The 57,671-nt window shown below is 69.9% G+C and carries 45 protein-coding genes (2 of these 45 only partly in view); 22 read left to right on the plus strand and 23 right to left on the minus strand.

Annotated features, from left to right (window positions below; all coding sequences use genetic code 11):
* The 3 genes from CRP45_RS18175 to CRP45_RS18185 all read left to right on the plus strand — a co-directional run.
* Nucleotides 1-193, plus strand: partial view of a hypothetical protein gene (locus CRP45_RS18175; RefSeq protein WP_067785725.1) — the 3' portion only. 8 nt of this gene lie to the left of the window's left edge; only the last 193 of its 201 coding nucleotides appear in the window; its start codon lies off the left edge, out of view; the stop codon is at nucleotides 191-193.
* Between the two features lie 286 nt (nucleotides 194-479).
* The gene (gene ileS / locus CRP45_RS18180; protein ID WP_097246035.1) at nucleotides 480-3,608 is read left to right on the plus strand and encodes an isoleucine--tRNA ligase; all 3,129 of its coding nucleotides are present in this window, start codon (nucleotides 480-482) and stop codon (nucleotides 3,606-3,608) included.
* Between the two features lie 336 nt (nucleotides 3,609-3,944).
* A complete protein-coding gene (locus tag CRP45_RS18185; protein WP_372508096.1) occupies nucleotides 3,945-4,457 on the plus strand; it encodes an NlpC/P60 family protein in 513 nt (170 codons plus the stop codon).
* A 21-nt stretch (nucleotides 4,458-4,478) separates the two neighbouring features.
* Here CRP45_RS18185 and CRP45_RS18190 read toward each other — a convergent pair whose 3' ends face one another.
* A complete protein-coding gene (locus CRP45_RS18190) occupies nucleotides 4,479-5,366 on the minus strand; it encodes a UTP--glucose-1-phosphate uridylyltransferase (RefSeq protein WP_084482998.1) in 888 nt (295 codons plus the stop codon).
* 291 nt (nucleotides 5,367-5,657) lie between these two features.
* Here CRP45_RS18190 and CRP45_RS18195 point away from each other — a divergent pair, with 291 nt between their 5' ends.
* The 3 genes from CRP45_RS18195 to CRP45_RS18205 all read left to right on the plus strand — a co-directional run bounded on the left by CRP45_RS18195 (nucleotide 5,658) and on the right by CRP45_RS18205 (nucleotide 11,001).
* Nucleotides 5,658-6,965, plus strand: a complete 1,308-nt coding sequence (locus tag CRP45_RS18195) for a DNA polymerase IV (RefSeq protein ID WP_097246036.1) — start codon at nucleotides 5,658-5,660, stop codon at nucleotides 6,963-6,965.
* 95 nt (nucleotides 6,966-7,060) lie between these two features.
* Entirely contained in the window at nucleotides 7,061-7,561 is a 501-nt protein-coding gene (locus CRP45_RS18200) for a WKL family lipoprotein (RefSeq protein ID WP_067785720.1), read from the plus strand.
* 188 nt (nucleotides 7,562-7,749) lie between these two features.
* Nucleotides 7,750-11,001: an arabinosyltransferase domain-containing protein gene (locus CRP45_RS18205; RefSeq protein WP_097246037.1), complete on the plus strand. Its 3,252-nt coding sequence runs from the start codon at nucleotides 7,750-7,752 to the stop codon at nucleotides 10,999-11,001.
* A gap of 191 nt (nucleotides 11,002-11,192) precedes the next feature.
* Here the strand turns inward: CRP45_RS18205 and CRP45_RS18210 are convergent, their stop codons facing one another.
* Nucleotides 11,193-12,119, minus strand: coding sequence for an ADP-ribosylglycohydrolase family protein (locus CRP45_RS18210; RefSeq protein WP_097246038.1), 927 nt, complete (start codon nucleotides 12,117-12,119; stop codon nucleotides 11,193-11,195).
* A gap of 327 nt (nucleotides 12,120-12,446) precedes the next feature.
* Nucleotides 12,447-13,367 carry an EamA family transporter RarD gene (rarD, locus tag CRP45_RS18215; protein WP_097246039.1) on the minus strand — a complete coding sequence of 307 codons (921 nt, stop codon included), beginning with the start codon at nucleotides 13,365-13,367 and terminating at the stop codon, nucleotides 12,447-12,449.
* A 136-nt stretch (nucleotides 13,368-13,503) separates the two neighbouring features.
* Between rarD and CRP45_RS18220 the strand changes: the two genes are divergently transcribed.
* Entirely contained in the window at nucleotides 13,504-15,927 is a 2,424-nt protein-coding gene (locus CRP45_RS18220) for a cation-translocating P-type ATPase (protein WP_097246040.1), read from the plus strand.
* 77 nt (nucleotides 15,928-16,004) lie between these two features.
* The gene (locus CRP45_RS18225; protein WP_097246041.1) at nucleotides 16,005-16,823 is read left to right on the plus strand and encodes a PhzF family phenazine biosynthesis protein; all 819 of its coding nucleotides are present in this window, start codon (nucleotides 16,005-16,007) and stop codon (nucleotides 16,821-16,823) included.
* 174 nt (nucleotides 16,824-16,997) lie between these two features.
* On the opposite strand, the gene CRP45_RS18230 is transcribed toward CRP45_RS18225, so the two are convergent.
* The gene (locus tag CRP45_RS18230) at nucleotides 16,998-19,058 is read right to left on the minus strand and encodes an MMPL family transporter (RefSeq protein WP_097246042.1); all 2,061 of its coding nucleotides are present in this window, start codon (nucleotides 19,056-19,058) and stop codon (nucleotides 16,998-17,000) included.
* 133 nt (nucleotides 19,059-19,191) lie between these two features.
* Between CRP45_RS18230 and CRP45_RS18235 the strand changes: the two genes are divergently transcribed.
* Complete coding sequence (locus tag CRP45_RS18235; protein WP_179830909.1) at nucleotides 19,192-20,556, plus strand: sensor histidine kinase; 1,365 nt, start codon at nucleotides 19,192-19,194, stop codon at nucleotides 20,554-20,556.
* Nucleotides 20,553-21,209: a response regulator gene (locus tag CRP45_RS18240; protein WP_067785694.1), complete on the plus strand. Its 657-nt coding sequence runs from the start codon at nucleotides 20,553-20,555 to the stop codon at nucleotides 21,207-21,209. The genes CRP45_RS18235 and CRP45_RS18240 overlap by 4 nt, the downstream gene beginning before the upstream one ends.
* A 109-nt stretch (nucleotides 21,210-21,318) precedes the next feature.
* Here CRP45_RS18240 and CRP45_RS18245 read toward each other — a convergent pair whose 3' ends face one another.
* The 3 genes from CRP45_RS18245 to lspA form a co-directional block, all read right to left on the minus strand.
* Nucleotides 21,319-21,930 (minus strand): hypothetical protein, encoded by a 612-nt coding sequence (locus CRP45_RS18245; protein WP_179830919.1) that lies wholly within the window; start codon nucleotides 21,928-21,930, stop codon nucleotides 21,319-21,321.
* Nucleotides 21,931-22,090: 160 nt separating this feature from the next.
* Nucleotides 22,091-23,017 (minus strand): RluA family pseudouridine synthase, encoded by a 927-nt coding sequence (locus CRP45_RS18250; protein WP_067785687.1) that lies wholly within the window; start codon nucleotides 23,015-23,017, stop codon nucleotides 22,091-22,093.
* Nucleotides 23,014-23,685, minus strand: coding sequence for a signal peptidase II (lspA, locus tag CRP45_RS18255; protein ID WP_097246043.1), 672 nt, complete (start codon nucleotides 23,683-23,685; stop codon nucleotides 23,014-23,016). The genes CRP45_RS18250 and lspA overlap by 4 nt, the downstream gene beginning before the upstream one ends.
* Nucleotides 23,686-23,809: 124 nt before the next feature.
* Between lspA and CRP45_RS18260 the strand changes: the two genes are divergently transcribed.
* From CRP45_RS18260 to CRP45_RS18270, 3 genes are all read left to right on the plus strand, one after another.
* The gene (locus tag CRP45_RS18260; protein WP_097246148.1) at nucleotides 23,810-24,751 is read left to right on the plus strand and encodes a hypothetical protein; all 942 of its coding nucleotides are present in this window, start codon (nucleotides 23,810-23,812) and stop codon (nucleotides 24,749-24,751) included.
* A complete protein-coding gene (locus tag CRP45_RS18265; protein WP_097246044.1) occupies nucleotides 24,739-25,461 on the plus strand; it encodes a sensor domain-containing protein in 723 nt (240 codons plus the stop codon). Before CRP45_RS18260 ends, CRP45_RS18265 begins: the two co-directional genes overlap by 13 nt.
* 118 nt (nucleotides 25,462-25,579) lie before the next feature.
* A complete protein-coding gene (locus CRP45_RS18270) occupies nucleotides 25,580-26,047 on the plus strand; it encodes a VOC family protein (RefSeq protein WP_067785674.1) in 468 nt (155 codons plus the stop codon).
* 2 nt (nucleotides 26,048-26,049) lie between these two features.
* On the opposite strand, the gene CRP45_RS18275 is transcribed toward CRP45_RS18270, so the two are convergent.
* The 9 genes from CRP45_RS18275 to CRP45_RS18315 form a co-directional block, all read right to left on the minus strand.
* Nucleotides 26,050-26,484: a Rieske (2Fe-2S) protein gene (locus CRP45_RS18275; protein ID WP_097246149.1), complete on the minus strand. Its 435-nt coding sequence runs from the start codon at nucleotides 26,482-26,484 to the stop codon at nucleotides 26,050-26,052.
* Nucleotides 26,485-26,782: 298 nt separating this feature from the next.
* Nucleotides 26,783-28,726: an acetate--CoA ligase gene (gene acs / locus CRP45_RS18280; RefSeq protein ID WP_245910200.1), complete on the minus strand. Its 1,944-nt coding sequence runs from the start codon at nucleotides 28,724-28,726 to the stop codon at nucleotides 26,783-26,785.
* Nucleotides 28,727-28,861: 135 nt separating this feature from the next.
* On the minus strand, nucleotides 28,862-30,496 hold the full coding sequence (locus CRP45_RS18285; protein WP_097246046.1) for a solute symporter family protein: 1,635 nt from the start codon (nucleotides 30,494-30,496) through the stop codon (nucleotides 28,862-28,864).
* The gene (locus CRP45_RS18290; protein ID WP_097246047.1) at nucleotides 30,493-30,849 is read right to left on the minus strand and encodes a DUF485 domain-containing protein; all 357 of its coding nucleotides are present in this window, start codon (nucleotides 30,847-30,849) and stop codon (nucleotides 30,493-30,495) included. Before CRP45_RS18290 ends, CRP45_RS18285 begins: the two co-directional genes overlap by 4 nt.
* Nucleotides 30,850-31,008: 159 nt before the next feature.
* Nucleotides 31,009-32,754, minus strand: a complete 1,746-nt coding sequence (locus tag CRP45_RS18295) for a sodium/solute symporter (RefSeq protein ID WP_097246048.1) — start codon at nucleotides 32,752-32,754, stop codon at nucleotides 31,009-31,011.
* 1 nt (nucleotide 32,755) lies between these two features.
* Nucleotides 32,756-33,121: a hypothetical protein gene (locus tag CRP45_RS18300; protein WP_067785659.1), complete on the minus strand. Its 366-nt coding sequence runs from the start codon at nucleotides 33,119-33,121 to the stop codon at nucleotides 32,756-32,758.
* A complete protein-coding gene (locus CRP45_RS18305; protein ID WP_097246049.1) occupies nucleotides 33,118-33,912 on the minus strand; it encodes a LytR/AlgR family response regulator transcription factor in 795 nt (264 codons plus the stop codon). Before CRP45_RS18305 ends, CRP45_RS18300 begins: the two co-directional genes overlap by 4 nt.
* A 56-nt stretch (nucleotides 33,913-33,968) precedes the next feature.
* Complete coding sequence (locus CRP45_RS18310) at nucleotides 33,969-35,168, minus strand: sensor histidine kinase (protein WP_067785653.1); 1,200 nt, start codon at nucleotides 35,166-35,168, stop codon at nucleotides 33,969-33,971.
* A 63-nt stretch (nucleotides 35,169-35,231) separates the two neighbouring features.
* The gene (locus CRP45_RS18315; RefSeq protein ID WP_245910201.1) at nucleotides 35,232-35,681 is read right to left on the minus strand and encodes a hypothetical protein; all 450 of its coding nucleotides are present in this window, start codon (nucleotides 35,679-35,681) and stop codon (nucleotides 35,232-35,234) included.
* Nucleotides 35,682-35,997: 316 nt separating this feature from the next.
* Between CRP45_RS18315 and dnaE the strand changes: the two genes are divergently transcribed.
* Nucleotides 35,998-39,543: a DNA polymerase III subunit alpha gene (gene dnaE, locus CRP45_RS18320; RefSeq protein WP_097246050.1), complete on the plus strand. Its 3,546-nt coding sequence runs from the start codon at nucleotides 35,998-36,000 to the stop codon at nucleotides 39,541-39,543.
* Nucleotides 39,544-40,008: 465 nt separating this feature from the next.
* Complete coding sequence (locus tag CRP45_RS18325; protein ID WP_097246051.1) at nucleotides 40,009-40,410, plus strand: hypothetical protein; 402 nt, start codon at nucleotides 40,009-40,011, stop codon at nucleotides 40,408-40,410.
* A gap of 200 nt (nucleotides 40,411-40,610) precedes the next feature.
* Here CRP45_RS18325 and CRP45_RS18330 read toward each other — a convergent pair whose 3' ends face one another.
* Nucleotides 40,611-41,225 carry a class I SAM-dependent methyltransferase gene (locus CRP45_RS18330; protein ID WP_067785641.1) on the minus strand — a complete coding sequence of 205 codons (615 nt, stop codon included), beginning with the start codon at nucleotides 41,223-41,225 and terminating at the stop codon, nucleotides 40,611-40,613.
* A 358-nt stretch (nucleotides 41,226-41,583) separates the two neighbouring features.
* Here CRP45_RS18330 and treZ point away from each other — a divergent pair, with 358 nt between their 5' ends.
* Entirely contained in the window at nucleotides 41,584-43,329 is a 1,746-nt protein-coding gene (treZ, locus tag CRP45_RS18340; protein ID WP_097246053.1) for a malto-oligosyltrehalose trehalohydrolase, read from the plus strand.
* 84 nt (nucleotides 43,330-43,413) lie between these two features.
* Nucleotides 43,414-44,634 carry a serine hydrolase domain-containing protein gene (locus CRP45_RS18345; protein WP_067785623.1) on the plus strand — a complete coding sequence of 407 codons (1,221 nt, stop codon included), beginning with the start codon at nucleotides 43,414-43,416 and terminating at the stop codon, nucleotides 44,632-44,634.
* Nucleotides 44,635-44,696: 62 nt separating this feature from the next.
* Here the strand turns inward: CRP45_RS18345 and ilvA are convergent, their stop codons facing one another.
* Nucleotides 44,697-46,052, minus strand: a complete 1,356-nt coding sequence (gene ilvA, locus CRP45_RS18350; RefSeq protein WP_067785620.1) for a threonine ammonia-lyase IlvA — start codon at nucleotides 46,050-46,052, stop codon at nucleotides 44,697-44,699.
* A 63-nt stretch (nucleotides 46,053-46,115) separates the two neighbouring features.
* Nucleotides 46,116-46,550 carry a nitroreductase family deazaflavin-dependent oxidoreductase gene (locus CRP45_RS18355; protein ID WP_067785617.1) on the minus strand — a complete coding sequence of 145 codons (435 nt, stop codon included), beginning with the start codon at nucleotides 46,548-46,550 and terminating at the stop codon, nucleotides 46,116-46,118.
* An 87-nt stretch (nucleotides 46,551-46,637) separates the two neighbouring features.
* Here CRP45_RS18355 and CRP45_RS18360 point away from each other — a divergent pair, with 87 nt between their 5' ends.
* Nucleotides 46,638-46,877, plus strand: a complete 240-nt coding sequence (locus CRP45_RS18360; protein WP_097246054.1) for a hypothetical protein — start codon at nucleotides 46,638-46,640, stop codon at nucleotides 46,875-46,877.
* Between the two features lie 122 nt (nucleotides 46,878-46,999).
* Here the strand turns inward: CRP45_RS18360 and CRP45_RS18365 are convergent, their stop codons facing one another.
* Nucleotides 47,000-49,684: a helix-turn-helix transcriptional regulator gene (locus tag CRP45_RS18365; protein WP_097246055.1), complete on the minus strand. Its 2,685-nt coding sequence runs from the start codon at nucleotides 49,682-49,684 to the stop codon at nucleotides 47,000-47,002.
* Nucleotides 49,685-49,818: 134 nt separating this feature from the next.
* Between CRP45_RS18365 and CRP45_RS18370 the strand changes: the two genes are divergently transcribed.
* From CRP45_RS18370 to CRP45_RS18385, 4 genes are all read left to right on the plus strand, one after another.
* Entirely contained in the window at nucleotides 49,819-50,175 is a 357-nt protein-coding gene (locus CRP45_RS18370) for a nuclear transport factor 2 family protein (protein ID WP_097246056.1), read from the plus strand.
* Nucleotides 50,176-50,211: 36 nt separating this feature from the next.
* A complete protein-coding gene (locus CRP45_RS18375) occupies nucleotides 50,212-50,634 on the plus strand; it encodes a hypothetical protein (protein WP_097246057.1) in 423 nt (140 codons plus the stop codon).
* Between the two features lie 160 nt (nucleotides 50,635-50,794).
* Complete coding sequence (locus tag CRP45_RS18380; protein WP_097246058.1) at nucleotides 50,795-51,610, plus strand: methyltransferase domain-containing protein; 816 nt, start codon at nucleotides 50,795-50,797, stop codon at nucleotides 51,608-51,610.
* 166 nt (nucleotides 51,611-51,776) lie between these two features.
* A complete protein-coding gene (locus tag CRP45_RS18385; protein ID WP_097246059.1) occupies nucleotides 51,777-52,982 on the plus strand; it encodes a DUF2235 domain-containing protein in 1,206 nt (401 codons plus the stop codon).
* Here CRP45_RS18385 and treY read toward each other — a convergent pair.
* The 3 genes in view from treY to CRP45_RS18400 are tightly spaced (at most 54 nt apart) and all read right to left on the minus strand, a layout consistent with a single transcriptional unit that may run on beyond the window.
* Nucleotides 52,935-55,382, minus strand: coding sequence for a malto-oligosyltrehalose synthase (treY, locus tag CRP45_RS18390; RefSeq protein ID WP_245910202.1), 2,448 nt, complete (start codon nucleotides 55,380-55,382; stop codon nucleotides 52,935-52,937). The two genes, CRP45_RS18385 and treY, sit on opposite strands and share 48 nt — an antisense overlap.
* On the minus strand, nucleotides 55,379-57,499 hold the full coding sequence (glgX, locus tag CRP45_RS18395; RefSeq protein ID WP_097246060.1) for a glycogen debranching protein GlgX: 2,121 nt from the start codon (nucleotides 57,497-57,499) through the stop codon (nucleotides 55,379-55,381). Before glgX ends, treY begins: the two co-directional genes overlap by 4 nt.
* A 54-nt stretch (nucleotides 57,500-57,553) precedes the next feature.
* Nucleotides 57,554-57,671: the end of a cupin domain-containing protein gene (locus tag CRP45_RS18400; RefSeq protein WP_097246061.1), read on the minus strand. The gene runs 416 nt beyond the window's last position; the window shows 118 of its 534 coding nt (coding positions 417-534); its start codon lies beyond the right edge, outside the window; the stop codon is at nucleotides 57,554-57,556.

Consider the following 57,671-nt stretch of genomic DNA (forward strand, 5'->3'; position numbering starts at 1 on the left):
TCTGACACTCGCCATGGCGGCGATCGGCTTTGCCCTGCTCGTCACGGCGCTGACCACCGGGTCGGTGCTGTGGGCATGGGGGTGCATCGTCGTCTGCGTCATCGGCGCGGTGCTGCTGTTGGTGAGCGCGCTGTCCATGCGCAGGCCGGAGAACGACGCACCGCCACCGCCGGGGCGGCACGCCAAACGTTGAGGCCGGGCGCGGGAATATCGTTTGCCCAGGCTGGTTAGAATCGAGACAGAACGGCGTCGATCCGGCCATCACCGGGGAGCCTTCGGAAGAACGGCGCCGAGGCGCTCAGTAGAACCGAACGGGTGAGCCCGTCACAGCTCGCAACGAGTGGTCCGGCGGCCCCGGTGGGGCTGGCCAGGACAAACGGGGTGGTACCGCGGTTTCGGCGCACCGAGCGCCGGGGTCGTCCCCGTGCCAACCACTGATACGCGCCTGCGGCGCGGTGGCACGAGGAGACGCATCCGCGATGGCGGACGACAGCAAGAGCGCATACCCCCGCGTGGATCTGGGCGCAGGCTCCGGGGCGAGCTTCCCCGAGCTGGAAGAACGCGTGCTCGAGGCATGGGCGGCCGACGACACCTTCCGCGCCAGCATCGAGAACCGTTCGGGTGCAGCGGAGTTCGTCTTCTACGACGGCCCGCCCTTTGCCAATGGTCTGCCGCATTATGGTCATTTGCTCACCGGCTATGTGAAGGATTTGATCCCACGTTTCCAGACGATGCGCGGCAAGCGCGTCGATCGGCGTTTCGGATGGGACTGTCACGGCCTTCCCGCGGAAATCGAAGCGGAAAAACAGCTCGGTATCACGGACAAATCACAGATCGACGCCATGGGGTTGGCGGAATTCAATGCCGCGTGCAAATCCTCGGTGCTGCGCTACACGGGGGAATGGCGCGACTATGTCACCCGCCAGGCCCGCTGGGTGGACTTCGACAACGACTACAAGACCCTCGATCTGGACTTCATGGAGTCGGTCATGTGGGCCTTCAAGTCGCTCTACGACAAGGGGCTGATCTACCAGGGCTTCCGCGTGCTGCCCTACAGCTGGTACGAGCAGACGCCGCTGTCGAACCAGGAGACCCGCCTGGACGACGCCTACAAGATGCGCCAGGACCCGGCCGTCACCGTCGACATGGTGTTGCGTGTCGCCGATGACCATCCGCTGCGCGAACTCGACGGCACCAACGCGCTGATCTGGACCACCACGCCGTGGACCCTGCCGTCCAACCTGGCCATCGCCGTGCACCCGAACGTGCGCTACGTGCACCTGCGCGCCGCCGACGGCAAGCGCTACCTGCTGGCCGCCGAGCGCGTCTCGCACTACGCGCGGGAGTTCGGCGAGGAGCCGCAGGTGCTCGGCGAGTTCGATGGCGCGGCGCTGGTCGGTCTGTCCTACGCGCCGCCCTTCGACTTCTTCGTCGGTCACCCCAACGCGCACCGCGTGCTCGCCGCGGACTACGTGACCACCGATTCCGGTACCGGCATCGTGCACCTGGCTCCCGCCTTCGGTGAGGAGGACATGGAGGTCGCCACGGCCAACGGCATCGAGATCGTGCAGCCGCTGGATCCGGGCGGCAAGTTCACCTCGATGGTGCCGCCGTACGAGGGCCTGATGGTCTTCGACGCCAACCCGGTGATCATCAAGGACCTCAAGGCCGCGGGAAAGCTGTTGCGGCACGAGACGATCGAGCACTCCTACCCGCACAGCTGGCGCTCCGGGCAGCCGCTGATCTATATGGCGGTGCCGTCCTGGTTCGTCGCGGTCACCAAGTTCCGCGATCGGATGGTCGAGCTGAACAAGCAGATCACCTGGGTGCCCGAGCACATCCGCGACGGCCAGTTCGGCAAGTGGCTGGAGGGCGCGCGCGACTGGAACATCAGCCGCAACCGCTACTGGGGCAGTCCGATCCCGGTGTGGGTCTCCGACGATCCGGCCTACCCCCGGGTCGACGTGTACGGCTCGCTGGACGAGCTCGAGCGCGACTTCGGCGTGCGCCCGACCGACCTGCACCGGCCCATGATCGACGAGCTGACCAGGCCCAACCCCGACGACCCGACCGGCAAGTCGACCATGCGCCGGGTGCCGGAGGTGCTGGACTGCTGGTTCGAGTCCGGCTCGATGCCCTATGCGCAGGTGCACTACCCGTTCGAGAACAAGGACTGGTTCGACGGCCACTTCCCCGGCGACTTCATCGTCGAGTACAACGGGCAGACCCGCGGCTGGTTCTACACCCTGCACGTCCTCTCGACCGCGCTGTTCGACAGCCCTGCCTTCAAAACCGTTGCCGCGCACGGCATCGTGCTCGGTGACGACGGGCTGAAGATGAGCAAGTCGAAGGGCAACTACCCGGACGTGAACGAGGTGTTCCACCGGGACGGATCCGACGCGATGCGCTGGTTCCTGATGAGCTCGCCGATCCTGCGCGGCGGCAATCTCATCGTCACCGAGCGCGGCATCCGCGAGGGCGTCGGCCACGCGCTGCGTCCGCTGTGGAACGCATGGACCTTCCTGCAGCTGTACGCCTCGAAGCCCGGCGTGTGGCGCACCGATTCGCCGCACGTGCTCGACCGCTACATCCTGGCGAAGCTGGCGCAAACCCGCGACGTGATGACCGACGCGCTGGAGGTCTACGACATCGCTGGCGCGTGCGAGGAACTGCGTTCGTTCGCCGACGCGCTCACGAATTGGTATGTGCGCCGGTCGCGTTCGCGCTTCTGGTCGGAGGATCGGGACGCGGTCGACACCCTGCACACCGTGCTCGAGGTGGTGTCCAGGCTGGCCGCTCCGCTGCTGCCGCTGATCGCCGAGGTGATCTGGCGCGGGCTCACCGGCGACCGCTCGGTGCACCTGGCCGACTGGCCGAAGGAGGGCGAGCTGCCGGAGGATCCGGAGCTGGTCGCCGCGATGGACGAGGTACGCACGGTCTGCTCGACGGTGCTGAGCCTGCGCAAGGCCAAGAACCTGCGGGTGCGCCTTCCGCTGGCCGAGGTGACCATCGCGGCGGGCGACGCCGAGCGGCTGCGCCCGTACGCCGACATCATCGCCGACGAGGTCAACGTCAAGAAGGTCGACCTGACCACCGACGTCGCCGTGCACGGTCGCTTCGAGCTGGCGGTGAACGCCCGCGCCGCGGGTCCGCGCCTCGGCAAGGACGTGCAGACGGTGATCAAGGCGGTCAAGGCGGGCGAGTGGTCCGAGGACGCCGACGGTGTCGTCAGCGCCGCCGGAATCACCTTGCTCCCCGAGGAATACACCCAGCGACTGGTCGCCGCCGAGCCCGAGTCCACCGCGGCGCTGCCCGGTAACGCGGGTCTGGTGGTGCTGAACTCGGCGGTCACCGAGGAGCTGGAGGCCGAGGGCTGGGCCCGCGACCTGATCCGCGACCTCCAGGAGACCCGCAAGTCCCTCGGCTTGGACGTCTCCGACCGGATCACCGTGGTCCTCGAGGTCCCCGCCGAGCGCCTGGCCTGGGCCCAGACCCACCGCGATCTGATCGCGGGCGAAATCCTCGCCACCGCCCTCGAGTTCGGCCCCGCAGGCACCGACGCCGCCGAACTCGTCGGTGACGTCAAGGCCGCGGTCACCAAGGCCTGAGCCGGTCGTCGGGGTGGGCAGACCTGTCCACCCCGACGACCCGACTCGATCTAGCGCAGCGGTAGTGATCTAGATCACACGCTGATGATTTGCTGGAAACCTCTCCTGTTTCCGGAAAGCCCGGCAGAATCGGGCCTGTTGCTGTTGGTACGCAGATCGATCAGTGGTGCCGCAGTGATTCTCGTGAGGCATGTTCTACCTGAGGTGCGCTGTTCGGCGGTGTGCGGCCGGATGGGCGCGGAGGTCTGCGGCTTCGCTCGATGACGGGCGGTGCCGCGCGTCAGCGAGGCCGCTCGTCGCGGCCTGTTTGCCGGACCGACAGGAGAGGTGCGTTTCGTGATCGGAAAAGTGTTGCGCCGACTGCTCGTCGGCCTTGTCGTCACCACGATCGTCACCCTGTTGCTCGCCGGACCCGCCTGGTCCGACACCCGCGGCATCTCCGGCAGCGCCGGTTCGTCCGGCTCCGGAAGTTCGAGCGGCTCGGCGGCGCTACCGCTGCCGAGTCCACGCGGCCTTGCCGCACTCGCCATCGCCACGACCCAGACCGGCAAGCCCTACGTCTGGGGCGGCACCGGCCCGCACGGCTGGGACTGCTCCGGGCTCGTCCAGTGGGCGTTCCGGCAGGTCGGCGTCGACATGCCGAGGACGACCTGGCAGCAGGCGACCGTGGGCGTCCCCGTCCCGGTCCGCGCGATGGCGCCGGGCGATGTCGTCGTGCTGAACGACGACGGCTCGCACGTCGGCATCTACGCGGGCTTCGGGCAGATCTTCAACGCCTACGGCCGCGGCGTCCCGGTCGGCCTCTCGCCGATCAAACAGTTCACGATCTACGCCGTCCGTCGGTTCTGACGGCGCGAAAACCATTGTGGTTCAGGCGAGGTGGTCGGTGGCCAGCTCGCGAAGCAGCGGGCCGTACTCCGGATTCGCCAGCGCGGAGGCGAACTGTGCGACCAGGTAGTCGCCCGGATTGCCGGTGTCGTACCAGCGGCCGCGAATCACCTGACCGAACACCGGATTCTCCGAGGCGTGCACGTTGATGGCGTCGGTCAGGTAGACCTCGCCGGTGCGGTGCTCGTACCAGGCCGCGGTCTGCCTGCGCAGCTCGTCGATGATCCCGGGGGTCACCACGTAGCCGCCGATGGCGGCATAGGCGGACGGCGCGTCCTCGGGCTTGGGCTTCTCCATCAGGCCGGTGATGCGCAGCAGGCCATTGCCCTGATCGTCGGCGACGACCGGAACGCCGTAGCGCTTGGACTCGGCCGGGTCCATCGGCATCAGCGCGAGCACCGGCGCCGCGGTGGCCTCGTAGGCGTCGATGAGCTGCTGGGCGCGCGGCACCTCGGCAACGAACACGTCGTCGGGCCAGAGCACGAGCATCGGCTCGTCACCGGCGTTGCGGGCGGCGTTGAGCACGGGGGTGCCGTTGCCGTAGGGGCCGTGCTGGTCCAGGTAGGTGATGTGGCCGAGGCGGGACAGTTCCCCGACCTCCTCGACGGCGTCGGCGTAAGCGGTCTTTCCGTCCGCGCGCAGCTGCGCCACGAGGGCCGGATTGGGGCGGAAGTGGTCCTGGATCAACGACTTTCCGCCGCTGACCACGATGGTGATGTCGGTGATGCCGGAGGCGACCAGCTCGCGGACGGTGTGCTCGATGACCGGCTTGTCGCCGACCGGCAGCATCTCTTTCGGGATGGCCTTGGTCAGCGGGAGCAACCGGGAGCCGATACCGGCCGCCGGGATGACTGCCTTACGGATCTTCATGCGTCCGATCATCACATACGAACCGGTGGGCAAGGCGCGATCCCCGTCGTTCGTTGCCGTGTCGAAAACCCTGGCGCGCGATGTATCGGCCCAGGTCAAGGCCGCTGGATCGCAGAATCGGCGGCTGCCGGGACGCTCCGCAGATCCGCAGCAATCGATCAGGCAACACCCAGCCGCCGCGGCGGCGGACCTGTCGGTGGGTTGGCGTAGATTCCGGTCGTGCGGACGGATCGGGCGACGGAAAGGGCGGCGGTCGGCCGCACCTCCAGGCGCTGGGTGCTGCATATAGATATGGACGCCTTCTTCGCGTCGGTCGAGCAGCTGACCCGCCCGACCCTGCGCGGCCGTCCGGTGCTCGTCGGCGGAACCGGAGGACGCGGCGTCGTGGCGGGGGCCAGCTACGAGGCGCGGGTCTTCGGCGCGCGTTCCGCGATGCCGATGCACCAGGCCAAGCGCCTGGTCGGGGTCACGGCGGTGGTGGTGCCGCCGCGCGGCGCGGTCTACGGGGTGGTCAGCGGGCGGGTGTTCGAGGCGCTGCGCAGCCGCATCCCGGTGCTGGAGACGCTCTCGTTCGACGAGGCGTTCGGCGAACCGGAGGAACTGGCCGGCGCCGACGCGGATCGGGTCTACGAATTCTGCGCGGAGCTGCGCGCGCTGGTCCGCGAGCGCACCGGGCTTGTCGCCTCGGTCGGCGCGGGCAGTGGGAAGCAGCTCGCCAAGATCGCCTCCGGCCTGGCCAAACCCGACGGCATCCGGGTGGTCGCGCCCGACGAGCAGCAGGCACTGCTCGCCGGTCTTCCGGTGCGCAAGCTGTGGGGGATCGGCCCGGTCGCCGAGGGCAGGCTGCGTTCGCTCGGCATCGAGACGGTCGGTGCCTTCGCCGCGCTGCCCGAATCGGAGGCCGTGTCGTTGCTCGGCGGCAGCGTCGGGGCGGCGCTGCACCGGCTGGCCCGCGGCATCGATGGCCGGCCGGTCGCCGAGCGCGCCGAGGCCAAGCAGATCAGCGCCGAGAACACCTACGAGACCGACATCGTCACCCTGGCCCAGCTGCGTCCCGCGATCGAGACCATGGCCGCGGCCGCGCACGCCAGGCTCGGCAAGGACGGCCGTGCCGCGCGCACGGTGGTGCTGAAGCTGAAGAAGTCGGATATGAGCGTGGTGACGCGCTCGTTCACGCTGCCCTACGCCACCACCGACCTGGCCACGCTCACTACCGCCGCCCAGCGGTCGGCCATCGATCCCGCCGAGCTCGGCCCGATTCGCCTGGTCGGCGTCGGCTTCGGCGGGCTGTCCACGGTGCGGCAGGAATCGCTCTTTCCAGAGCTGGACCAGAGCCCGGCCGACGACGCGCTCGATCCCGAATGGGAGTCGAGCGAGCCTGCGGCGCCCGCCGCCGAGCCGAGCCCGGCCGCGCGCCTCTGGTATCCGGGAATGGATGTCGCGCACCCGGATCACGGCCACGGCTGGGTGCAGGGAGCGGGGCACGGCGTGGTCACCGTGCGCTTCGAGACCAGCTCGACAGGGCCGGGCCCGGCGCGTACCTTCAGCGCCGACGACATCAGTCTGTCCCGGGCGGACCCGCTCGGCAGTCTCGAGTGACCGGTAGCCTGATGCCTCGGGCAGTGCCGCCGGTTCCTGGTGGACGCTGCCGCGGTTACGACACGGACCCCTCCTCGAACGCAAAGGACGAGCAGTTGAAGCTTCGTACGACTGGACGCATCGCGATCGCTGGCCTCGCCATCGTTGCCTCCCTGGGCCTGACCGCCTGCGGTGGCGACGACTCGAGCGACACCGCCAAGACGACCAAGACGACGACCAGCGCCAAGGCCACCACCGCTCAGGCGAACCTGCCCGCGGTGCCGACCGTGGCGGAGCTGAACGCGCAGCTGCAGAAGGCGCTCGACCCGGCGGTGCCGAACTCGGAGAAGCTGGAGATGGTGCAGGGCGCCGAGGCCGACCCGGAGCTGCCCGCCCGCCTGTCCGAGGCGTACAAGTCGACCGGCGCCACCGTCGAGGTCACCGAGGTGACCGCGTTCGGTGACACCATCAACGCCAAGGCCAAGATCGTGCTGAACGGCCAGGAGAACATCGCCGACGTGCCGTTCGTCGCCGAGGAAGGCAAGTGGAAGGTCCAGAAGGCGTGGGCCTGCCAGATGCTGACCGCGCTCGGCCAGCAGTCGACCGCCTGCGCCTGATTCGCGGTGTCGCGGCCCGGCCTTCGAACCGGGCCGCGTATCCGGCGGACGAGTTCGTCCGCCGAACCCGTGTGTTCGCGAGAAACCGCAGGTCGGCCGCCTGATTCGGCCGCGCGCCGTACCGCAGCACGGGCGTCGGGTTTCGCTCTCAGATTCGATCGTTACTATCTGGCCTCGTGGCTGACACGATGGTGTGGGCGGGGCAGACGTCCGTCGAGGATTCCAGAGACGGGACGGCACAACGGAATACGAGCGGGGGATGGGCGCGGCCCGTCGCTTTGATCGCGGCGTTGATCGGCGCGCTGTGCGCGGTGGCCGTTCCCTTGCTCCCGATCCGGGTGGACGAGGCGACGCTGTCTTGGCCGCAAGCGGGCTCGGCACGCAGCGTCGAAGCGCCTTTGATCGCCTACGCGCCGTCGACCTTCGACGCCACCCTGCCGTGCACGGCCATCCAGCAGCTCGCCGTCAACGGTGGCACGCTCGCCGCCACCGCGCCCAACGGCGCGCCGGACCGCGAGCGCTACGGCTTTCTCGCGCGTGTGACGACGCCCACCGCCGAAGCGCCCGCCCGGCTCGACGTGATCCTGCGCAACCAAGCGCTGCTCAGCACGCCGGTCGACCAGCTGCCCACCGGGTGCGAACTCGTCGTGCACGCCGACACGACCACGGCAACCGCGAGCATGGGCGGATTCGAGGCGCCAGGCTTCCCGGTGACGCTCACCGGTGACTACCGCCCGCAGCTGATTGGCATCTACAGCGATCTGGCCGCAGCGGACGGCGCGACCGTCACCGCGGCCTTGGACACCCGCTTCACCTCCAGCCCGACGCCCCTCAAGCGGGCCGTCATCTGGCTCGCCGTGCTGGCCACCCTCGTCGCGCTGGTCGCCCTCTACCGGATCGACCGCGAGGACGGCAGGCGAACCCACCGCCTGCTGCCGCAGCGCTGGTGGACGTTCTCGGTGCTCGACGGCGTTGTGCTCGGCGTGCTGGTGCTCTGGCACTTCATCGGCGCAACCACCTCCGACGACGGCTACCAGTTCGGTATGGCGCGCGCGTCCGGCGCTGCGGGCTACATGTCCAACTACTTCGCCTACTTCGGCGTCCCCGAAAACCCGATCGGCACACCGTATTACGACCTGATCCGGATCATGGCCGAGGTGACGACCGCCAGCCCGTGGGTCCGTCTGCCCGCGCTGGCCTGCGGCGTGCTGCTGTGGCTAGTGCTGAGCCGCGAGGTGGTGCCGCGACTCGGTGTCGGGGTGCGGCACAGCAAGATCGCGCTGTGGACCGGCGCGCTCGGCTTCCTCGCGGTGTGGCTGCCCTACGACAACGGCCTGCGCCCCGAACCGCCCGTCGCGCTTGGACTGCTGCTCACGTGGTGCTCGGTGGAGCGCGCGATCGCCACCCGGCGGTTGCTGCCCGCCGCGCTCGCGGTTCTGATCGCGGCGTTCACCGTCACCGCTGGTCCGTCCGGTCTCATCTGTATCGCCGCGCTGCTGTCCGGCCTACGTCCGGTCGCCAGGATCGTGATGGGCAAGGTCGGCTCGGGGACCCTGCGGCAGCGCGTGCTCGGCTACGCGACCCTGCTCGCGCCGCTCGGCGCGGCCGGTGTGGTCGTGCTCGCGATCGCGTTCGCCGACCAGCCGCTGTCCGCCGCCTTCGAGATGCAGCGGGTGCACCACGACATCGGTCCCGACGTGCCGTGGTTCCAGGAATATCTGCGCTACCAGTACCTCTTCCAGGGTGAGGTCGACGGTTCGGTCGGCCGCCGAATCGGCATCCTCGCGATGCTGATCGGCATCGTGGTGTGCGTCGCCGTGCTGTTGCGCAAGGGCGGGCGCATTCCGCTGACCGCCGCAGGCCCGTCCCGGCGCATCCTCGGGACCACCGCGGGCGCCCTGCTGCTGATCATGGTCACGCCGACCAAGTGGACCCACCACTTCGGCGTGTTCGCCGGTGTCGCCGGGTGCGTGGCGGTGCTGACCGCCATGGCGGTGGGCCCCAAGGTGCTCCGGTCGCCGCGCAATCGCGCGCTGTTCGCGGCGCTGATCGCGTTCCTGCTCGCGCTGGTGTTCTCCGGGCCCAACGGCTGGTGGTACGTCTCCGCGTACGGCATGCCGTGGTGGGACAAGCCGCCGTCGGTGGCCGGGATCATGCTGAACGACCTGTTCCGGCTGCTCGCGGTCGTGCTGCTCGCGGTGGCCGCCTGGTGGCATGTGCACGCGCCGGAACCCGGTACCCCGCAGCGGGTTTCGCGGTTCGGGTGGCGGGTGTCGCTGCTGCCTCCGTTGACCGTCGCGCTGGCGTTGCTCGTCGTGTGGGACATCGGCTCCTTCGCCAAAGCCGCGGTGGCGCAGGGCAAGTCGTTCTCGCTGGCGCGCTCGAACATCGAGGCGGTGACGGGCAAGCCGTACGGGCTCGCCGGCCACGTCCTGGTGGAGACCGATCCGAACGAGGGGATGCTCGCGCCGCTGACCGGCGACGCGCAGACCACGCTCGCGGGCAACGCGACAGGCTTCACGGCGGGCGGGGTGGCCGAGGATCTGCGGCCCGACGACGAGGGCAGCAGCTCGACCGGCAGCATCGCCGACGCGCTCGCCACCAAGTCGTCCTCCGAGGAGGAAGCCGGAACCGCCACCGCCGCATTGCCTTTCGGTCTGGATCCGGCCCGTGTCCCGGTGCTCGGCAGCTACCGTTCCGGTGACGCGGGCCCGGCCGAGCTGACCACCGGCTGGTACCGGCTGCCCGATCCGGGCGACCGCGCCGGGATCATCGCGCTGAGCGCCGCGGGCCGGATCTGGTCGGTGGACGCCGACGGTGTCGTGACGCCCGGCCAGTCGTTGCAGATCGAGTACGGCGCAACGGATTCCGCGTCCACCGCGCAGCCGATGGGCCGGGTCGTCCCGATCGACATCGGACCGGCGCCGTCCTGGCGCAACCTGCGGGTGCCGTTCGCCGACATTCCGGCGCAGGCCGACGTGATCCGGCTGGTCGCCGTCGACCGCGATCGCAACCCGAAGCAGTGGCTGGCGGTGACGCCGCCGCGGGTGCCGCGAACCAAGACACTGAACGAAGTGGTCGGCACGACGCCCGCCCTGGTGGACTGGATGGTCGGCCTGCAATTCCCCAACCAGCGCCCCTACGATCACCGCCACGGCATCGCGGAGATCCCTGGCTACCGCATCCTGCCCGACCGCCCCGGCGCCGCCGTCACCAACCTGTGGCAGAGCCACGACAGCGGCGGTCCGCTCGGGTGGACCGGAATGCTGTTGCGCGCACGGACATTGGCCACGTATCTGAACGAGGACTGGGACCGCGACTGGGGTGATCTCCAGCTGTTCACGCGCATCGATGACAGCGCCGTTCCGGCCGAACCCGCGATCGTCCAGCGGGATCGCTCCGGGCTGTGGAGCCCTGGGCCTATCAACACGAACTACTGACGCCACCGGGCGCGCATCCATGCGGGTGCGCGCCTTCGGAGGTCGCCCAGACGCAGGCGCGGGCGCGGGCTCAGACGCGGGCGAAGTCCGGACGCAGGCGCAGGCGTGGGTTCGAACGTGGGCACGGGCCAGGCGGAGGAGCGGACCATCGGGAGCCGGTGGCAGGGCGAGGCCCGACCGGCCCTGCGCGTTCAGGCCGGGGCGTTCGCCGTGACGATGCGGGTGGCGAGGGCGATCAGGTCCTCGCCGGTCAGGCCGGGGTAGCCGTGCAGCATGCTGCGCCAGCGGGCGGGGACGGCGGAAGCGCCCCACCGCGCGCCGAGCAGCCCGCCCGCGATGGCGGCGGTGGTGTCGGTGTCGCCGCCCGCGCGGACGCAGAGTTCGAGCGCCAGCGGCAGGTGTTCGGGGCCGGAGGCGTCGGCGGTGGTGATCGCCCACCAGGCGGTCTGGAGCGCGTGCACGACCCAGCCGTTGTTCGGAAAGTGCGCTGGCGCACCGTTTTCCGCCTGATCGAGCAGCCGGTTCCAGTAGTCGGCGCTGTCGGTGGTGGCGACGTACTCGCGGACGCCGTCGAAGGTCGCGGTGAGCACCGCGTGTCGGACGGCGTAGGTCCAGATCTCGCACGCCTCGACGGCCTGCTGATCGTGATGGGTGAGCAGGCCGACCGCGCCCGCCATTCGCACGCACTCGGCGGCGTCGTCCAGGTAGCACAGCGCGATTGGGGCGGTCCGCATCAGCGAACCGTTCCCGCCGGTCAGCCCGTCCAGCGACATGGCCTGCTGGTGCATGGCCGCCGCCGAGGGCGGTCGGGCGGAGAGCACCCGGTTGGTCTGGACGCCGATGTCGGGCGGTGCTGAGTCGTACCACCGCACGAAACCCGCTGCCACCGCGTCGAGTTCGAGTCCGGGACCGCCCGCGGCGGCCTGGGCGATGGCCAGCGCCATCGAGGTGTCGTCGGTCCATTCGCCGGGCGCCCAGTCGAACGCGCCGCCGCCGATCATATCGATCTCCTGCTCGGGCCCCGGCCGGGTGAACTCGTATCCGGCGCCGAGCGCGTCGCCCGCCGCGGTGCCGAGCAGCACACCGGCCGCCCTGTCGAGTCGCCCGTCGTCCAGCATCGTGAAAACCCCTCCGGTCCCGCGTCGATCGCGGCAAATGTACCGGAGCGGTCGTGCCGCGAACCCCTGTCGAATCGGACAAGCGTCGGCCGCGTTCTCTGTGCCGATACGACGAAAGAGTCGGTAGCCCTGTCGATTCGATGTGGGACCGCCAGGTGCGCGGTCGTGTCCGCGGTGCGGTGCGTCGAACGGCGGGCGAGACGCTCGGCGCCGAACGGGTAACGGCGGCAGGGATGTCGATGACACGGTGCGCCGCCGCATCCTTCCCAGCCGCACGAGAGCGCCAACGTTCGACGACCGCCGTCGAGGAAGCCTGTCCGCAGACGCTCAGGGCGTCGGCGCGTCGCTGGGCGCCACCGGAGCCGGGGTGCGCCGACCGCGTCGGGCGCGCAGCAGGGCGTCGGTGGTGAAGATCGCCAGCGCCGCCCAGATGAGCGCGAAACCGGCCCAGCGGGATGCGGGCATCGGTTCGTGCGCGACGGCGACGCCCCAGGCCATCTGGAGCGCCGGGGTGAGGTATTGCAGCAAACCCATGGTGGACAGCGGAACTCGTTGCGCGGCGATGGCGAACAGCAGCAGCGGCACCAGCGTGACCGGTCCGGTCGACATCAGCAGCGCGCTGTGCCCCGCGCCGGAGGTGAGCTCGCTGCGGCCGGTGAACAGCAGCACGAGGACGAACGCGAGCGCGAACGGCGCGGCGACGATGCCCTCGGCCGCGATGCCGCGCAGCGCGTCGAGCGGGATGACCTTCTTCACCAGTCCGTACAGCGCGAACGAGCAGGCGAGGGCGAGGGCGATCCACGGCGGCCTGCCGTAGTCGACGGTGAGCACCGCGACCGCCGCCGCGCCGAGCCCGAGCGCGGCCCACTGCGCCCGCCGCAATCGTTCGCGGAAGATGATCACGCCGAAGCCGACGGTCACCAGCGGGTTGACGAAGTATCCGAGCGCGCACTCCACCACGTGACCGGAGGTGACGCCGTAGACGTAGACGCCCCAGTTGATCGAGATCGCCGCCGAGGCGAGCGCGGCCAACCGCCAGGTCCGCGCATCGATGCCCGCCATCTCGCGCAGCCGTCCGGTGACGACCAGCACGGCGAGCACCACCACGAGCGTCCACAGGATGCGCTGCGCGAGCACCTCCACCGCGCTCGCGAACGCCAGCAGACCGAAGAACGCGGGAAACAAACCCCAGATCAGATAGGCACTGGTGCCGAAGGCAACACCGGGGATGGATCTGATTCGCCGCACCGTGCCAGGTTAGTGCGCGGGCGTTGTTCATGGGATGAATCGTCGGTGCGCGCGGGGTCTGTGGATATCTCGGGCTATCCACAGCCCCGCACATGGCCGGAGCGGATGGGCCACTGTGCCTACTAGTCTGACGTGCATGTCGATAACCGTGCAGGCATCGGGCGCCACCGGACTCACCACGGCCGAGGTCGAGCAGCGTCGCCGCGACGGACTCACCAACGACGTGCCGGACCGGGCCAGCCGCTCGGTGCGCGACATCGTCCGCGCCAACGTCTTCACCAGGATCAACGCGATCCTGGGTGTGCTGTTCATCCTGGTGCTGTCGACCGGTTCGATCATCGACGGCATGTTCGGCCTGCTGATCGTGGCCAACAGCGCGGTCGGCATCATCCAGGAGGTTCGGGCGAAGCGGACGCTGGACCAGCTGGCCATCGTCAGCCAGGCCAGGCCCACCGTGCGCCGCGACGGCGTCGCGCACGAGGTCGCGCCGAAGGACGTGGTGCTCGACGACCTGATCGAGCTCGGTCCCGGCGACCAGATCGTGGTGGACGGCGTGGTCGAGGAGTCCGCGCTGCTGGAGATCGACGAGTCGCTGCTCACCGGCGAGGCCGACCCGATCGACAAGGCCGTCGGCGCGGAGGTGATGTCGGGCAGCTATGTGGTGTCCGGTTCCGGCGCCTACCGCGCCACCAAGGTCGGCCGCGACGCCTACGCAGCGAAGCTGGCCGAGGAGGCGAGCAAGTTCACCCTGGTGCACTCCGAGCTGCGCAGCGGCATCGACAAGATCCTGAAGTTCATCACCTACCTGCTGATCCCCGCCGGTCTGCTCAGCATCTACAACCAGCTGTTCTCGAGTGGCGAGAGCTGGCGTCCCGCGGTGACGGGCATGGTCGCGGCGCTGGTGCCGATGGTGCCCGAGGGGCTGGTGCTGATGACCTCCATCGCGTTCGCGGTGGGTGTGGTGCGACTCGGCCGTCGCCAGTGCCTGGTCCAGGAGCTGCCCGCGATCGAGGGCCTGGCCCGCGTGGACGTGGTGTGCGCGGACAAGACCGGAACGCTGACCGAGAACGGCATGCGGCTGTCGGATATCAAGATCATCGACGGCTTCGACGACGCCGAGGTGCGCAAGGCGCTGGCCGCGATGGCGGGCGACGACCCGCGGCCCAATGCCAGCGTGCAGGCCATCGCCGAGGAGCTGACCGATCGGCCCGGCTGGCAGCACACCGCGGTCGCGCCGTTCTCCTCGGCCAAGAAGTGGAGCGGCTTCTCCTACGGCGAGCACGGTGACTGGCTGCTCGGCGCGCCCGACGTGCTGCTCGACTCGGGCTCGGAGGAGGCGCGCACGGCGGAGGAACTCGGCTCGTCGGGTCTGCGCATCCTGCTGCTCGCCCAGAGCGATCGTCCGGTGGACGCGCCCGACGCACCGGGCGAGGTGCGGCCCGCGGCGCTGGTCGTGCTGGAACAGAAGATCCGCCCCGATGCCCGCGACACCCTCGATTACTTTGCCAGCCAAGATGTTTCGATCAAGGTGATCTCCGGCGACAACGCCGTCTCGGTGGGCGCGGTGGCGTCCTCGCTCGACCTGCCCGGCGGTGATCACGCCGTCGACGCGCGCCGGTTGCCCGAGGACCGTGAGCAACTGGCCGACGTGCTCGAGCACGAGACCACCTTCGGCCGGGTCCGCCCGGATCAGAAGCGCGCCATGGTCGGTGCGCTCCAGTCGCGCGGCCACACCGTCGCCATGACCGGCGACGGCGTGAACGACGTGCTCGCGCTGAAGGATTCCGACATCGGCGTTGCCATGGGCGCGGGCAGCCCGGCTACCCGCGCGGTCGCGCAGATCGTGTTGCTGGACAACAAGTTCGCGACGCTGCCCTACGTCGTCGGCGAGGGGCGCCGGGTGATCGGCAACATCGAGCGCGTCTCGAATCTGTTCCTCACCAAGACCGTGTACTCGGTGCTGCTCGCCTTCCTGATAGGCCTGGCGGGCGTCGGCTCGCAGATCTTCGACTACGAGCCGATCGGCTATCCGTTCCTGCCGCGCCACGTCACCATCGCCGCCTGGTTCACCATCGGCATTCCGGCGTTCATCCTCTCCCTCGCCCCGAACAACGAGCGCGCACGCACCGGATTCGTCTCGCGCGTCATGCGTTTGGCGATCCCGTCCGGTGTGGTGATCGGCGTCGCGACGTTCGTGGCGTACCTCATCGCCTACGCGGGACCGGAAGCCAGCGAGACGCAGAAGGAGCAGGCGGGCACCACCGCGCTCATCACGTTGATCATGATCGCGGTGTGGGTGCTCGCGATCGTCGCCCGGCCGTACGTGTGGTGGAAGGTGGTGCTGATCGCGGCGTCCATGGCGGCCTACGTAGTGCTGTTCACGGTGCCGTTCACCCGCGAGTTCTTCAAGCTCGACCCCTCCAACGTGGCGCTCACCACCTCGGCGTTCATCTGCGGCGCGATCGGCATCGTGCTGGTGGAGGCGATCTGGTGGATCAGCGCCGCGCTGCACGGCGAGCAGCGCAGGCTCATCCCGGCCACGCCGGGCGGTAGCGCCTAGTCCTTCCACCTGCACGGTTTCGGCGCGAGAAGCCTTGTGCGAAGCGGTCATTCGAAGTTGGAGTACCTTCTCCGAATATGGAGGTACTGCTGCACCAGATCGACGCGTTCGCCGACGCACCGTTCTCGGGCAATCCGGCGGCCGTGATGCCGCTGACGTCGTGGTTGCCGGACGAGCTGCTGCAAAACCTGGCCGAGGAGAACAACCTCGCCGAAACCGCCTTCTATACCTCGCAGTTACCTCCGGAGGCGGTCGGCCCGCCCGTGGATCACCCGGCGTTCCACCTGCGCTGGTTCACCCCGGCGGCGGAGGTCGACATGTGCGGGCACGCCACCCTCGCCGCCGCGGCCCAAGTCTTGGAGGACATGCATCCCGGCGCGGACCGGGTGAGCTTCTTCACCAGGAGCGGCTGGCTGCACGTCGATCGCACCGACGACGACGAGTACGTGCTCGATCTGCCGACGGTCGCCTCCGTCGAGGTGGAGCCCGACCCGGCCCTGGTGGCGGCATTGGGCGTGACGCCGGTGCGCGCCTTCTCCGGCACCGACGAGGTCGTCGTGCTCGCCTCGGAAGACGAAGTGCGCCGGGCCCGTCCGCTGTTGAGCGCGTTTCCGCCGCTGCCGCGCGCGGCCGTGCTCACCGCCCCCGGTGCGGAAGTCGATTTCGTCTCACGGGTTTTCGCGCCCGGTCTCGGCGTGCCGGAGGATCCGGTCACCGGATCGGCCCACGCCCAACTGGTTCCGCTGTGGGCCGCCGAACTCGGACGCGCCGAGCTGACGGCCCGCCAGCTGTCCCGTCGCGGCGGCACGCTGCGCTGCGCGCTGGTCGACGATCGAGTTCTGCTGTTCGGCCGCTGCCGCCGCTACCTCGACGGCGTGGTCACCCTGCCCGACTGACGGACGCGCCGTCGTGCGCGCCGCACCGCCTGGACTCGCGCCATGCGCGGGTCATGGGCAGCGTCCGGCAGCGCTGTTGGCCGACTTCCGCGTTGGATTCGGCCATGCGCGAGGCCGACGATGGACGGCGTCCGGCTGGCTCTCGTCGAGACGAGAGCCAGCCGCGTTCGTTTGCTATCGCGCCGCCACGGTCTCCGGCTCGAGGGATGCGGACGAGGCGGCGGGTCTCGACATCCGGGACGGCCACCACACTCGATCTCCCGCGATCAGCGTCAGCGCCGGAACGAGGACAGACCGAACCAACAGGGTGTCCAACAGGACGCCGAAAGCCACCGCGAAGCCGAGCTGGGCCAACGACACCAGCGGCAGGGTCACCAGTACCGCGAAGGTGGCGGCCAGCACGATGCCCGCGGAGGTGATCACGCCGCCAGTGACCGCGAGACTGCGCAAGATGCCTTGGCTGGTGCCGTGCCGCACGGCCTCTTCCCTTGCCCTGCTGACCAGGAAGATGTTGTAGTCGACGCCGAGGGCGACCAGGAACAGGAAGGCGAGCAGGACAAGGCCGGAATCCAGACCGTCGAAGCCGAACAGCTGCTCGAAGGCGAAAACGCTTGCGCCGAGCGCGGATCCGAACGACAACACCACGGTGAGCACCAATCCGACGGGTGCGGCCAGCGACCGCAACAGCAGGCCGAGGACCGCGGTGACCACGAGCAGCACCAGCGGGATCACCACCCGCCGGTCGCGCGCCGATGCCGTCGCGATGTCGCGGTTCGCCGCGCTGGGGCCGCCGACCACCGTGCCGGGCGCGACCTCGCCGAGAGTGTCGCGCAATCGCTCGATGGTCGCGTATTCGGCGGTCGAATCGGCCGGATCGCGCGGGATCGCGACGATCTCGCCGACGGTCGGCCCGGACCGCCCCGCTTCGACCGCGCCGATGCCCGGATCGGCCGTGACCGCCGACATCGCCGCGTCGCGAACGCCGTTGGGCGCGAGGACGAGCAGCGGCGTGCCCGCGCGGTCCGGGAAGTGCGCGGCGATCAGCGACTGCCCACGGACGGACTCCGGGGTGTCGACGAACTGCTCCGCCCGGCCCAGCGAGGCGGTGTTGCCGAGCAGGCCGAGGCTCAGCAGCGCCAGCACCGCGACCGAGGCGAGCGCGGAGACCACCGGCCTGCGGGCGATGGTCGTCCCGATCCGGACCCACATGGTCTGGGCTGTCGTCGTTTCGGTCCGCACCCGCGGCACCCGCGGCCAGAAGATCCACCGTCCGCACACCACCAGCAGCGCCGGGAACAGCGTCACCATCATCGCGAGAGTGCAGACGATGCCCGCCGCGCCCACCGGGCCCATGCCCGCGGCGTTGTTCATGTCGGCGGCGAGCAGACACAGCAGTCCGAGGCTGACGGTGGCGGCGGAGGCGGCGATCGCGGGCACCGAGTTTCGCAACGCCGCGGACATCGCCGCGCCGACGTCGGTGCGGTGGTGCAGCTCCTCGCGGTAGCGCGCGACGATCAACAGCGCGTAGTCGGTGCCGACGCCGAACACCAGGATGGTGAGTATCGCGGCGCTCTGGTCGTTGACGGTGATGTCGAATGTCTTGGCCAGCCCATAGACCGCCGCCATGGACAACACGTTCGCCCCCGCGACGGCGATCAACGGCACCAGCCACAGCACTGGGCTGCGGTAGGTCAGCAGCAGGATCACCGTGACCACGAGCGCGGTCACCAGAAGCAGCCGCTCGTCGATCCCCTCGAACGCGCCCTCGAAATCCGCTTGCAGCGCACCGGGTCCGGCGACCTGGACGGTGAGCCCTTCGGAATGCTCGGCGACCATCGCGCGGAACTGCTCGATGTATTCCGCTGACTCACCGTAGGATTCGCCGACCGCGACCGGAAACATCAGGGCCGCGCCATCGTCGGAGGGCAGCGGCTGATCCGGCCCGCCCTGCGCCTCGTATTTCGTGCGCAGCGCGGTGTAGTGGGCGGCGGCCGTGGCTCGGTCGGCCTCCGTGACACCGCCCGCGCGGTGATACACCACCAGGAACACATTCTCGGTGCCGCCGGGCAGGGTGGTCTCCAGTTCGGCCGCCATCGTCGACTGCGCCGAGGCGGGAAGGTAGTCGATCTCCCGGTCGGATTTCACGTCGTCCAGCCCGCCCGCCCACGGTGTCAGCGCGGCGAGCACCGCGATCCACAGGCCGATGAGCAACCACGCTCGGCTCTTCGTCCCCATCACTGTCTCCTCGTTTCGGACATGGCAAGCAGCGTCGCGGGAATTCGGACCGAAAGCGTCCGACCGGGGAAGGCTGTTGGAGATACGCCGCGCGGAGTACGCCGGTCGGGCTCGGCTGCCGGAGAATGGCGGGATGAACAGACGGTGGGTGGCCGACGGCGTGTTGGCCGTTGTGCTGCTGATCGTCGAGCTGATCGCCGCGGTGCCGCTCGCGGGCCCGCGTCCGCTCGACGCCTTCGGTGCGGTGCTGCTCACGCTGGCGACAGCGGTGGTCGTGGCTCGCCGGAGCTGGCCGCTCGGGGTGTTGTTCGCGCACTTGGCACTGGCGATTCCCTACCACGCCAACGAATTTCCGCACGAGGCCGTCGTGCCCGCGACCATCGTCGCGCTCTACACCGTGGCCAGGTATGGCACCCGGGTGCGTACGGCGCTGGTGGTCGCGATGGTCCTGCTGTTCGGTGTCGGTGGAATCTTGTTGTCGCGCACCGAGAACGAGAACACGGCACTCCAGGCGTTCGGCGCCGTCGGCTGGATCGTGCTGGCCTGTGTTGCGGGCGAGGCCGTCCGGCTGCACCGCGCCTACCTCGCCGAGGCGCTGGACCGGGCCGAACGCGCCGAACGCTCGCGCGACGCCGAAGCGCGCAGGCAGGTGGCGGAGGAGCGGCTGCGCATCGCCAGGGATCTGCACGACCTGCTCGCCCACACCATCACGGTGATCCAGGTGCAGGCCGGGGTAGCCGCGCACCTGCTCACCGAAGGGAGGGCCGATCGGGCCACCGTCGTGGCCGCTCTCGACACCATCGCGGACGCGTGTGCCGACGCGCGCGCCGAATTGGCCGCGACCGTCGGCGTGCTGCGCACACCCGGCGGGGAACCCCGTGGCCCGCTGCCCGCTCTGGCGCAGCTGTCGGCGCTGGCCGAACCCGCAGAGGTGGCGGGTGTGATGGTGGAATTCGAGATAGTGGGCGAGGCGCGTGCGCTCTTGCCGACCGTCGAGATGGTCGCCTATCGGATCGTGCAGGAGGCGCTCACCAACGTCGCCAAGCACGCTCAGGCAACCCGCGCGCTGGTCCGCCTCGACTACGAGGTCGATCGGCTGACCGTGTGCGTCACCGACGACGGTCGCGGAACTTTCGATGGAGCACCGGGTTTCGGCATTCGCGGCATGGTCGAGCGGGCGGAGGCAGTCGGCGGTTCGCTCCGGACGCTCGGCACGGACGCGGGGTTCACCGTCACCGCCGAGCTGCCGATTCCGGGTGCGCCGGAAGCGGCTGGCGCGATGGATGATTCGCGGCGATCAGTGGGTGATGCGCATCGGGGTGGCGCGCAGGTGCCGACGGGCGACGGCGGGCGATCCGACGGTGGGGACGTCGGCCGAGGCGGGATGGACGCGCGTGATGTCGGCGTGCGGGTGGACGGCGGCAGCGGTGTTCGCGGTGCGGGCGGCAGCGGCGTGCGCGGTGGCGATCGGAGCGAGACCAGCGGAGTCGCTTCGTGATTCGGGTGTTGCTTGCCGACGACCAGGCTCTGGTGCGTGGTGCGTTCGCGCTGTTGGTCGCCTCGGCGCCCGATATGACGGTGGTGGGGGAAGCGGCGACGGGGCGTGCGGCGGTGGCGTTGGCTCGTGCCGAACGGGCCGACGTGGTGGTGATGGACATCCGCATGCCGGATATGGACGGCATCGCCGCGACCACGTCGATCGCCGCGGACGAGAACCTCGCCGGCGTCCGGGTGCTGGTGCTCACCACCTACGACACCGACGACAACGTGCTCGCCGCTCTGCGCGCGGGCGCGAGCGGCTTCCTCATCAAGGACACCAAGCCCGCCGCGCTGCTCGACGCGATTCGCACGGTGGCTGCCGGGGAGGCGCTGCTGTCGCCGAGCGCGACCTCCGCCGTCATCGCGCGGGTCAGGTCCGCGCCCGATCCCACACCGCGCCCGACGCTTGGCGCGCTCACCGACCGAGAACTCGACGTGCTCGTCCTGGTCGCACGCGGCCTGACCAACGCCGAGATCGCCGAGACCCTCGTGCTCAGCCCGTTGACGGTGAAGACCCACGTCAGCCGGATCCTCGCGAAACTGCTCGCCCGCGACCGCGTTCAGCTCGTCATCGCCGCCTACGAGGCGGGTCTCGTCACACCCGCGACCTGAGAACCGCTGCGGTGCGCCGGATGTCGCGTGGCTCGACCGTCAATTGTGCGAGCCGTTCGCCGAGTCTCGCGGTGCCCGGCCCGAGCCTCGAGTCTCGCGGCGCTGCTCGTCAGTTATCGGGGACCGGGGCGTCGTCCGGTCCGGGGACGACGGTTTCGGTGTGCTCCGGCAGCAAAGGATTCACCGCGAAATGGCCCGCGACGGCGTCGGCCGGTAGGGCTTCGACCGCGCGGATACCATTGGCGGCGGCCAGGTTTCGGAGCTCTGGCAGGGTGCCGCGGACGACGAGGCCGACGGTGCAGGCGCATCCGGCTCGCAGGCGGGATATGGAGACCGTCATGATGCGCGTGTAGCGCTCGCCGATCGCGCCGGTGCGCTCCAGTTGGTCCTGCACCTGCCACGCGGCCGCGTCGGCGGACGCCACGGCCACCGCGGCGCCCGCGGGCACCTGCACCGCGACCAGCGGCGTCTGTACGCGGGGTATCGGGACGCGGTGCAGCACTTGGCCGACGCGCAGACCGCCGCTGTGCACGGGAATCGCCTGCGGCGCGATCGGTTCGGTGAACGAGACCAACGCCCAGTGCTGCTCGGTGTCGGTACCGGAGAGCGAATCCCGCGCTCTGGCAAGGTAATCGGCGACCGGCTCGGCGCGGTCGGGGCCGAGCCGATCGGTGCCGACGCCAAGCTCGCGCGGCGGATTCAGCACACCGAGCAGGGCCATGAACGCGATGACACCGGCCGCCAATGCCCCCGCCAAGGCCGCACGCAACACCCGCGCCCCACGGAGGCCGTTCGCGTCGTCCGTTGCCGCGCCTTCCGAGCGCTCTTGCGACCGATCGGCAGCCGCATCGCCGCCGCCTTCCGCACCGGACCCCGGCCGCTCACGCATTGCGCAGGACGTCCAGCGCGTTCTTCAGATCGTCCGGGTACTCGCTGGTGATCTCCACCCAGCGTCCGTCGGCGGGATGGTTGAAGCCGAGCGAGCGGGCGTGCAACCACTGCCGTTCCAGGCCGAGGCGTTCGGCGAGGCGCGGGTCGGCGCCGTAGGTGAGGTCGCCGCAGCAGGGGTGCCGGATCGCCGAGAAGTGCACGCGAATCTGGTGGGTACGACCGGTCTCCAGGTGGATGTCCAGCAGGCTGGCCGCCTGGAACGCCTCGACGGTGTCGTAGTGGGTGACGCTGGGCCGTCCGTCGGCGGTGACCGCGAACTTCCAGTCGTTGCCTCGGGCCCGGCCGATGGGCGCGTCGATGGTGCCGCTGCTCGGATCGGGATGTCCCTGCACCAGCGCGTGATAGCGCTTGTCGACGGTGCGCTGCTTGAACGCCCGCTTCAGTACGGTGTAGGCGTGCTCGGACTGGGCGACCACCATCACACCGGAGGTGCCGACGTCGAGCCGGTGCACGATGCCCTGGCGCTCGTGCGCGCCGGAGGTGGAGATCCGGTATCCGGCCGCGGCCAGCCCGCCGACCACGGTCGGACCGGTCCAGCCGACGCCGGTGTGCGCCGCGACGCCGACCGGCTTGTCCACCGCGACGATGTCGTCGTCGGCGTAGAGGATCTTCATACCCTCGACCGGCGCGGCCTCGATGGTGAGTTCCCGCTTGGGCTCGGGGAATTCGACTTCCAGCCAGGCGCCTGCGACGAGCCGGTCGGACTTGCCCGCAGGCACGCCGTCCAGCTGCACCGAGCCCTCGGCGGTCAGCGCCGCCACCGCGGTGCGCGACAACCCGAGCAACCGGGAGAGGCCCGCGTCGACCCGCATGCCGTCGAGCCCGTCGGGCACGGGCATGGTTCTGGTCTCTCTCATGCCGCGTTCTCCTCTCCGGTGCCGTTCGGCGTGTCCTTCTTGGGATGGTCCCTCTCGGGTTCGGGCTCGGCGGGCGGTTCGGGCCGCGCCGTCGCGGCCCGCTCCTCGTCCGCGTCGCGGCCGGTCCGGGTGCCGTCCGGCTCGAAGCCGAACACCGTCAGCACCACCAGCAGGATCGCGCCGCAGACGATCGCCGAGTCCGCCACGTTGAACACCGGCCACCAGCCGATCGCGACGAAGTCGACGACGTGGCCCTGCAACGGTCCCGGCGCACGGAAGAGCCGGTCGACCAGGTTGCCGAGCGCGCCGCCGAGCACCATGCCGAGCCCGATCGCCCACCACAGCGAGCGCAGCGTGCGCCCGATGCGGATCACGCCGATCACCACGGCCGCGGCGACCAGCGTCAGCAGCCAGGTCATGCCGGTGGCCATGGAGAACGCGGCGCCGGGATTGCGCACCAGGGTGAACCGCGCGAAATCGCCGATCAGATACACGGGCTCGCCCGGCCGGAGGTTGGCCACCGCGATCGTCTTGGTGAGCAGATCGAGGCCGAACAGCACCGCGGCGATGATCAGCAGGGTCCGCAACCGTAGCGGCGGGGTCGTCTTCCGCGCCGGGTCGGCGGTGTTGTCCTCGGGCGGCCGGTCGTCACTCACGCCGATCATCATCTCTCGAGCGCCGCGAGCGCCGCGCCGCGCCTCCTCGCGGCGTGTTCGCAACGCGCCGGGCGGCACGCAAGGCGAATGTCCCAGCTGACACTCAGGAAGCGGTCGTATCGTGTTGCTCGTGACGGTGTTGTCTTCTTCTCACCTGCCCCGGTTCGCGCGCTCGAGTGTGTTGCTCGTCGTGCTCGCGGTCGGGCTTTCCGCCTTCGGCGTCGCCTGCGGCGACGACACCGAGGCGCCCGCGGCCACCGAAGGAACCGAGCCGCTCGGCATGCCCAAGGAAGTGACCGTGCCGATCTCTGCCGCGGCGGCCACGCTGCTCTCGCCCGGCGCCGAGCCGCGCGACGTGCTGCGGCCGCATTTCGTCGTCGGCACCGACCAGCGGGTGACCCTGCGCACCGATCACCGCATCGAGCAGCAGATCAACGACCAGCCCAAGCGCGACTTCTCCACGCCCGCGCTGACCATCCCGATGACCGCCGAGACCAGCGCCGAGGGCGTCGATCTCACCATCGGCGCGGTGTCCACGCCCGACCCGCTGTTGAACAAGGCGCTCACCGCCGCCGACGGCTCGCACGCCGGCTTCGATTTCAGCGACGACGGCGCCATCACCGCGCTGCGGCTCGCGCCGTCACCGGACACCTCCAACGCCGCGCGCGCCGCGCTCGAGCAGGCGTTCTACCAGGCCGTGTACCGCTCGATCATGTTCCCCGACGAGCCGGTGGGCGAGGGCGCCGTGTGGACCGTGCACCAAGAGGTGACCGGCGGTGTGACGCTCGACCAGGTCACCACCGCGACGCTGACCGAGCGCGACGGCGACCGGCTCACCATCCACCTGAATGTGACGCAGACCCCGAAATCCTCGGAGTGGTCGCTGCCCAACGACGCGGGCACCCTCGACATCGAGGACTACGTGATGCAGGGCACCGGGACCATCACCGTCGACCTCGGCTTGCCGCTGCCGGTGGCGGGCTCCATCACCGTCGGCGGTCATCAGGCCTACCGTGATCCGCGCAGCGCGAGCATGTTGCAGCAGACCATCACCACGCAGGTGTCGTGGGCGGAGTGAAACGCGGCCTGCTGCTCGGGGTGGTGAGCGCGGCGGTGGTCGCGGGCTGCGGATCGGAGCGGGAGGAGCCGTCCGCTCCCGACCTGCCGCCGCTCGGTCCCGCGGTCGCGGCCGCTTCGGTGCCGGGTCCACCGCTGACCGATCCGGCCGAGCTGGCTCGCCGTCTGCTCGGTCCCGCCGACCTGCCCGGCATGACGCCGGTGCTCGATGCCCGCACCCCGGGACAGGCGCAGACCGCAGGACCCACGGCCGAGACGCGGCCCGCCCAGTGCGCGCGGGTGCTGCTGCCGTTGGCCGAGCAGGGCACCGAACCGCTGACCTGGAATACCGTCGCCTACAACGGTCCGAGCTTCTCCAGTATCGATATCGATGCCGCGAGTTATGCACCGGAGAAATTGTCGGACGCCTTTTCCGTTGTGCAGCGAACATTGCGCGAATGCACCGAATATTCCGGCAACGACGCGGACGGGACGTCGATCGAATACCGGCTCGGCGGTTTGGCGCAACCGTCCTTCGGGGACGCCTCGACGGCATTCCAGCTGCGCACCTCCAGCGCCGGATTCACCTTGGTCTCGGTGGCGTCGATCGTCCAGGTGGGCTCGGTATTGGCGCAGGTCACCATAACCGCGCCGGAGTCGGTTGAACCCGCGGCGCTGACCGAGCTGACGGCCGATCAGGTGGACAGGTTGCGCGGTGTCGCCGGGCCGTGAGCGGCGGGTGTGGTTTCGGGCGTTCGCCCGTAGATCTTTCCGCCGATCGGGCGATTTCGGCGGCGGTCGGGAATAGGCTCGCCCTATCCGACACAAACGCCTCGATCGGAGGTCCCCAATGTCCGATGTGAAACCCATCCCCGACGGATATCCGGCGGTATCGCCGGGCCTGGCGATCGACGGCGCCGCGGCCGCGATCGATTTCTACAAGCAGGTGTTCGGCGCGGCGGAGCGAATGCGCATGCCGCGCCCCGACGGCAAGATCGCGCACTGCGAGCTCACCCTCGGCGATTCGGTCATCATGCTCGGCGACCCCGCGCCGGAGATGGAATTCCTCGACCCCAAGACGGTCGGCGGCACACCCGTCAACATCTACGTCTACGTCGAGGACGCCGACGCGGCCTTCACGGCCGCCATCGCCGGTGGCGCCAAGGAACTCTCGCCGATGACCACCCAGTTCTACGGTGACCGCAGCGGCGCGTTCGAAGACCCGTGGGGACACCGTTGGACGGTGGCCACGCACGTGGAGGACATCTCCCCCGAGGAGATGGACCGACGCATGGCGGAGATGTTCGGCGACGACTGACGTCAGCCGGCGACGACCGAATCACCCTCCACCCGAACAACTCTGGATGCGAGCGGGCGCTGGGCCGGTCCGGCTACGACGGAGCCGTCCAAGCCGAACTTGCTGCCGTGACAGCGGCAGTTGACGGTGCCGCCGGTCACCTCGCCGACCCGGCAGCCCGCGTGCGTGCAGGTGCTGTCCAGGCCGACGAAGACGCCCGCGCTCGGCTGGGTGACCACCGTGTCACCGGCGATCACGCCGCCGCCGACGGGTACGTCGGCGGTCTTGGCGAGGACCGTCGGGCCGCCGGACCGCGCCGCGGATGCTGGAGCCGACGCCGCCGTGTCGTCACCGGAAGCGCCGCACGCCGCGAGCGCGGTGGCGGCCAGCGCCCCGGCTCCGACCACCACCGTGCGGCGGTCCAGTAGTAGATGGTCGTTATCGCAAGCGCGCTTCATGCGGATCTCCTCGACTTCCAGCCACGGCGGCGCCGAGCCGAACCCGCCCGAACCGCCGCTCGCACTGACCACGTCACCGGCCCCCGGGCGGTTCACTCGCCAACGCGAGGCGATGCTACGACTGCGGGTCGACGGCGCGCAGGTGTCGGCCAGGTTCGGGTTCCTGTGGACCCGCTTCGGTCGAAGGATGAACCCTGTCGCCGGACGGACTGTGTAAGGGGCGTGCCGGTCGCAGGGCGGGCCGGTCGGCGGCGGACCCGATCCCCCTCACGGACCGGGTACGCCGCCGCGCGCCGGGTCAGCCGCGGGCGATGGCCTCGAAGACTTTGGGGTCGACGAGGGTGGAGGTGTCGCCGAGTTCGCGGCCTTCGGCGACGTCGCGTAGCAGGCGGCGCATGATTTTGCCGCTGCGGGTTTTGGGGAGTTCGGGGACGACGTGGATTTCGCGTGGTTTGGCGATGGGGCTGATTTCGCGGGCGACTTCGGCCTTCAGTTCGTCGACGAGCGCCGCGCCCGTGTCTTTGGCTTCGGCGGTGAGGATGACGAAGGCGACGATGCCTTGGCCGGTGGTGGGGTCGGTGGCGCCGACGACGGCGGCTTCGGCGACGCCGGAGTGTCCGACGAGGGCGGATTCGACTTCGGCGGTGGAGATGCGGTGGCCGGAGACGTTCATGACGTCGTCGACCCGGCCGAGCACCCAGAGCGCACCGTCCTCGTCCACCTTCGCGCCGTCACCGGCGAAGTACCAGCCCTCGGAAGCGAAGCGTGCCCAATAGGTTTCGCGGAATCGCTCCATGTCGCCCCAGATGCCGCGCAACATCGACGGCCACGGCTGGTCCAGCACGAGGAGTCCGGATCGGCCGCGCTCGAGGCCGGTGCCATCGTCGTCGACGACTTGGGCGGAGATGCCGGGCAGCGGGGTCATCGCGGCGCCGGGTTTGGCGGCGGTGACGCCGGGCAGCGGGGAGATCATGATCGCGCCGGTCTCGGTCTGCCACCAGGTGTCCACGATCGGAGTCCGATTGCCGCCGATCACCTCCCGGTACCACCGCCACGCCTCGGGATTGATCGGTTCGCCGACGGAGCCGAGGAGTCGCAGCGAGGAGAGGTCGTGCGCGTCGGGGATCTCGCGGCCCCATTTCATGAAGGTGCGCACCAGGGTCGGGGCGGTGTAATAGATGGTGACGCCGTACTTTTCGATGATCTCGAAGTGCCGGTGCTCGGTGGGCGAGTTGGGGGTGCCTTCGTAGACGACCTGGGTGGCGCGGTTGGACAGGGGTCCGTAGACGATGTAGCTGTGGCCGGTGACCCAGCCGATGTCGGCGGTGCACCAGTAGACGTCTTGTCCGGGTTTGTGGTCGAAGACGTAGTGGTGGGTGTAGGAGGCTTGGGTGAGGTAGCCGCCGGAGGTGTGCAGGATGCCCTTGGGTTTTCCGGTGGTGCCCGAGGTGTAGAGGATGAACAGCGGGTGCTCGGCGTCGAAGGGCTGCGCCTCGTGCTCGGTCGAGGCTTGGGCCACGGTCTCGTGCCACCACAGATCGCGGCCCTCGGTCCACGGCACCTCGATGCCCGTCCGCCGCACCACGAGCACGTGTTCCGCGCTGGACTTCCCGTCGGCGAGCGCCTCGTCGACCGCGGCCTTGAGCGGCGCGGCGGCCCCGCGTCGCCACTGTCCGTCGGTCGTGATCACCAGTCGCGCACCCGCGTCGTCGACGCGCTGGCGCAGGGCGGTGGGGGAGAAGCCCGCGAACACCACCGAGTGGGTCAGCCCGAGGCGGGCGCAGGCGAGCATCGAGACGATCGCCTCGGGAACCATCGGCATGTAGATGGCGACCCGGTCGCCTGCGCGCAGGCCGAGGTCCGTGAGATAGTTCGCCGCCCGGCAGACCTCGGCGAGCAGTTCGGCGTAGGTGATGTCGCGGGAGTCGCCCGGTTCGCCTTCCCAGTGGATCGCGACCTGATCGCCGTGTCCGTCGAGGACGTGGCGGTCCACGCAGTTGTAGGCGACGTTGAGCTGTCCATCGACGAACCACTTGGCCACCGGCGCGTCGCTCCAGTCCAGCACCCGGTTCCATGTCCGATGCCAGTGCAGTCGCTCGGCCTGTTCGGCCCAGAACGCGTCGCGGTCCTCGGCGGCCCGATCGTACAGTGCCGCATCGGCATTCGCGGCGTCGGCGAACTCGGCGCCGGGCGGGTAGGCCACGGGGAGCGCGGTGCCGGGTTCGGTGGTGGCGCTGGTCAAGTCACATCTCCAATCGAAAAAGCCTGAGCGGCAACGGGAACAGGTGTCGGGTCCCGGTGTTGCCGGGACCCGACGGGCGCCGCGCCGTTGCGGCGAGTCCTGCGGCGGTCCCGGCATCGGCCGGGACCGGGAAGGTCAGTGCACGACCGCCTTCTCCGCGCCCACTCCGGTGAGCGAGCGAACCTCCATCTCGGCGGCCTTCGCTGGGTTCTCCTGTGTTCGGCCGCCAACCAGGGTGCCGATCACGCCGAGCGCGAAAGCCAGTGGGATGGAGACGATTCCGGGGTTCGACAGCGGGAACCAGTCGAAATCCGAGCCGGGCAGCATGGCGCTCTTGCTGCCAGACACGGCGGGCGAGAACACGATGAGCACGATGGTCGAGATCAGGCCGCCGTACATGCTCCACAGCGCGCCGGTGGTGTTGAAGCGCCGCCAGAACAGCGAGTACACGATCGTCGGCAGGTTCGCCGCCGCGGCGACCGCGAAGGCCAGCGCCACCAGGAACGCGATGTTCTGTCCGTTGGCCAGGATGCCGAGGCCGATGGCGAGCACACCGATCACCACCGCGGTGATCCGCGAAACCCGCACCTGCGCCGACTCGTCCGCGTTGCCGCGCTTGAGCACGCTGCCGTAGATGTCGTGCGCGAACGAGGCCGCCGCGGTGATGGTGAGGCCCGCGACCACGGCGAGGATGGTGGCGAACGCGACCGCGGAGATGATGCCGAGCAGCAGCACACCGCCGAGTTCGAAGGCCAGCAGCGGCGCCGCCGAGTTCTGGCCGCCCGCCGAGGCGAGGATGCGATCCGGACCGACGATCGCGGCCGCTCCGTAGCCGAGCACCAGCGTGAACAGGTAGAACGCGCCGATCAGGGCGATCGCCCACACCACCGAGCGCCGGGCCTCCTTGGCGGTCGGCACGGTGTAGAAGCGCATCAGCACGTGCGGCAGACCCGCGGTGCCGAGCACGAGGGCAAGGCCGAGGGAGACGAAGTTCAGCTTGGAGGTCTCGTTCGCGCCGTACTGCGCGCCGGGGGCGAGCACGTCACGCGAGGCGACGGCCTTGTTGGTGGAGTCGGAGACCATCTGCTGGGCCGAACCCAGAATGTCGGAGAAGTTGAACCCGAACTTCGCGAGCACCATCACCGTCATCAACGCGGCGCCGGTGATGAGCAGCACCGCCTTGATGATCTGCACCCACGTGGTGCCCTTCATGCCGCCGACCAGCACGTAGACGATCATCAGCACACCGACGACGGCGATCACCACCGACTGCCCCGCGCGGTCGTCGATGTCGAGCAGCAGCGCGACAAGGCCGCCCGCGCCCGCCATCTGGGCCAGCAGGTAGAACAGCGAGACGGTCAGCGTGGACAGCGCGGCGGCGGTGCGCACCGGCCGTTCCCGCAGCCGGAAGCTCAGCACGTCGGCCATGGTGAATTTGCCGGTGTTCCTGAGCATTTCGGCGACCATCAGCAGCGCGACCAGCCAGGCCACCAGGAATCCGATGGAGTACAGGAAGCCGTCGTAGCCGTAGACGGCGATGGCGCCCGCGATGCCGAGAAAGCTTGCCGCCGAAAGGTAGTCGCCCGCGATGGCGATGCCGTTCTGCGGGCCGGAGAAGCCGCGTCCGCCGGTGAAGTAGTCCGCGGCGCTGGCGTTGTCGCGGCTGGCCCTGATCACCACGACCATGGTGACGGCCACGAACAGGCCGAAGATGGCGATGTTCGCGATGGGGTTGCCGACCGTGTCGGCGGCAAGAAACTGCGTTGTCATGCCCGCTCACCCTCCAGGTAGACGCGGATGGCCGCGGCGCGCGGATCCAGTTCCTTGTTGGCGAAGCGGACGTAGAGCGCGGTGATCACGAAGGTGGACACGAACTGGCCGAGACCGAGCAGCAGCCCGACGTTGATGTCGCCGACGACCTTGCTCGCCATGAAGTCGTGCGCGTACGCGCCGAGCAGCACGTAGCTCAGGTACCAGACCAGGAACAGCGCCGTCATCGGGAACACGAAGCGGCGCAGCCGGTTGCGCAGCTCCTGGAATTGCGGACTGGCCTGTACGGCCGCGAAGTCCTCGGCGCTCGGCGTGCGCGGTGGCTTGGTGCCGTCGAGGTCGATACTTGTCATCGGAGCGTCCTAGCTTGTGACGTGGATTACTGGGGTGAAGGTAGACCGCGCCGAGCCCCGATATGTCTTGTGGCGCAGGTCACTCTGTGAAGGCCGGGATCTGTGCGGCGAGCGGTCGGCTCGGTGCGACGAACGGTCGGCGGCCGAGCGGCCTCGACGTCAGCTCGCGCGCAGTCCGCGCTCGCGGTCGGCGCCCATGCCGAGCCGTTCCGGCGCGTGCATGCGCACGAAGATCCGCCGCACCGTGCGTGGGGCCTGGCCGCGCGTCAGCTTGCTCACCACGATCATCGTCAGGAAGGCCAGCGGCACGCTGATCGCCGCTGGATAGCCGAGGATCGCGGCGAGCCAGCCGTCGGCCACCGCCTCGGACGCGCCGCCGAGCACCGACACCGCCGTCGCCCCGCCCGCGACCAGACCGCCCGCGATCAGGCCCGCTCCGGCGCCCTTCGCGGTGAGGCCGCGCCACCAGATGCCGAGCACCAGCAGCGGACACAGCGTCGACGCGGCCACCGAGAAGGCCAGCGCGACCGTGCGGGACAGGTCGAGCGAGGCGACCGTCAGCGACAGCGCGAGTGGCACGGCGCCCGCCGCAAGCGCCGCCATCCGGAAGTCCCTGATCCGGCCGCGCAGCATGTCCGTGCTGAGCACGCCCGCGATGCTGACGAGCAGCCCCGAGGAGGTGGAGAGGAACGCGGCGATGGCGCCCGCCGCGGCCAGCGCCGCGAGCAGCTGCCCCGGCAATCCGCCGAGCACCGAACCGGGCAGCAACAGCACCGCGGCGTCGGAGGTTCCGGTGATCAGCAACTGCGGCACATAGAGCCGCGCGAACACCCCGAGCAGGATCGGGAACAGGTAGAACGTGCCGACCAGGCCGATGACGGCGAGCGCGGTGGCGCGCGCGGCCCGGCCGTCGGGATTGGTGTAGAAGCGCACCAGCACGTGCGGCAAACCCATGGTGCCGAGGAAGGTGGCGATGATCAGGGAATACACCTGGTAGGTCGGGTGCGTACCGCCGAAGCCGCCGCCGGGCGACAACCAGCTGGCGCCGTCGGCGGGCGCCCCCGCCACCACAGGTACCGCGGAACCGGATTCGAGCACCATCTCGGTGCCCGCGGCCAGCTCGTGTTCGCCGGGCGTCAACGCCACCGGGCCGTCGACCCGGCGGCCGTCCACCGTGCCGGTGATCGAGACCTGTTGTCCGACACCGACCTGCACCACCACGTCGGTGGTGACGTCCACGGTGGTGCGCTCGGTGACGATCGGCGGCGCGGCCGTGCCGAGCTCGCGGTCCTGGGCCAGGAAATGACCGAGCAGCACAAGGGCGGGCAGCGCGACCGCGGTGAACTTCAGCCAGTACTGGAACGCCTGGACCAGCGTGATCGACCGCATGCCGCCGCCGGTGACATTGGCGATCACGATGACGCCGACCGCGACGGCGCCGACCCAGCTGGGCACGCCGAGCAGAATCCGCAGCGTCAACCCGGCCCCCTGGAACTGCGGGATCAGATACACCGCGCACACCAGCACCACCACGACCGCGGCGAGCCTGCGCAAACGCACCGAGCCGAGCCGGAATTCGGCGAAGTCCTGCACCGTGTAGGCCCCCGAGCGGCGCAGCGGGGCGGCGACGAACAGCAGCAGCGCCAGATAGCCCGCGGTGAATCCGACCGGATACCACAGCGCGTCCGCGCCGTACTTGGCGATCAGCCCCGCGACGCCGAGAAACGAGGCGGCCGAGAGGTATTCGCCGGAGATCGCCGCGGCGTTCCAGCCGGGGCCGACGCTGCGCGAGGCGACGAGGAAATCGGAGGTGGTGCGCGCCAGCCGCACACCGTAGGCGCCGATGGCTACGGTGGCGAACGCGGCGAGCAGCAGCGCCGCGAGGGTCAGGGCGGGCGCGCCCACGTCAGTCCCCGGCCAGGTCGAGGAAGTCCTCCTCGTTGCGTTCGGACAGTCGGACGTACAGACGCCCGACGACGTACAGCGCGGGGAACACCGCGACACCGAGCAGCAGCCAGGGCAGCCGCACGCCGAGCACGACGGCGGAGGCGAGCGCGTCGATTCCGAGCAGCAGCGGAATCGCGCCGAGCACCAGCACCGTGACCACCGCGAGCCGCAGCGCAAGGCCGAGCTGGGCGCGAATCAGACCGCCGATCAAGGCTTCGCCGATCTCGGTCTGCTCTGCTACCTCCACGCGGGTGCGCACCCGTCGCGCGCCGCGCCGCTCGGCGAGCACCACCCGCTGGCGCGCGGGCCGCTGCGGGCCGGTCACCGGGTCGTCCAGTTGTGCCGCGGCCCGTGCACCAGTCGCTGCTTGAGCTCGCGCACCTGGCGGCGGCTGACCGGCAGCTCCACCGCCGCCGCGCTGCCCTCGGCGCGCAGGCACACCACCGTGCCGCTGCCCACCGTGCGCAAGCCAGTCACCATCCGCAGCGCCACCAGGTAGGAGCGGTGCACGCGCAGGAAACCGGCGTTCTCCCAGCGGGATTCGAGTGCGGTGAGCGGGATGCGCACCAGGTGCGAGCCCGCGCTGGTGTGCAGCCTCGCGTAGTCGCCGTCCGCCTCGACCCAGCTGACGCTGGAGCGATGCACAAGGGTGGTGACGCCGCCGAGTTCGACGGGGATCACCTCGTTCGGGTCGGTGCGCGGCGCGGCGGGCGGCGGGGGAGCGGCGCGCGTCTGGGTGATGCGCCGCACCGCCTCGGCAAGGCGCGCCTCGCGCAGCGGTTTGAGCAGGTAGTCCACCGCGCCGAGATCGAAGGCGCTCACCGCCCGGTCGTCGTGCGCGGTCACGAACACCACCGCGGGCGGGTTGGCGAACTCGGAGAGGATGCCCGCCAGCTCCATGCCGTCGAGCCCTGGCATGTTGATGTCGAGGAAGACAGCGTCCACCGGATGGGTGCGCAGCACCCGCAGCGCGCTGGTCGCCTCGCCCGCGGTGTGGATCTCGCCGACGCCGCGTTGGGTGCGCAGCAGATACACCAGCTCGTCCAGAGCGGGCTTCTCGTCATCCACGGCGAGCACGCGCAGCGGGCTCGCCGAGTCATCGGTGTTCTGCGTCACAACCGCTCCATCGTAAGGGCACGGTGATCGGCGCGGTTTCGGATACCCCGACCGCGTCAGGCGCGCACGCCGGGGCGGAACTTCGGCACCCGCAGACTGACCTTGGTGCCCGCGCCGGGCGCGGTCTCGACGATCAACCCGTAGTCGTTGCCGAAGGCCGCACGCAGCCGGTCGTCCACGTTCGCCAGCCCCACGTGTGCGGATTCGCCGGAACCCGCAGGGCCGGAACCCGTTTCGACCGCGTCGAGCGCGCCGGAGCGCAGCAGATCGGGGTCCATGCCCGCGCCGTCGTCCTCGACGCTGATCAGGCAGTCGGTGCCCGCGTCGGTGGCCACGATGGCGATGGTGCCGCCGCCCTGCCTGCCCGCGATGCCGTGCCGCACAGCGTTCTCCACCAGCGGTTGCAGTGCGAGGAAGGGCAGTACCACGCCGAGCACCTCCGGCGCGATCCGCAGCCGCACCTGGAGCGCGTCGCCGAAACGGGCCCGTTCCAGCGCGAGATAGCGCTCGATGTTGCGCAGTTCGTCCGACAGCACGGTGAATTCCCCCGCGGCCCGGAAGGAGTAGCGGGTGAAGTCGGCGAACTCGAGGATGAGCTCCCTTGCCCGATCCGGATCGGTGCGCACGAACGACGCGATGGTGTTGAGCGCGTTGTAGATGAAGTGCGGGCTGATCTGGGCGCGCAGCGCGCGCACCTCGGCGCGGTCCAGCCGGGCGCGCGACGCGTCGAGGTCGGCGAGTTCCAGCTGGCCGCAGGCGTAACGGGCCACCTCGGCGAGCGCGCCGAGCAGCCCCGGCCCCGGCTTGCCGTTGGTGACCACGCCGAGCGCGCCCGCCGCGCCGCTGTGTTCGATCAGCAACGGCTGCGCAACCAGCGTCCGCGCGCCGTGCTCGCCCTGCCCGGGACCGGCCACCAGCACCGGTCGTTCGCTCGCGGTCGCCCGCCGCGCCGCGTCGGCGAAGACCTCGGCGAGATCGGCATGGGGTCCGTCCCAGGCGAGCACCTCGCCGTCAGGGTCGGCGACGCCGAGTGCGTCCGCGCCGGTCAGCGCGCGCAGATGGGGCGCGGCCTCCCGCGCGGACTGCTCGGTGAGCCCGCGGCGCAGCGGCACGGCCGCCAGCGAGGCGGTGTGCAGCGCCGAGTGCACGGCGCGTTCGGCGGGTGTGGTGACCACCCGCCGCGTGCGCAGCCACACCAACAGCGCGCCACCCGCCACCAGCGTCGCCGTGACGACGGCGACCACGGTCGCGGTCACCGGACCACGGTCAGGAATCGCCCGATCATGGTCCGATTATGGACGCGCCGCCGCGGGCGCGGGTCAGCCCTTGGAGACCGCGAACTGGATCGTGTTGGGCTGCGGCATGTGCGCCGCGCCGACCGTGATCGTCGCGGTGAACTTCCCGACGCCGGGGCTGAAGATCGCCGACTTGCCGTCGTTCATCCAGAAGCCGGGACCGTTGGGCGTCTGGGTGACCTTCCCCGTCTCGCCGGTCTCGGTATTGCGCCAGTTCAGCGTCACCGGGACGCTGCACGGCCCGACGCCCCACATGTTCGAGGCGACGGTGAAGGCCGCGGACTGCGGGTACGCGTCGCCGTTGACGGAGGCGTCGATCTGCGCGACGCATGCTCCGGTGGTCAGCGCGTAGATGGTGGCGAACTCGCCGCCGTTGGCCACGGCGGGTGCCGCGGTGACGGCGAGCGCGGCCGCGGAGAGCGCGGCGGCCGCGGGGACTGTCTTGACTAGCGTGCTGGTCAGCTTGGTGGTCATTCGACACCTCGTCCGAATTGTCGCGGATTTATCGACCTGCGTACGCGGATGCGAGAGTACCAAGATCGAGCCTTCGGTCCGCACGCTTTCGATCGATCTCCCCACTCGCGGGCGCGCTGTCGTTCCCGGCGGCGCGGGGCCCTCCGCGACCGGTGTTTCCGGCCGATCTGGGCGGCCGCTCGCGACGCGCCGGTGATCTTCTTCACGACGCGCCGATGATCATCCAGGCGGCGCGTGCCGGTGCGAATTCGTGTCGCAGGGGGCGCTTAGACTCGGTGCACCAACCCCCGTCGAGACCTTGGGAGGAAGGACTGTCTTGGCCGAGTCCGGATCGTTCGTTCACCTGCACAACCACACCGAGTACTCCATGCTCGACGGCGCGGCCAAGATCTCTCCGCTGTTCACCGAGGCGAAGCGACTCGGGATGACGGCGGTCGGCATGACCGACCACGGCAACATGTACGGCGCTTCCGAGTTCTACAACTCCGCCAAGAAACACGACATCAAGCCGATCATCGGCATCGAGGCCTACATCGCGCCCGGTTCCCGGTTCGACACCAAACGCGTGCAGTGGGGCGATCCGAGCCAGAAGGGCGACGACGTCTCGGGTTCGGGCGCCTACACCCACATGACGATGGTCGCCGAGACCGCGACCGGCCTGCGCAACCTGTTCAAGCTCTCCTCGCTGGCCTCCATCGAAGGACAGCTCGGCAAGTGGGCGCGCATGGACGAGGAGATCATCGCCCAGTACGCCGAGGGCATCATCGCGACCACCGGCTGCCCGTCCGGCGAGGTCCAGACCCGGCTGCGCCTCGGCCACGACCGCGAGGCGCTCGAGGCAGCGGCCAAGTGGCAGGAGATCTTCGGCAAGGACAACTTCTTCCTCGAGGTGATGGATCACGGTCTGTCCATCGAGCGACGGGTCCGCGAGGGGCTGCTGAACATCGGCAAGCAGCTGGGCATTCCGCCGCTGGCCACCAACGACTGCCACTACGTGACCAAGGATCAGTCGGCCAACCACGAGGCGCTGCTGTGCGTGCAGACCGGCAAGACGCTCTCGGACCCGACCCGGTTCAAGTTCGACGGTGACGGCTACTACCTGAAGTCGGCCGCCGAGATGCGCGCCCTGTGGGACGCGGAAGTGCCTGGCGCGTGCGACAACTCGGTGCTCATCGGCGAGCGCGTGCAGTCCTACGACGACGTGTGGAACTTCAAGGACCGCATGCCGGTGTTCCCGGTGCCGGAGGGCGAGACCCAGGACTCGTGGCTGCGCAAAGAGGTGGACCGCGGGCTGGCCCGCCGGTTCCCCGACGGCGTGCCGCAGGAGTACTACGACCGCGCCTACTTCGAGCTCGACGTCATCCGGCAGAAGGGCTTTCCCGCCTACTTCCTCGTCGTCGGCGACCTCGTCAAACACGCGCGGGAGGTCGGCATCCGCGTCGGTCCCGGTCGTGGTTCGGCGGCCGGTTCGCTGGTCGCGTACGCGCTCGGCATCACCAATATCGACCCGATTCCGCACGGCCTGCTGTTCGAGCGGTTCCTGAACCCCGAGCGGCCCTCCGCGCCCGATATCGATATCGACTTCGACGATCGCCGCCGCGGTGAGATGGTGCGGTACGCCACCGAGAAGTGGGGCACCGACCGGGTCGCCCAGGTGATCACGTTCGGCACCATCAAAACCAAGGCCGCCATCAAGGACTCGGCGCGAGTCCAGTTCGGCCAGCCCGGTTTCGCCATCGCCGACCAGATCTCCAAGGCGCTGCCGCCGCCGATCATGGCCAAGGACATCCCGCTCTCGGGCATCATGGACCCCGATCACGAGCGGTACAAGGAAGCCGCCGAGGTCCGCGAACTCATCGGCAACAACCCCGATGTCGCCAAGATCTACGAGACCGCCCGCGGCCTGGAAGGCCTGATCCGCAACGCGGGCGTGCACGCCTGCGCGGTGATCATGTCCTCTGAGCCGCTGATGGACGCGATCCCGGTGTGGCGCCGACCCCAGGACGGCGCGATCATCACCGGATGGGACTACCCGTCCTGCGAGGCCATCGGCCTGCTGAAGATGGACTTCCTCGGTCTGCGCAACCTCACCGTCATCGGTGACGCGCTGGACAACATCAAGGCCAACCGCGGCATCGACCTGGACATGGACAACCTGCCGCTGGACGATCCCGCCACCTACGAATTGCTTTCGCGCGGCGACACTCTCGGCGTCTTCCAGCTCGACGGCGGGCCGATGCGCGACCTGCTGCGCCGCATGCAGCCCACCGGGTTCAACGACATCGTCGCCGTGCTCGCGCTGTACCGCCCCGGCCCGATGGGCATGAACGCGCACAACGACTACGCCGACCGCAAGAACGGCCGCCAGCCGATCAAGCCGATCCACCCGGAGCTCGAGGAACCGCTCAAGGACATCCTCGCCGAGACCTACGGTCTGATCGTCTACCAAGAGCAGATCATGTTCATCGCCCAGAAGGTCGCCTCCTACTCCATGGGTAAGGCCGACGCGCTGCGCAAGGCCATGGGTAAGAAGAAGCTCGAGGTGCTGGAGGCCGAGTACAAGGGCTTCCACGAGGGCATGACCGCGAACGGGTTCTCCGAGGGCGCGGTGAAAGCGCTGTGGGACACCATTCTTCCGTTCGCCGGCTACGCGTTCAACAAGTCGCACGCGGCGGGCTACGGTCTTGTCTCCTTCTGGACCGCCTACCTCAAGGCCAACTATCCGGCCGAGTACATGGCCGGCCTGCTCACCTCCGTCGGTGACGACAAGGACAAGGCCGCGGTCTACCTGTCGGACTGCCGCAGACTCGGCATCACGGTGCTGCCGCCGGACGTCAACGAGTCCGAGCAGAACTTCGCCTCGGTCGGCAAGGACATCCGCTTCGGCCTCGGCGCGGTGCGCAACGTCGGCGCGAACGTGGTGGCCTCGATCATCCAGGCGCGCAAGGAGAAATCGAAGTTCACCGATTTCTCCGACTACCTGAACAAGATCGACGCCGTCGCCTGCACCAAGAAGGTCACCGAATCCCTCATCAAGGCGGGTGCTTTCGACTCCCTCGGGCATCCGCGCAAGGGTCTGATGCTGATCCACTCCGACGCCATCGACGCGGTGATGACCACCAAGAAGGCCGAGGCCATCGGACAATTCGACCTGTTCGGCGGCATGGACGCCGACGAGTCGGTGGCCTCGGTGTTCAATGTCGCTGTGCCGGACGAGGAATGGGAGTCCAAGCACAAGCTGGCGCTGGAACGGGAGATGCTCGGCCTCTACGTCTCCGGGCATCCGCTCAACGGTGTGGAGCACGTGCTCGCCGCGCAGGCCGACACCCCGATCCCCACCATCCTCGAAGGCGACGTGAAGGACGGCGCGCAGGTCACCATCGGCGGCATCCTCGCCTCGGTGAACCGGCGCATCAACAAGAACGGCCTGGCCTGGGCCTCGGCCCAGCTCGAGGACTTGACCGGTGGCATCGAGGTGCTGTTCTTCCCGCAGGCGTACTCGGTGTACGGCGCCGATGTCGTGGAGGACGCGGTGGTGCTGGTGAAGGCGCGCGTCTCGGTGCGCGACGACCGAATCTCGTTGATCGCCAACGACCTCGCCGTCCCCGACCTGTCCTCCATCGGGGTCGCCAAACCGCTCGCGGTCACCATCTCCACCCGGATGTGCACCCCGGACAAGATCGGCGAACTCAAGCGCGTCCTCTCCCGCCACCCCGGCACCTCCGACGTCCACGTCCGCCACGTCGGCGCCCGCGACAAGACCACCCTGCTCAAACTCGACGACAGCCTGCGCGTTTCCCCCTCCTCGGCTCTCTTCGGCGACCTCAAGGCCCTCCTCGGCCCGAGCTGCCTGGCGAGTTGAGTGGCGTCGATCGCGCCGGTCTCCCGAGGCTTCGGTTGGCGCGGAAAGGGACTGCCGCCGGATCTTGGTGGCAGTCCCTTTGTAGCGACGTTGATCGTTCAGCCCAGCTTGCTGCCGACATCACGTCGAGAACATTGGCCGCGCCGGCGATGTGGAGGTAGTTGAGCGAGCCGTCCACGAGGCCCCTGGTGAGCGGCGTCGCGGGTGCTCCGGCTTCTTTGATGCCGCTGACGGTATGGGTGGCGATGACGTTGCCTTGCGGGTCGAGTACCAGCAGACTGTGCGGAATCTGCCTGCCGTCGGTGGCGACCAGGGTGGGGATTCCGTCGGTGTAAGTGCGAACACCGACCGGTTCGCGTCGAGGCCGTTTGCCAGGCGCTTTAACCGCGTCTTCAGCCGACCACAAGCCGTCGTGGGAACACTTGGCGGCGTTCGATATTCCCCTCTCACCACAGGACAACGATCATGGCAACGATCTTCCGCCCCTTCCGTGCCGCACTCCTCGCGCTCACCGCTCTGACGGCTACCCTCGTGTTCGCCGTCGCAGGCGCGGGCGCCGCGCAGGCGGGGGTGTACGCGGAAATCAAGTTCGCGCCGGGTACCAGCGAGGCGACGCTGGACGGAGCGGTCGTGCGCGGCGACGCCGACAGCTACCTGCTCGAGGCGCGCGGCGGGCAGTCGCTCTACACCGCGATCGTCGCGCTGGAGGACAACGTGAACTTCAGCATCTCCGCCCCGGACGGCCTGGTGCTGGTGGTCGAGGAGACCGCGACCGAGATCGTGCTGCCCTACGACGGCCTGTACCGCGTGCTCGTCGCGCCCACCCGCGGCAACGCCAGCTACACGCTGCACGTCGAAATCCACTGACGTAGCTTCGGCCGTGCGCGGTCCGTCGATTTCCTCGACGGGCCGCGCGCAGCTGTGTCGCCGGGCTGATCGGCGCTGCCGGACGGAGTCCGTCGACAGCCGCGCACGGCGGGAGCGAAGGCGGAGGTGCGCACGGCGGGCGCTGCCGGACGGAGTCCGTCCACAGTCCACGCACGGCCGGAGCGCAGGCGGAGGTACGCCTACGCGGAGACCCCGACGCCCAGTGTCAGCGCGGCGAGGAACTTTGGTCCCTCGCCGTAGAACACGTCCAGCTCGCGGATCTCGAACCCGGCGGCCCGTACCAAGCCGAGGATGTCGCGGTCGAGGTTGCACCCGCCCGCGACCTTCTTCTGGATCGGATTGAGCCGGTGCTGCCAGGTCTGGACCTTGGCGTCCGGCGCGAGCCCGTGCTCGACGAAGTGGAATGTCCCACCGGGCACCAGCACCCGGCGAACCTCCGCGAGCGCGGTCGCCACATCGGGAATGGTGCACATCGTCCAGGTCGACAGCGCGGAGTCGAAGGTGTTGTCCGGGAAGGGCAGCGACTGGCCGTCCAGCCCGGCCCGCTCGATCGGCACCGTCGCCCGTTCCAGGCGCTTGCCCGCCAGTTTCCAGCCAAGATCCGCCGGTTCCACCGCGCTGATCGACCGCACGGTGTCCGGATAGAACGGCACGTTGAGGCCTGAACCGAAGCCGATCTCCACCACCCGGCCGTGCAGACCGGCGCACGCCCGCTGCCGCTGCGGTTCGTTGACCCGCAGGCCGCAGGCGAACTCCACCAGCCGGGGCACGACCTGATTCTCGTACAGTCCCACCCGTTCACTCTCGCAGCCCGAGTGCGACTGCGCCAGTGCGCACGGGGGACGCAGCGCTGGTGCGCACGAGGGACGCAGCGCTGCTGCACAGGAGGGACACAGCCCTGGTGCGCACGAGGGACGCAGCGCTGCTGCACAGGAGGGACACAGCCCTGGTGCGCACGAGGGACGCAGCGCCGCTGCGCACCAGGGACGTAGCCCTGGTGCGCAGGAGGGACGCAGCGCCGGTGCGCTCGAGGCAGCGCATCAGTGCGCACGAGCGACGTCGCGCCGACACGCTCGAAGAACGCCGCGCCGATGCCGCTCGACGGCCGCCCGTCGGGATGAGGTCGCCTGCCCGGCGTGCGATGCTGGCGCGGTGACTGTCTTCGAGGTGTGGGCGCCCAGGGCCGGCACGGTGCGGCTGGAACTCGACGGAGACGTGCACCCGATGACGGGCAGCGCCGACGGCTGGTGGCGCGTCGAGCGGGACGCGGCCGACGGCGCGCGGTACGGATACCTGCTCGACGACGACCCCACCGTGCTGCCAGACCCGCGCTCGGCCCGTCAGCCGGACGGCGTGCACGGACGCTCCGCGCTGCACGCGCTGGATCCGGCCGGGTGGACCGACGGCGACTGGACCGGGCGGCCGCTGGCGGGATCGGTCTTCTACGAGCTGCACATCGGCACGTTCACTCCCGAGGGCACCTTCGACGCGGCGATCGGACGCTTGGATCACCTCGTCGACCTGGGCGTCACCGTGGTGGAGCTGATGCCGGTCAACGCCTTCGACGGCACCCACAACTGGGGCTACGACGGCGTGCTCTGGTACGCGGTGCAGGAGAGCTACGGCGGGCCCGACGGGCTGCGACGGTTCGTGAACGCCTGTCACGCGCGCGGTTTGGCGGTCTGTCTCGACGTCGTCTACAACCATCTCGGCCCGTCCGGCAACTACCTGCCCCGCTTCGGTCCCTACCTCACCGAGGGCCGCAACACCTGGGGGCAGAGCCTGAACCTGGACGGTCCCGCCTCGGACGAGGTGCGCCGCTACATCATCGGCAACGCGTTGCGCTGGCTGCGCGACTTCCACATCGACGCGCTGCGGCTGGACGCGGTGCACGCCTTGGTCGACCGCACCGCCACCCATCTGCTCGCCGAGCTGGCCGCGGAGACCGAACGCCTCGCCGCGCACGTGCGCAGGCCGCTGACCTTGATCGCGGAGAGCGATCTCAACGACCCTCGGCTGATCACGCCGCGCGCGGCGGGCGGCTACGGGCTGACCGGGCAGTGGAACGACGACCTGCACCACGCTGTGCACGCCGCGGTCTCCGGCGAGCGGCAGGGCTACTACGCCGATTTCGGTTCGATGGCCTGTCTGGCACGGACGCTGACGCACGGTTTCTTCCACGCGAACACGTACTCCAGCTTCCGCGGCCGCGTCCACGGTCGCCCGCTCGATCGTTCCGTGGTCCCCGGTTCGGCGCTGCTCGCCTACACCTGCACGCACGATCAGGTCGGCAACCGTGCGCTGGGTGACCGGCCGAGCGCCTACCTGACCGACGGCCAGCTCGCCGTCAAGGCGGCGCTCGTCCTGTGTTCGCCGTACACGCCGATGCTGTTCATGGGCGAGGAATGGGGCGCGCGCACGCCATTCCAGTTCTTCACCTCGCACACCGACCCGGAGATCGGCGCGGCCACCGCGGCCGGACGCAAGGACGAGTTCGCCGAGCACGGCTGGCCGAGCGAGGACGTGCCCGACCCGCAGGACCCCGCCACCTTCCACCGATCCAAGCTGGACTGGTCCGAACTCGCCGATCCCGCGAGGGCCAGGCTGCTCGCCTGCTATCGCGCCCTGCTCGCAATGCGCAGGGCACACCCGGATCTCACCGATTCGTCGCTACCGCACGTGCGGGTGGACTACGATGAACGGTCCCGATGGCTCGTCCTGCACCGCGGCGGGCTGCACCTGGTGTGCAACCTCTCGGAGGATCCGGTGCGGGTGCCGGTAACCGGGTTCTCCCTGCTGTCCTGGGAGCCGCCGACCGAAGGCCCAACGGGCACAACGATTCCCGCGCACTCGTTCGCGCTGCTCGCCGACTCGCCCCGGTTCGTGAAAAGGCCGTGACCGTACCGAATCCCGAGTAACGGTCCGCCAACTGTCCCGGACAGGGCCATTGCCCAGTTTGTCCATCGCCATTACCGTGGAGTGATGAGCAACGTGGCTTCAGTCAGCGGCAGCGCCGCCGCCGAATTCGGACCCCTGGTACGCGCTTTCAGCAGGGCGTTCGGAAATCGTCGCGGCGCGGGTGGCGCGTTGGCGGTGCATTTGAACGGTGAACCCCTCGTCGACATCTGGACCGGCACCGCGGGCGAAGGGGTCTGGACCCGGGAGACCGGCTCGATCATCTTCTCCGCCACCAAGGGCATCACCGCCACCGTCATCCACCGGCTGGCCGACCGCGGACTGCTCGACTACAACGCTCCCGTCGCCGAGTACTGGCCCGAGTTCGCCGCCAACGGCAAGGGCGGCATCACGGTGCGGCAGGTTATGACGCACAGCGCGGGCCTCTCGGCGCTGGCGCCGATCGCGAAGAGCCCCGACGACATCCTCGACCACGAGCTCATGGAGCGGCGCCTGGCCGCGGCCAAACCCGATCGACTACTCGGCGTGCCGACCTACCACGCGCTCACCTACGGCTGGCTGCTCGCCGGCATCGCGCGCGGGATCACCGGCAAGAGCATGGGCGAGCTGTTCCGCACCGAGGTGTCCGAGCCGCTCGGCATCGACGGGTTGCACCTGGGGCTGCCGCCCGCCGAGTCCTCCACCGTGTACGCGCCGCTGGCGGGCAGCCAGCTCAGCTTGCTCGGCAAGCCGCTCGGCGCACTCGTGCTCGGTCGCAGCCACCTCATTCCGGGAGCGTTGGGCGCGGTGACCCGCTGCCTGTTCCTGCCCGGCCTGCACGCCATCTTGGAAGGCGACGAGGCGGCGATCCTGCGCACCGAACTCCCCGCGGGCAACGGCGTCGCCACCGCGTCCGCGCTGGCCACCATGTACGGCGCGGTCGCCAGCGGCGAGACGCCGGGCGGCCTGCCGTTCCTGTCGCGCGCGACGATCAGGGAACTGAGCAAGGTGCGCACCTACCGCCTCGATCACGCGCTGTTCTACGCGCCGATGATGTGGCACCTCGGCTACCACTCGCTGCCGATGCCGGGCGCCCGCGGCGGCCTCGGCCACATCGGGCTCGGCGGCTCGTTCGGTTGGGCCGAACCGCGCATGGGTCTCTCGGTCGGTTTCGTGCACAACCGCCTCTCGGCCGGTCAGCTGGGTGTCGACCAGTTCTCGGCCATGTGGCTGTTGCCGCTGATCCTGAACTGCCTGCGCGCCACCCGGCGCGTCACGCTCGACGAGACGCGCGACGCAGCGGCCTGACCGACACGGCAACCACCCGACCGCCGCCCTACCCGGCCCGACGCCGGGCAGGGCGGGTGGGGTCAGGTCAGGTACCGGTAGGCCGGTGAACCCGGCTCCAGCCGCTCGCACTGGATGGGGGAGGCGGCCATGCGCTCCAGCACCGGCTCCAAGCCGTCCGGCGTGCCGAGTTCGATGCCGACCAGCGCGGCCCCGGTCTCCCGGTTGTTGCGCTTGACGTACTCGAACAGGGTGATGTCGTCGTCCGGGCCGAGCACCTCGTTGAGGAAGCGGCGCAGTGCGCCGGGCTCCTGCGGGAAGTCGACGAGGAAGTAGTGCTTCAGGCCGCGATGCACCAGCGAGCGCTCGATGATCTCGCCGTAGCGCGAGACGTCGTTGTTGCCGCCCGACACCAGGCACACCACCGTCGAACCGGGCGTGACCTCGACCTCGGCGAGCGCGGCCACCGCGAGCGCGCCCGCGGGTTCGGCGATGATGCCCTCGTTCTGGTAGAGGTCGAGCATGGTGGTGCAGATCGCGCCCTCGTCGACCTGGAGCAGGCGGAAAGCGCCCGCGCCGCTGCGGGATTCGGTCGCGGTCAGTAACGGCAGCGAGCCGTGCGAGACGACCCGGCCGCCGAAGCCCGCGACCGCGGCGTAGGGGACCGCGCCGATCCTGCGCACCGCGGCGCCGTCGACGAACGGGTCGATCTCCGGCAGCGTCACCGGTCCGCCCGCGACCAGCGCCGCGGTCATCGACGCCGCGCCAGCCGGTTCGGCGCCGAGGATGCCGGTCTGCGGTGCGCGCTCGCGCAGGTAGGTGCCGACGCCTGCCAGGCAGCCGCCGCCGCCCACCGGAACGACAACCAGGTCGGGCGCCGCGCCGAGCTGTTCGAGGATCTCGGCGGCGATGGTGCCCTGGCCCGCGGCGGTGCGCGGGTCGTCGAACGGCGGGACCATGGTCGCGCCGGTGCGCTCGACATCGGCGGCCGCGGCCGCGGCGGCGGCGTCGTAGGTCTCGCCGACCGCGATCAGCTCGACGAACTCGCCGCCGTGCACCCGGATCCGGTCGCGCTTCTGCTTCGGGGTGGTGGTCGGCACGTAGATGCGGCCGGTGATGCCCATGGCGTGGCAGGCGTAGGCGACGCCCTGGGCGTGGTTGCCCGCGCTGGCGGCGACCACGCCCGCGGCCCGCTCCTCGGCGCTGAGCTGGACGATGAGGTTGTAGGCCCCGCGCAGCTTGTAGGAGCGCACGGCCGAGAGGTCCTCGCGCTTGAGGTAGACCTGCGCGCCGGTCAGCGCGGACAGCCGCGGACTGAGCTGGAGCGGGGTCGGGTCGATAATGTCGGCAATTCGCTTGGCGGCGGCATCGATCTCGTCCGCGCTCAGAGCGGGACGGGCGGCGGACAGGTGATCGATCACATCAAGCGGATTGGACACTCGAAATATGCTGCCACCCGCCACGACGCGGGTGCGCGGCGGGTGGGGCGCTCGCCGTTCCGGTCAGCGCGGGGTGAGCACGAAAACGGGGATCTCGCGGGTCGTCTTCGTCTGGTAATTGGCGTAATCGGGCCACACCTCGACGGCGCGGTCCCACCACACCCGCTTCTCCTCGCCGAAGACCTCGCGGGCGGTGTAGTCCTTGCTGACCTCGCCGTCGCGCAGTTCGACGTGCGGTTCGGCCTTGATGTTGTAGTACCAGACCGGGTGCTTCGGCGCGCCGCCCAGCGAGGCGACCACGGCGTATTCGCCGTCGTGCTCGACCCGCATCAGCGGGGTCTTGCGCAGCTTTCCGGTCTTGGCGCCCTTGGTGGTGAGCAGAACGACGGGCTTGCCCATCATCGACGTGCCCTTGGTACCGCCGGAATTCTCGTAGGTCTCGGCCTGCTTGCGGGCCCAGTCGGACGTGCTCGGTGCGTACTCTCCGGTAAGTGGCATACGACCGGCAACACCGCATCGGCCGCCGGTGTTCCCGGCCGGAAATGTTCGGTGGCCCGAAATTCACCTTCCGTATATCCTGATGCCATGGCAACGGCTCACCCCATCAGCGTGGACATCGCGGGCACCGCGTGGCCCGTGTACAAGCTCGAGGCGCTGGCCGCCGGGCTGGTGGCTGGTGTGTTGCTCCTGCTGATCACCGGTGCGCCGCAGGTCGCCGTGCTGGCCGCCGCCGCGATCACGGTTGTGCGCTGGACGCTCGGTCATGTCGCCGCGCGCCGCGACGCCGGGGTGGTCCGGCGTCCGCGTACGTTGTCCGCGCACTGATCGTCTCCCGTAGCCCCACCCCTCGATCGAGCAGGCCGACCGTCGGTTCCGCGCCCCAACAGGTATCGGTCGACCTCGGTCAGCGCCCTCCGATCGGCGTCTGCGCCGTGTGCCGCTACAGATCAGTCCGGGTCCAGCGGCAGCGCCGCCAGTTCCCCGCGCGAGACCACACCGAGCTTCGGATACGCCTTGTACAGGTGATGGCCCACCGTCCGCGGACTCAGGAAAAGCTGCGCCGCGATGTCGCGATTCGTCATCCCCTGCGCCGCGAGCCGCACGATCTGCAATTCCTGCGGGGTGAGCGCGGCGAGCACTCCCGATCCGGCCCGTGCGGCCGCGCCGACGCCGAGCGCGCCGAGTTCCACGCGGGCGCGCTCGGCCCACGGCGCGGCGTCCAAGCGCTCGAAGGTCTCCAAAGCCGATCGCAGCTGGGTCCTGGCGTCCACTTTGCGGCGATTGCGGCGCAACCACTCTCCGTAGAGCAGCTGGGTGCGGGCGCGCTCGAACGGGCGCCCACCGAGCTCGAGCGAGGCGCGGAAATGCTCCTCGGCGGCCGCGTCCGGACCGAGCAGGGCGCGGGTGCGTGCGGCGAGCGCGGCCACCCAGTCCTGGCGCGAGTCCGCGGCCAAGGCCTCGAGACGATCCAGCGCGTCGCCCGCCCGTGCCGGGTCACCGAGCCGGACCGCCGCTTCCACGAGATCCGGTAGCGAGCGCAGCCCGATGACCATGTGCCTGGACGGTTCCTCGGTCAGCGATTCGAGCCGCGCCATGGCGCTGTCCACCCGGCCGAGCCCGAGATCGAGCAGACCCAGCGCCGCGTGTGCCCAGGCGGCGCCCGGCGCGTCGGCACCGCCGAACCGCTCGGCAAGCGCGTGCTCGGCCGCCGCACGGCAGTCCGCCTCCCGCCCGTTCAGCGCCGCGAGGTAGGCGAGCATGGCCGAGAGCTGGCCGACCCAGTGGTCCTGCCCGATGTCCTGCGCGATCCGCGCCCCTTCGGTCGCGACGACCAGCGCCTCGCGCGGTCGGCCGAGGAAGGCCTCGGCTTCGGCGCGGAAGAACAGCAGCGTCGGCAGCGGGCCGATCCTGCCCTCGTCGCGGCATGTCGCGACCAGCTCGTCCGCCAGTTCCGCCACCCGCTCGTCCTGGCCGACAACGAGACCGACGCCGCACAACTGCACCAGGTCGCGCACATCCGCCCCCGTGGCGCGGGCCGCGTCGGCCGCCGCGCGCAGGTCCACGCGGAACCGCCCGTGCACGCCGTCGAGCACGTACGCGGTGGTGTGCGCCAGCGAATCGTCCTCGGGCAGCGGCAGGGTGGCCAGGCGCCGGGTCACCTCGTCGAGTTCGTCGGCGCCCAGATACCACGCGGTGTGCACCGCGACCATCAGGATGCGCGCCGCGAGCTGCGGTTCCCGCCGCGCCGCGTCGGCCGCCGCGACCAGCCGCCGGTGTGCCGGAAGTCGTTTGCCCGCACCGAATTCCGCGAGGCCGCGGACCAGGTCGAGGCGGGCGGCGAGCAGCGGGTCGGCCGTCTGCGCCGCCGCGCGCTCGGCCAGCCGGTCCGCAATCTCGTACATGCCCGTCTCGCCCGCGGTTTCGGCCGCGAGGACCAGCCTGCTCACCCGCGCCGCGGGATCGGTGCTCAGCGCGGCCGCGCGCTCGTAGGCGGCCACCGCGCCGTGATAGCCGTTGCGGGCGAGCGCCCGGTCGGCGGTGGCGGCCAGCGCGGTGGCGATGGCCTCGTCCGGGCCGGTGGCCGCCGAGGCCAGATGCCAGGCGCGCAGGTCGGCGTCCTCGCCGGCGGTCAGCGTCGCGGCGAGCGCGCCGTGCGCGGCGAGCCGCTGGGCGAGCGGTGCGCCCTGGTAGATCGCCGAACGCAGCAGCGGATGGCGAAAGCTGAGCGTCCGGCCGTCGGTGTGCACCAAGCCGTCGTCCTCGGCGGGCTGTAGATCGGCGGCCCCCGCACCGAGGGTCGCCGCCGCGCGCAGCACCGGATCGATCTCGGCCGCGCCCGCCGCCGCGGCGACCAGCAGCAGGGTCCGCGTGGCCGCGGGCAGTCTGCTGACCCGGCCGTGGAAGGCGACCTGAAGCCGCTGGGTGAGGGGAAGTGGATTCGGCCCGGAGTCGGCCGACTCGGCGGCCAACACCGCGGGAAGCTCCCGCAGTGCCAGCGGATTGCCGCCCGCCTCGGTGAGCAACCGGTAGCGCAGCGCGGGGGCGAGATCCGGCGCGTCCGCGTCCACCAGCGCGGCGGCCGCGTCCTGGCGCAGCGCTGTCACAGACAGCTCCGGCAGGCCGGGCGCCGGGAAATCGTTCGCGCCCGCGCGGGTCGCGAAGATCATCGCGACGCCTTCCGCGTCCAGCCGACGCGCGGCGAAGAGCAGGGTTTCCGCGCTCGCGCGGTCCAACCAGTGCGCGTCGTCGATCAGACACAGCAGCGGTCCCTCACTGGCCTCCTCGGCCAGCAACGAGAGCACCGCGAGGCCGATGAGCAGCCGGTCGCCGGGTTCCCGCTCCCCGAGCCCGAACGCGCCGAGCAGTGCCGCGCGCTGGCGCTCGGGCAGCGTGTCCACCAGCGCCATGCCGGGCCGGACCAGCAGGTGCAGTCCGGCGAAGGGCAGCTCGGCCTCCGACTCGACACCCGCGCTGCGCACCGACGGAATGCCCTGTGCCGCAGCGTAATCGAGCAGCGCCGTCTTGCCGATGCCCGCCTCGCCGCGCAGCACGAGAACGCCGCTGCGGCCCGCACGCGCATCGGCGAGCAGTCGATCGATGCGGGCCTGTTCGGCCTCGCGTCCGTGCAGCATCCGTTCACCGTATCGGGCGCCTACGTCATCGGCCGAGGAAAGTACTTATGCGTGACTGATTCGGCGCCCCCTCGCCCCGCCATACCTTGTTCTCACAGCGCAACACAGCGCAGGGAAATACAAGGGAGACAACGATGAACGACCTGGTCGCGCAGTACCTGGAGATCTGGAACACCACCGACGCCGCCGCCCGCTCGGCCGCCATCGCCCGGGTCTTCACCGACGAGCCGCGCTACGTCGACCCGCTCATGGCCGTCACCGGCCGCGCGGCGCTGGACGCCGGGATCGCCGCGGTGCAGGCGCAGTTCCCCGGCATGGTGTTCCGCTTGGCGGGCCCGGTCGACGGACACCACGACCAGGTGCGCTTCACCTGGGAGCTCGGCCCCGCCGACGGCCCCGCGCTGGTGGTCGGCTTCGACGTCGCGGTGCTCGAGCAGGGCCGCATCGCCGACGTGTACGGCTTCCTCGACAAGGTCCCCGCCGCCGCCTGATCCTCCCGAAAACCACTATCCAGAAAGAGATTCGTCATGACCACCGCCACTTCCCCCGGTTACCTGTCCACCCTGCTCGCCCCCGGAGACAAGCTGCTGCGGACCTCGCTGCGCTTGGACGCGGTGATCACCGGCGCGAACGGAATCGCCTACCTGGCGCTGTCCGGCCCGCTCGAGTCGCTGCTCGGCCTCGACCGCGGCCTCGGCATCGCGATCGGCGTCTTCCTCACTCTCTACGGTCTCGGCGTCGCGGCCATCGGATCGACCAAGTCGATCAACCCCGTCGCCGCCCGCGCGGTGATCGGCCTGAACGCCGCCTGGGTTCTGGTGAGCCTGGTCGCGCTCGTCGAGGGCGCGCTCGACCTGACCGTCGTCGGCTCGGTGTGGACGGTCATGCAGGCCGCGACGGTCGGCGGGTTCGCCGCCCTTCAGTACCTGGGCCTGCGCAAGACCCGGTGATCGCAAAACCTCTCTCCGACAACAGCATCGAACACCGCACGGCCCCGGCGCCCCGCCGGGGCCGTCGCCGTATCCGCCCCCGAACGGGCTACGGCCGCGCAGCTCGCCGAGGGTTACGGATCCGGCCGGATGGGCGCATCGAGGCGGTAGCGTCGGACGCATGACAGAGGGACCCGTGGATGCTCCTTCCTTTCACTCGGATCGGATCGATGCCGATCGGATCGATGAGCTGGTCGAGATTCTCGACTTGCAGGCCGACCTGCCCGGCATCCGCCGAATGCGGCAGTGGGCGCACGAAACGCTCGCCGTGCGCGCGGGGGAGCGGGCCCTCGACATCGGAGCCGGCACCGGATCGGAGGCGCTGGTCTTCGCCGAACGGGTGGGTGACGCGGGCGCGGCCGTCGGCCTGGATCCGAACCCGGCGATGCTGGCCATCGCGCGGCGGCGGGCCGCGGCCGCGGGGTCGTCCGCGCGGTTCGTGCACGGCTCGGTCTATCACCTGCCGTTCCAGGACGCGTCCTTCGACGCGGTCCGCTGCGAGCGCGTCTACCAGCACCTCGACGATCCCGCCGCGGCCACCGCCGAGATCGTCAGGGTGCTGCGCCCCGGCGGCCGGGTCCTGCTGATCGACAGCGACTGGTACACCGCCATCACCCACCCGGGCGATCCGGCTGTCGTCGAGGCGCTCGGTACCGCGATGCTGGCGGACGTCCCCAACCCCGCGTCCGGCCGCAGGCTGCGCGGACTGCTGGCGGCCCAGGGTCTCGTCATCGACGATCAGGGCTCCGAGGCGGTGATCTGGGATCCGGTGACCGCGCGACCGCTGTACCAGCAGATGAACGAGCAGGCCTCGCTGCGCGGCACGGTCACCGCCGAGGAGTTCGAGCGCTTCCTCGCCGATCTGGACGCGGGCATCGAGCGCGGCGACTTCCACCTGTCGGTGACGATGTTCGCGGTGCTCGCCCACAAACCGTGACCCGGCTCCGCGTAGCGCGCACCCGAAATCCCCGGCTCGACCGGGGGTTCTTCGTCGAAACCCACTGAAAGACAGCGTTTTCATTAACGGGCCCGTGCGCGGGGGCGATGATTCGAGTAGTCAAGTACGCGGGCTTCCGACGCGAATTCGAGGGGAGAATTTCGCCATGAAACGCCTGGTGGTGTGTTGCGACGGCACATGGAAAGCCGAGAACAGCAGCACGGTATCCAACATCGTCAAAATCGCGCAGACCGTCCGCATGGAGGCCACGGGCCCCGACGGGCAGCCGATCCGCCAGCACGTGATCTACGTATCCGGGCCGGGCGCACGGGGTTTCACCGCCGATCGGCTGTTCGGCGGCGCCTTCGGCCTCGGTCTGGAGGCGAACCTCTCCGCCGCCTACTGGCAGGTCGCCGTCAACTGGGAGCCCGGCGACGAGCTGTACATCTTCGGCTTCAGCCGCGGCGCGTACACCGCGCGCAGCCTGGTCGGCCTGATCGACTGCATCGGCATCATGAAACCCGATTCGATGATCGCCGGACACTACCCGGAGGCGTTCCGGATGTACCGGCGCCGTGGCCGGAACAAACTGGCGTGGTGGCGCACACCGCCCACCGAGCAGCAGGTGCGCGACTTCCGGCGCGAGCACAGCCATCGCAGGCGGGTCATCGACTTCATCGGCGTGTTCGACACCGTCGGCGCGCTCGGCGTCCCCGGCCTGACCTCGTGGCGGCACCGCTTCCACGACGTCAAGCTCTCGCCGCGGGTGTTGTGCGCGCGGCAAGCCCTCGCCATCGACGAACGGCGGCGCAACTTCGAGCCCTGCCTCTGGGAGGTGCCGGTCGAACTCGGCATCAAATACCGCCGGATCAAGGACCGCAAGGCCGACCGCGTCAAGCAGGTCTGGTTCGAGGGCGTGCACAGCGACATCGGCGGCGGCTACGCCCAGTGCGGCCTGTCCGACATCACCCTGCGCTGGATGGTCGCCGAAGCGGAGGCCGAGGGCCTCGCGTTCAACACCGAACTGCTCGCGGAGCTGTCGGGCAAGTGCGCTGGGCAGGAGAACCACATGGAGCGGCACAAGTCGTGCGGGCCCGGCTACACCGTGCTGAACGTGGTGCGCACCCTCCGAAGCCCGCGGCGGCCGCGGTTCTACTTGAACTCCCTGCGCCGCCTGCGGGTCGAGACGGACAACGGCGTCCTGCTCGCCTCCACCGTGCACGACAAGGCCGAATACCGGCCCTACAACGTGCGGCGCTGGCAGCAGGACCTGGGCGGCAAGTTCCCGGCCGAGCTGATCGAGAAGATCAGCCCGCCCGATGCCTCAACGCACCAGCAGGGCGACGGGGAGCCGAGCGAACAGCTTCTCTAGCCGCGCCCTGCCCTGGAAGGTGTGGCCGGTGAGCCGGTCGGTCCAGTTGCCCTGCGGCAGGTCGAGCGCGGTATCGCCCCACCCGGTGTCGGTGAGGCCGACGCTGTGCCTGGTGGCCGCGACGATCACCTCGGGCGCCTCGCCGACCCGGGCGCGCGCGTAGGACACCAGCCGGGATGCCTGCTCACCGGTGGCGAACAGCGGCAGATAGGCGCCGCCGACAAAGCAGTCGGGGCGTTCCCTGCGCAGCCACAGCGCGTAGGCGACGATCCACATCTTCGCCGCGCCGGAGGTGTCCAAAGCCGGTGTGCCGGTGAGCGATTGCAGCATGCCTGTGCGCGCGGGGAAGTCGACGGGGCGGCGGTTGTCCGGGTCGACGAGCGAGTCCTCCCACAGCTCGCAGCCCTGGTACAGGTCGGGGATGCCCGGACCGCACAGCTGGAGCAGCTTCTGCGACAACGCGTCCGACCAGGCGTGCGGCGCGAGATCGTGCACCAGATCGCTGAGCTCCGCGCCGACCGGTCCGTCGATCACCGCGTCCATCCACGCGTGCACGGCCGCCTCGAACTCGCCGTCCGGCTCCTCCCACGAGGTGCGGGTCCCCGCCTCGCGCATCGCCTTCTCGGCGAAAAGGTGCAGCCGCTCGCGCAGGCCAGGCACCGAGGAGGCCGGGCGGCCGTCGGCGGGCCAGACGCCGAACATGTTCTGCAACAGGAACAGTGCCGTCGCGCCGTCGGGCGCGGGCGTCTTGTCCATCCAGGTCTCGACCGACCGAGCCCAGGTCCGCGCGACCTGGGAGAGCACCCCGATCCTGGCGCGCACGTCCTCGCCGCGCTTGGTGTCGTGGGTGGACAGCGTGGTCATCGTGGCGGGCCAGCGCTGCGCGCGTTCGACGTTGGCGAGATGGAATTCGTTGAGCGAGTGGCCGAATCGGGCCGGATTGCCGCCCACCTCTTGCAGCGAGACCAGCCGGGCCGCCTGGTAGAACATGGTGTCCTCGACGGCCTTCGCGGTGATCGCGCCGCACACCTGGTGGAAACGGGCGGCCGCCTCCGCGTCGGCGGCGAGCGCGGTGACCAGCACGTTGAGCGGCGCGGTGAGCTCGCTGTTGCGCTTCTCCACCTCGGCGATCACCGCGTCGGTCATTCCGGCCAGCGGCGCGTAGTCGGCGCGGTAGACCGGCATGAAGGCGAGCACCTCGATGGTGGCGTTGGTCAGCGCCATGGTGTCGAAGCTGTCCGCTCGCGCGTCCCGCTTGATCGCGCCGACCAACCGCCGAATCTCCGGCGCCAGAATGCTTTCGGCGACGGCGCGTTTGATCCGGTGCTCGGTCTCGCCGATCCAGGCGCGGTCGCTGCCGTGCCCGGCGAACCGGCGCGACAACTCGGTCAGCGTCTGCTCGCCGTCGGGATCGATGAGCACGCCGCCGAGCCCGGCCAGCGCGTCGTAGCCGGTGGTGCCGTCGATGGGCAGCGTCGCGTCCAGCGGCTCGCGGTTGGCCAGGATCTTCTCGACCAGCAGCAGCCGCTGCGGGCCGATCAGCTGGCGCAACCTGGTCAAATAGGCCGCGGGATAAGTCAATCCGTCCGGGTGATCCACCCGCACGCCGTCGATCAGGTCGTGCTCGCACCAGGCCGCGAGCTCGCGGTGGGTGAGGTCGAAGACCTCCGGATCCTCCTGCCGCACCGCCGCCAGGCTGCTCACCGCGAAGAACCGGCGATAGGTGCAGAGTCCGGCCTTCCAGCTCACCAAGCGGTAGTGCTGCTTGTCGTGGATGCGCAGCGCGTTGTCGCCGTCGGTGCCCGGCGCGATCGGGAACCGCAGATCGTGCAGCGCCAGCATCGGCTCCGGTCCGGAGCGGTCCACGGTCAGCGCCGCGGGATCGTTCTCGCTCTGCAACACCGGAAGCGCCAGCCGGCCGCCCGCGCCGTTGCCAGGGCTCCAGTCGATGTCGAAGAACCGCGCGAACGGCGAGTCCCTGCCGTTGCGCAGCACGTCCCACCACCACGGGTTCTGCCGAGGATCTGCGACGCCGACGTGGTTGGGCACCAGATCCACGATGAGCCCCATGCCCCTGGTGCGCACCTCGTCGGAGAGCGCCTTGAGCCCGAGCGGGCCGCCGAGCGCCGCCGAGACGGTGCTGGGATCGGTGACGTCGTAGCCGTGCGTCGACCCGTGCGTCGCGGTCAGGATCGGCGACAGATACAGGTGCGAAATACCGAGCTGCTGAAGGTATTCCGCGATCGCTCTGGCGTCGGCGAAGGTGAGCGCGTCGGGGCGCAGTTGCAGCCGGTAGGTGCTGCGCACGGTGGTCTGCCGTGCGAGGGCGCGCCCGCGGGCGATGGGATCGGTGTGGTGTGTCTCGTGCGGTGCGTGGGATGTCATGTGCGTGTCGGTCATGCGGGGCAGCGGAGGACGAGCAGACAACGGGCGGGGACGGAGATCGTGGCGGCGGCCGGATAGGTGCCCTCGGCTCGGCCGTCGGGCGACGAGCAGTCCAGCGCCACCGTCCACGGTCCTCCGTAATCGGTGCCGGGCAGGGTGAAATCGAGCGCCGAATCGTGGGCGTTGAAGCACAGCAGGAACGAATCGTCGGTGATGCGTTCGCCGCGCGGTCCCGGCTCGGGAATGCCCCGGCCGTTCAGGTACACCATGAGCGCCTTGGCGAAGCCGCTGTCCCAGTCCGCGGCGGTCATCTCCGCACCGGCGGGCGTCAGCCAGGCGATGTCGCCGGCCTGATCCTTTGCGCGAATCGGTTGTCCCGCGAGGAATCTGCGGCGGCGGAAGACGGGATGTTCGGTGCGCAGCGCGATGACCGAGCGGGTGAACGCGAGCAGATCGGCGTTGGTCTCGGCCAGCGACCAGTCCATCCAGGCCAGCGGCGAATCCTGGCAGTACACATTGTTGTTGCCCAGCTGGCTGCGACCCATCTCGTCGCCGTGGGCCAGCATCGGGGTGCCCTGGCTCAGCACCAGCGTGGCAAGCATGTTGCGGGTCTGCTTGGCGCGCAGGGCATTGATCTCCGGATCGTCGGTCGGGCCCTCGACGCCGCAGTTCCACGACCGGTTGTAGCTCTCCCCGTCGCGATTGCCCTCGCCGTTGGCCTCGTTGTGTTTCTCGTTGTAGGACACCAGGTCCCGCAGCGTGAAGCCGTCGTGCGCGGTGACGAAGTTGATGCTGGCGCTCGGCCTGCGGCCGGTGGCCTCGTACAGATCCGAGGAGCCCGCGAGCCGAGAGGCGAACTCGCCCAGGGTGGCCGGTTCCCCGCGCCAGTAGTCGCGCACGGTGTCGCGGTACTTGCCGTTCCACTCCGTCCACAGTCCGGGGAAGTTGCCCACCTGGTAGCCGCCCTCGCCGACGTCCCACGGCTCGGCGATCAGCTTGACCTGGCTGACCACCGGATCCTGTTGCACCAGATCGAAGAACGTGGACAGCCGGTCCACGTCGTGCAGTTCGCGGGCCAGGGTGGCGGCCAGATCGAAACGGAAGCCGTCGACGTGCATGTCCAGGATCCAGTACCGCAGCGAGTCCATGATCAGCTGCAAGGTGTGCGGATGCCGGACGTTGAGGCTGTTGCCGGTGCCGGTGTAATCCATGTACCGCCCCGGATCACCGTCCAGCAGACGGTAATACGCGGCGTTGTCGATACCGCGGAAACCCAGCGTCGGCCCGAGGTGGTTGCCCTCGGCGGTGTGGTTGTAGACCACGTCGAGGATCACCTCGATGCCCTCGGCGTGCAGCGCGCGCACCATCGCCTTGAACTCGGTCACCGCCGCGCCGCCGCGCGAACTCACCGCGTACTCGTTGTGCGGCGCGAGATAGCCGAAGCTGTTGTAGCCCCAGTAGTTACGCAGGCCCTGGTCGAGCAGCACCCGGTCGTGCAGGAATTGGTGCACCGGCATCAGCTCGATCGCGGTGATGCCGAGGCTCTTCAAATGCCCGACGATCGCCGGGTGCGCGATGCCCGAATAGGTGCCGCGCAGTTCCTCCGGCACCTCGGGATGCGTCATCGTCATGCCCTTGACGTGCGCCTCGTAGATGACCGTCTCGTGGTAGGGCCGATTCGGCGCGCGATCGGAGCCCCAGTCGAAGAACGGGTTGATGACGACGCCGGTCATGGTGTGGCCCAGCGAATCAAGGCCGTGGGTATAGAGGGAGGGGTCGTTGTCGAACTCGCCGTCGAAGGCCTTGCCGTACGGGTCGAGCAGCAGTTTGCTCGGATCGCAGCGCAGGCCGCGGTCCGGGTCGTAGGGACCGTGCACGCGGAAGCCGTAGCGCTGACCGGGGCCGATCGTCGGCAGGTAGGCGTGCCAGACGTAGCCGTCCACTTCGTCGAGCGCGATTCTCGTCTCGCCGCCGTCCTTGGCGATCAGGCACAGCTCGACCGATTCGGCGACCTCGGAGAAGACCGAGAAGTTGGTGCCCGCGCCGTCGTAGGTCGCCCCGAGCGGGTAGGCGGTGCCCGGCCAGACACCTAGTGGTGTCACCTCACCGGGCGCTGCGTCGGGCTGAGCCATGGCAACGACAGTAGCGTGAGGCATGTCCCGGCTCGGCGCACGGCCGTGCTCCTCCTATTCGGCGGGCAACCAGCGGCGCGCGTAACCGAGCCGCCGGGCGATCCGCGCCAGCCCGCCGAGCAGTGCGCGTTGCGCCCAGGCGGGGATGCCCGCGAGATAGCCGTCCTGGTAG

It is taken from the genome of Nocardia amikacinitolerans (assembly GCF_900215415.1).
Taxonomy (GTDB): Bacteria; Actinomycetota; Actinomycetes; order Mycobacteriales; family Mycobacteriaceae; genus Nocardia; species Nocardia amikacinitolerans.

Excerpts from the sequence above, each read along its gene's own strand:
- CRP45_RS18345 (WP_067785623.1), top strand. The coding sequence starts at position 43,414 with ATGAGCAACGTGGCTTCAGTCAGCGGCAGCGCCGCCGCCGAATTCGGA.
- CRP45_RS18325 (WP_097246051.1), top strand. The coding sequence starts at position 40,009 with ATGGCAACGATCTTCCGCCCCTTCCGTGCCGCACTCCTCGCGCTCACC.
- CRP45_RS18315 (WP_245910201.1), bottom strand. The coding sequence starts at position 35,681 with ATGACCACCAAGCTGACCAGCACGCTAGTCAAGACAGTCCCCGCGGCC.
- CRP45_RS18370 (WP_097246056.1), top strand. The coding sequence starts at position 49,819 with ATGAACGACCTGGTCGCGCAGTACCTGGAGATCTGGAACACCACCGAC.
- CRP45_RS18385 (WP_097246059.1), top strand. The coding sequence starts at position 51,777 with ATGAAACGCCTGGTGGTGTGTTGCGACGGCACATGGAAAGCCGAGAAC.
- lspA (WP_097246043.1), bottom strand. The coding sequence starts at position 23,685 with ATGATGATCGGCGTGAGTGACGACCGGCCGCCCGAGGACAACACCGCC.
- CRP45_RS18190 (WP_084482998.1), bottom strand. The coding sequence starts at position 5,366 with ATGAAGATCCGTAAGGCAGTCATCCCGGCGGCCGGTATCGGCTCCCGG.
- CRP45_RS18355 (WP_067785617.1), bottom strand. The coding sequence starts at position 46,550 with ATGCCACTTACCGGAGAGTACGCACCGAGCACGTCCGACTGGGCCCGC.
- CRP45_RS18275 (WP_097246149.1), bottom strand. The coding sequence starts at position 26,484 with ATGAAGCGCGCTTGCGATAACGACCATCTACTACTGGACCGCCGCACG.
- CRP45_RS18380 (WP_097246058.1), top strand. The coding sequence starts at position 50,795 with ATGACAGAGGGACCCGTGGATGCTCCTTCCTTTCACTCGGATCGGATC.
- CRP45_RS18360 (WP_097246054.1), top strand. The coding sequence starts at position 46,638 with ATGGCAACGGCTCACCCCATCAGCGTGGACATCGCGGGCACCGCGTGG.
- CRP45_RS18285 (WP_097246046.1), bottom strand. The coding sequence starts at position 30,496 with ATGACAACGCAGTTTCTTGCCGCCGACACGGTCGGCAACCCCATCGCG.
- CRP45_RS18210 (WP_097246038.1), bottom strand. The coding sequence starts at position 12,119 with ATGCTGGACGACGGGCGACTCGACAGGGCGGCCGGTGTGCTGCTCGGC.
- glgX (WP_097246060.1), bottom strand. The coding sequence starts at position 57,499 with ATGGCTCAGCCCGACGCAGCGCCCGGTGAGGTGACACCACTAGGTGTC.
- CRP45_RS18290 (WP_097246047.1), bottom strand. The coding sequence starts at position 30,849 with ATGACAAGTATCGACCTCGACGGCACCAAGCCACCGCGCACGCCGAGC.
- CRP45_RS18245 (WP_179830919.1), bottom strand. The coding sequence starts at position 21,930 with ATGGCCCTGCTCGGTGTGCTGAATCCGCCGCGCGAGCTTGGCGTCGGC.
- CRP45_RS18270 (WP_067785674.1), top strand. The coding sequence starts at position 25,580 with ATGTCCGATGTGAAACCCATCCCCGACGGATATCCGGCGGTATCGCCG.
- CRP45_RS18225 (WP_097246041.1), top strand. The coding sequence starts at position 16,005 with ATGGAGGTACTGCTGCACCAGATCGACGCGTTCGCCGACGCACCGTTC.
- CRP45_RS18230 (WP_097246042.1), bottom strand. The coding sequence starts at position 19,058 with ATGGGGACGAAGAGCCGAGCGTGGTTGCTCATCGGCCTGTGGATCGCG.
- CRP45_RS18375 (WP_097246057.1), top strand. The coding sequence starts at position 50,212 with ATGACCACCGCCACTTCCCCCGGTTACCTGTCCACCCTGCTCGCCCCC.
- CRP45_RS18205 (WP_097246037.1), top strand. The coding sequence starts at position 7,750 with ATGGTGTGGGCGGGGCAGACGTCCGTCGAGGATTCCAGAGACGGGACG.
- CRP45_RS18250 (WP_067785687.1), bottom strand. The coding sequence starts at position 23,017 with ATGAGAGAGACCAGAACCATGCCCGTGCCCGACGGGCTCGACGGCATG.
- CRP45_RS18220 (WP_097246040.1), top strand. The coding sequence starts at position 13,504 with ATGTCGATAACCGTGCAGGCATCGGGCGCCACCGGACTCACCACGGCC.
- CRP45_RS18195 (WP_097246036.1), top strand. The coding sequence starts at position 5,658 with ATGGACGCCTTCTTCGCGTCGGTCGAGCAGCTGACCCGCCCGACCCTG.
- ileS (WP_097246035.1), top strand. The coding sequence starts at position 480 with ATGGCGGACGACAGCAAGAGCGCATACCCCCGCGTGGATCTGGGCGCA.
- CRP45_RS18235 (WP_179830909.1), top strand. The coding sequence starts at position 19,192 with ATGAACAGACGGTGGGTGGCCGACGGCGTGTTGGCCGTTGTGCTGCTG.
- CRP45_RS18365 (WP_097246055.1), bottom strand. The coding sequence starts at position 49,684 with ATGCTGCACGGACGCGAGGCCGAACAGGCCCGCATCGATCGACTGCTC.
- treY (WP_245910202.1), bottom strand. The coding sequence starts at position 55,382 with ATGACCGACACGCACATGACATCCCACGCACCGCACGAGACACACCAC.